Source organism: Paracoccus sp. pheM1, assembly GCF_018499825.1.
GTDB lineage: Bacteria > Pseudomonadota > Alphaproteobacteria > Rhodobacterales > Rhodobacteraceae > Paracoccus > Paracoccus versutus.
In genome coordinates this window covers 1,830,904-1,885,637 of the sequence record NZ_JAGXCX010000001.1, presented here as the reverse complement: position 1 = coordinate 1,885,637, position 54,734 = coordinate 1,830,904, and the positions used below count along the sequence as shown (strand labels likewise).

The following is a 54,734-nucleotide window of genomic DNA, read 5'->3' as shown; positions in this document are numbered from 1 at the left end:
CGCCCACCAGCGGCCAATGCGGGGTGACGATCTGGTCCAGGTGCAGCGCGGCCTCGGACAGCCAGACCACGGTGTCGTCGATCCATGGCGCATCGGCCAGCGCCTGGGTGCCGATCTCCAGCGCCGGGCCGCTGACCGACCAGGGGCCGGCGCGCTCGGCCAAGCGGGCAAGCGTCTCGGGCGCGGCGATGGCAAAGCCCAGCCGCAGCCCGGCAAGGCCCCAGAACTTGCCGAAGCTGCGCAGTACGGTGACGTTATCGGGCCGCGCGCCCGCCATCGACAGGTCGGGGCGGGGATCGGCAAAGCTTTCGTCCACCATCAGCTGCCCGACCGTCGCGGCAATGGCGGCGACCTGCGCGGGCAGGAATTCGCGCCCGTCCGGGTTGTTCGGGTTCACGATCACCGCCAGATCGGCGCCGGCCAGCGCGGCCGGGTCGGCGGGCTCGGCCACCTCCCAGCCGGCGGCGCGCAGGCTGGCGGCATGTTCGTTATAGGTCGGCGACAGCACTGCCGCGCGCCGCCCCGGCAGCACATGCGGCAAAAGCTGGATCGCCGCCGAGGCGCCGGCCAGCGGCAGGATCTGCTCTGGCGGGCAGCCGAATCGGACGGCGGCCGCGGCGCAAAGCCGGGCGGTATCGGCGGCCGTCGGCAGCGCGGTCAGGGCATGGGCCGAAAGCGGCCCCGCCGAACTTGCCGGGTTTGGCCAGGGCCGGCGGTTGATTCCCGTGGACAGGTCGATCCAGTCCGCCCGGCCGAAGCGGCTGGCCGCCTTGTCGATGTCGCCGCCGTGGTCGCGCATGGGCAATCCTCCCTGGCCGCCCTTGAACCTGCACGAAAGCCGGCGGTCAAGCGGCGGAGCCTGGCTGTCGCGATCCGGTAACGGAATTTTCGCTTTACACCCTCGTGGAACCGGCACACGATATGTTGTAGGCGCATCCCGGAAACTACGCCGGGTGTAGTCTGGGCCACCAAGGGTTGGGGTTTCGACCTTGCCCCGCTCTCAGACAGGCAGGGGGACAGGACATGGCACAGCTGGACTTCATCCATAGCGATGACATCCATCCCATCGACATCGTGGAAACCGTCGCGGCGCATCACGAATGGGATTTCGACCGTCTGGCCGAGGACCAGATCGCCATGGCGGTCGAGGGCCAATGGCGCACCTATTCCATCACGCTGGCCTGGTCGCCGCGCGAAGAGGTGCTGCGGCTGATCTGCACCTTCGACATGGACCCCCCGGCCGAGAAGCTGCCGGCGCTCTACGAGGTCCTGAACCTGGCCAACGACCAGGTCTGGGACGGCGGCTTCACCTTCTGGGGGCCGCAGAGGCTGATGGTCTGGCGCTATGGGCTGGTGCTTTCGGGCGACGCCATCGCCAGCCCCGAGCAGATCGACCAGATGATCGGCAATGCCATCCTGGCCTGCGAGCGCTTCTATCCCTGTTTCCAGCTGGCCTGCTGGGGCGACGCCACGCCCGAGGCCGCCATGGACATCGCCATGTCCGAGGCCTACGGTCGCGCCTGAATTCCCGCCTTTGCGCGGGCCAAGTCAGGGGGCAGGACATGGATTTCTCGGATCTGAATGCGCGCGGGCTGGTGCTGGTCGGCTGCGGCCGCATGGGCGGCGCGCTGCTGGACGGCTGGCTGAAGAACGGGCTGGCGGCGCGGGCGGTGCATGTGGTGGACCCCCAGCCGCGGGCGGAGCTGTCGGGTCTGGGTATTTGGATCAACGGAGAATTGCCCGAGGCGCCCGCCGTGCTGGTGATCGCCGTCAAGCCGCAGATGATGGCGGATGTGCTGCCGCGGCTGTCGGTCGGGGCGGGGACGCTGGTCATCTCGGTCGCGGCGGGGGTGACGCTGGGCGCGTATGAGGCGGCCTTTCCGGCGGCGCCGATCGTGCGCGCCATGCCGAACACGCCGGCGGCCATCGGCCAGGGCATCACCGCCGTCATCGGCAACGCCAGGGCCGGCGAGGCCGAGATGGCCCTCGCCGAGGCGCTGCTGTCCGCCGTCGGCCGCGTGGTGCGGCTGGAGGGCGAGGATCAGATGGATGCGGTGACGGCGCTTTCCGGCTCGGGGCCCGCCTATGTGTTTCACATGATCGAGGCCATGGCCGCGGCGGGCGCGGCCGAGGGGCTTTCGCCGGCGCTGGCGCTCGAACTGGCGCGGGCGACCGTGGCCGGGGCGGGCGCGCTGGCCGTGCATGAGGACGAGGATCCGGCCAGGCTGCGCGAGGCCGTGACCTCGCCCGGCGGGACCACGGCGGCGGGGCTTCGCGAGCTGATGGACCCCGAGACCGGCCTGCCGCCGCTGATGCGCCGCACCGTCGCCGCGGCAGCCGAGCGGGGGCGGGAGCTGGGCCGATGAGCGGCCAGATCGCCTGGGCGGATTTCGAGAAGGTCGAGATCCGCGTCGGCCGCATCACCCGTGCCGAGCCATTCCCCGAGGCGCGGCGCCCGGCCTTCAAGCTGTGGCTGGATTTCGGGCCCGAGATCGGCGCCCGCAAGAGTTCGGCCCAGATCACCCGGCATTATGCGCCCGAGGAACTGATCGGCCGGCAGGTGCTGGCGGTGGTGAATTTCCCGCCCCGCCAGATCGGCCCCTTCATGTCCGAGGTGCTGGTGCTGGGCCTGCCCGACACCGAGGGCGAGGTGGTGCTGATCGGTCCCGAACGCGAGGTGCCGGACGGGGGGAGGATGTATTGATGAAGCTTCTGGTGACGCGCCGCATGACGCAGGCGGCGGAACATGCGCTGTCGGCCCGGTTCGAGACCGAGATCCTGGACCGCCGGGACGGCTTGAGCGTCGAGGAGGCGGCGCAGGCCCTGGCCGATTACGACGCGATCATGCCGACCCTGGGCGACCGCTTCACCGCCGAGGCCTTCCAGGCCCGGCCGCGCTGCCGCCTGCTGGCGAATTTCGGCGCCGGCTACAATCATATCGACGTGGCGGCGGCCGCGGCGGCCGGCATCGCCGTGACCAACACCCCGGATGCCGTGACCGAGGCCACGGCGGACATCGCCCTGACCCTGATCCTGATGACCGCGCGCCGGGCGGGCGAGGGCGAGCGGCTGTTGCGCCGCGGCGCATGGACCGGCTGGGAGCCGACGCAGCTGCTGGGCCGCCATGTCACCGGCTGCACCGTCGGCATCATCGGCATGGGCCGCATCGGCAAGGCCATCGCCCGGCGCTGCCATTTCGGCTTCGGCATGGAGGTGCTGTTCCACAACCGCTCGGTGGTCTCGTCGCTGGACTTCCCGGCCCGGCAGGTGGCCGACCTGGACGAACTGCTGGCGCAGTCGGATTTCGCCGTCGTCGCCGTGCCGGGCGGGGCCGAGACCCGGCACATGATCGGCGCGCATGAGCTGGAGCGGCTGGGGCCGCGCTCATACCTGGTCAATATCGCCCGCGGCGACGTGGTCGAGGAGGCGGCGCTGGTCGAGGCCCTGGCGCAGGGCCGGATCGCCGGGGCCGGGCTCGACGTCTACGAGTTCGAGCCGAAGGTGGCGCCCGCGCTTTGCGCCATGGAGAACGTGACCCTGCTGCCGCATCTGGGCACCGCCGCCGAGGAGGTGCGCACCGCCATGGCGATGCGGGCGCTGAACAACCTGGTCGCCTTTGCCGAGGGGCAGGCGTTGCCCGACCGGGTGAACTGATGGTGCCTGGCGCCCGCGCCATGGTGCTGGTTCGCGCCGGCATCGCCGCCGCCGATCCTGCGGCCGCCGTGGCGCGGGCCATGGCCGGGGTGCTGGCCGATCCGCCGGGACCGGGCGGGCGGCCGCCCGCGCCATGACCCAGGCGGCGCTGGAGGCGCTGCCGGGCGCCGAGGCGCTGGCGGTGACCAATGCCGGCAACGACGCGGCGCTGGCCGGCGCGCGGGTCATGCGCGCCGGCCATCCGCAGCCCGATGCCGATGGCGTGGCGGCGGCCGAGGCGTTGATCTCCCGGCTTTCCTCGGCCCGGCCGCAGGACCGGGTGCTGGCGCTGATCTCGGGCGGGGGCTCGGCCATGCTGCCGGCTCGACGCTGGCCGACAAGCAGGCGGTGAACCGGCTGCTCTTGGCCTCGGACGCCGATATTGCGCAGGTCAACCTGATCCGGCAGGGGCTGTCGCGGCTGAAGGGCGGCGGCTGTCGCGGGCGCCGGTTGCGGCGCTGATCCTGTCCGACGTGCCGGGGGACGACCTGCGGGTGATCGCCTCGGGGCCGACGGTGGCGCCGGTCGGCATGCGGGCCGAGGCCGCCGAGCTGGCGCGCAGGCTGGGCATCTGGGAACGGATGTCTGATGTGGCGCGGGCGGTGCTGCGGCGGCCCCAGGACCGCCGCGCCCTGCCGCCGGCCCGCAACATCCTCATCGGCTCGAACGCGCTTTTGGTCGCGGCCATGGTCGCGGCCGGGGCCGATCCGGCGCCCTTGCCGCTTGCGGGCGACGTGCAGGATTGCGCGCGGGCGATCTGGGCCCTGGCGCCGGGGTTGCGGCCGGGCCAGGCGCTGGCCTTCGGCGGCGAGACCACGGTCAGGCTGGTCGGCGACGGCATGGGCGGGCGCAACCAGGAACTGGCCCTGCGGCTTGCGCTGCTGGCCGAGGCGCAGCCGGTGAATTTCGGCTGGGCCTTTACCGCGATCGGCAGCGACGGGCGCGACGGTCCGGGCGAGGCGGCGGGCGGGCTGGTCGGCGCCGGCACGCCGGCCGCGATCCGGGCGGGCGGCATCGACCCAGCGGCGGCGCTGGCCAGGAACGATTCGACCCAGGCGCTGGCGGCGGGCGATGCGCTGGTGCTAACGGGCGCCACCGGCACCAATGTCGCCGACCTGGCGGTGCTGGTGCGCGGCTGAAAGCACGGGCGGCGCCCTGGGCCGCGCGCAAGGCTGCCCTGCGCCCGCCCGCCTTGCCCGTCCTTCCGGCAGGGCCTAAGACCGAAGGGCACGAGCCGCATGACGGGGAACCCCATGAGATCGACCCTCAGCTACATGACCTGGCCCTTCATCGTCACCGGCGCGGGACTGGCGCTCGCCGCCTTCCTGGGCTGGGAATACCATGGCACCGGCTCGGGGGCGCTGGCCTTCTTCCTGATCGCCGGCATCCTGGCGGTGCTGGAGATATCGCTCAGCTTCGACAATGCCATCGTCAATGCCAACAAGCTCAAGCGGATGGTGCCGAAATGGCAGCGCCGCTTCCTGACCTGGGGCATCCTGATCGCGGTCTTCGGCATGCGGGTGATCTTTCCGCTGCTCGTCGTGGTGATCGCCGCCCATCTGGCGCCATGGGAGGCGCTGCGCCTCGCCGCCACCCAGCCGCAGGAATATTCCCGCATCATCCACGAGGCGCACCTGCCCATCGCGGCCTTCGGCGGCTCGTTCCTGATGCTGGTGGCGCTGAACTATTTCTTCGACGAGGCCAAGGACGTGGACTGGATCAAGGGCGTCGAGGCCGCGCTGCGCAAGCTGGGCGAGATCCGCGGCATGGAGGTCGGCTTCGTGCTGATCTGCATGCTGGTGATCGTGGGCCAGCTGCCGGCGGAAAAGGAGCATGCCTTCATCATCGCCGCGATCTGGGGGGTGATCACCTATCTGCTGGTGGACATGCTCGGCCATGTCCTGGATCGCTGGGGCGGCGCCCCCCGACATGCCGACATGGCGCGCGGCGGCTTCGGCGCCTTCCTCTATCTCGAGGTGCTGGACGCGTCCTTCAGCTTCGACGGGGTGATCGGCGCCTTCGCGCTGACCCAGAACCTGTTCCTGATCGCCATCGGCCTTGGCATCGGCGCGATGTATGTGCGCTCGATGACGGTGATGCTGGTCGAGCGCGGCACGCTGGCCGCCTTCCGCTATCTCGAACACGGTGCCTTCTGGTCGATCTTCGTGCTGTCGATCCTGATGTTCGTCCAGACCCTGCGGCCGATCCCGGAAGTGGTCACCGGCCTCCTGGGCGCCTGCTTCATCGGCATGGCCTTCCTCAGTTCGCTGGCCTGGCGCCGCCGCCACCCGCAGGGCTGAGTTCGCCGTTCTTTCCGTTTGCCAAATACCCATGCGACGGTGCCCAGGGGCGCGGTTGCCGGAGTATTTGGGGAACAGAGAAGTCGCGGCCGCGGCGCCCCATTGGAACGGGCGGCGCGGCCGGCGCCGTCCGGGGAGCATTTGGGACACGGTGAACGGCGCCAGGTGTCAGGCGTTGCCCAGCGGCCGCGTCGCCAGCGAGAGCCAATCGCGCACCTCGCCCGCGACCAAGGGCGAGATCTTCTCCCGGACCTGCGCATGATAGGCGTCGAGCCAGGCGATCTCGGCCGGGGCGAGCAGGCCGGGCTCGATGAGGCGACGGTCGATCGGGGCGAAGGTCAGGGTCTCGAAGCCCAGCATCTCGCGCCCGTCGGGGCTGCCCTGTTCCTCGACCACGATCAGGTTCTCGATGCGGATGCCGAAGCCGCCCTCGCGGTAATAGCCGGGCTCGTTCGACAGGATCATGCCGGGGGCCAGCGGGATGTCCGAGATGCGCGAGATCCTGACCGGCCCCTCATGCACCGAAAGGCCGGCGCCGACGCCGTGCCCGGTGCCGTGGTCGTAATCCATGCCCTCGGACCACAGCGGCGCGCGGGCCAGCGCGTCGATATGGCAGCCCGCGAGGCCCTTGGGGAACTGCGCCCGCGACAGCGCGATCATGCCCTGAAGCACGCGGGTATAGGGCCGCCGCACCGCCGGATCGACCGGGCCCATCGGCAGGGTGCGGGTGATGTCGGTGGTGCCGTTGGCATATTGCCCGCCGGAATCGACCAGCAGCACATGGCCGGGCAGGATGCGCAGGTTGCTTTGCCGGTCGACATGGTAATGCGGGATCGCGGCATGCGGGCCGGTGGCCGCGATGGTGTCGAAGCTGATGTCGAGGATGCCGCGCGCCACGCGCAGTTCCTCGAGCTTGGTGGCCACGTCGATCTCGGTCAGCGGCTCGGCGTCCAGATGCGGTGCGCGGGCGTCGAGCCAGCACAGCAGTTCCGTCACCGCGGCGCCGTCCTGCAGATGGGCGGCGCGCATCCCGGCGATCTCGGCCGCGTTCTTGCGCGCTTTCGGCAGGATCACCGGATCCGGGGCTTCGGCGATGGGGGTCTTCATGCTTTCGATCAGCGCGAACACCCGCTCGGGCGCGCTGGCGGGGTCGACCCGCACCGGGCCGGCCAGATTGGTCAGCGCCGGGGTCAGCGCATCGAGCGGCAGGATCGATACCGCATTGCCAAGCGCCGCCCGCACCTCCGCGCCGAACTTGGCCGGGTTGGTGAAGACGGCGACATGGCCGTTCTCCTCGATGATGGCGAAGCCTTGCACCACCGGGTTCTTCGGCACGTCGGCGCCGCGGATGTTCAGCAGCCACGACACCGAATCGGGCAGGGTCAGCACCGCTGCCTGCTGTCCGGCATCGCGCAGCGCGCGGGCGATGCGGGCGCGTTTTTCGGCCGCAGTCTCGCCTGCGATCTCGTCGGGCCAGAGGCGGACCGCGCCCACCGGCGCCTCGGGCTGGTCGGTCCAGATCGCATCGACCGGGTTCGTGTCGAGCGCGATCAGCGCGATGCCCGAGCCGGCCAAGCCCTTTTCCATCTCGCGGATTTCGCGCCGCGTGTGCAGCCAGGGATCGTAGCCGATGCGCCCGCCCTCGGGCAGGGCCTCGCGCAGCCAGTCGGCGGGTTTCGTCTCCGGCCAGGGCACCGGGGTGAAATGCGCGGGGTCCACCTGGGCCTTGACCTGCACGCGATAGCGGCCGTCGATGAACACGCCGGCGCGGTCGGGCGTGACGATGCAGAAGCCGGCGCTGCCGGTAAATCCGGTCAGCCAGGCCAGCCGCGCATCCCGCGCCGCGACATATTCGCCCTGATGGGCGTCGGCGCGCGGCACCAGGAAGCCGTCGAGCCCGCGCGCGGCCAGTTCGCGGCGCAGCGCCGCCAGCCGGGGCGGATGCGCGGCGGGGTCGGAGTGGCTGTCATAGGTCTGGAACATGCTTGCCTCTGGGTCTTGTTCTGGATGTCAGGCGCGGGCCAGCGCCTCGCGCCCGCCGGGCAGGGTGCGGGCCAGCCCGTCGGCCACCGCCTGGGCGCTGCGGCGGTGGTGGAAATCGGCAGCGACGCGGGCGCGGGAGGCCTGCGCCAGCCGCCGCGCCTCGTCGGGATCGGCGTGGAGCCGGGCGATTTCGTCCGCCATGACCTCGGGGCGTTCGGGCGGCACCAGGATCGCGTCGCGGCCCGAGGTGATCAGCTCGTGATTGCCGCCGACATCGGTGACGACCACTGGCATCTCCATCGCCATCGCCTCCATGATCGCGACCGAGATGCCTTCGTTCAGGCTGGCCAACGCAAAGACATGCGCGCGCTCCAGCCCTTCGCGGACCGAGGTTTCGTTGACCGCGCCCAAGAGCGTCACCGCATCGCTGAGCCCCTTTTCCGCGATCAGCGCGTCGAGCTGGCGGTGATAGCCGGTGCCGCCCTGTTCGTCCTCGCCGGCGATCTCCAGCCGGGTATCGATGCCGCGGGTGCGCAGCAGGGCGACCGTCTGGATCAGGTGGTCATGGCCCTTGACCGCGTTCAGCCGGCCGCAGCTGAAGATGCGCAGCGGCTCGCCCGGCGCGGGCGGTTGCCAGGGGGTCTGGCGCCGGATCTGGTCGAGGTCGACGCCCATCGGCGCGACATTGATCACCGCCGGGCGGTCGGTGCCGATCTCGCGCTCGGCCACCTGCGTCAGCAATTGCGAGATGATGGTGGCGAAGCGCGCATGGCGCCATTTCTGCCGCTGGTTCGGCCCGTAGCCCTCCAGCGTCGGGCCGTGCAGGGTCAGGCTGTAGCCGGGCCCGCCCAGCCTTTCGGCGAACATGGCGATATTGGCGCTGTCGGCGCAGCTGTGGACATGGATGTGGTTCCAGCCCTGCTGGCGGGCGATGCGCTTGAGCCGCGCGCCCATGGCCAGCAGCGCCAGCATCCGCAGCCGGCCCTTGAGCCCCTGCGCCTCGGCGGTCATCGCCGCGCCCAGGCCCCGCGCCCAGCCGGCGGGCCCCGAGCGCAGGAGTTCCGCAAGGATGCCCAGGCCCTCGCCGCCCAGGGGCATCAGGTAGCGGGTCTGCGCCTGCGCCTCGGCGGCCCAGCTGTGCGAGGCGACGGCGCGCGGCGGCGGGCGGGTCGAGATCAGCTCGGCCTCGATCCCCAGCTCCGCCAGCGCCTGCCGTTCGCGCCACAGGAAGATATGGGTCTGGCCCGGAAATTCGGGAATGAAGAAACCGATCTTCAGCACGTCAAAGCCCCTTGGCCTGCGAGGCGGAAAAACGGCCCCGGTCCTGCGAAATTGGTCGCATGGGACGCGGGGCAGTTCAAGCAGCCCGAAAGAACAGGTTCAGCCCACGCGGCGCAGGTTCATGGCGCGGGCGCGCTTCCTGGGATCGGCCTCGAACAGGGCGGCGAGCTGTTCGGTCATGGCGCCGGCCAGCTGCTCGGCATCGGTGATCGTCACCGCGCGCTCGTAATAGCGGGTCACGTCATGGCCGATGCCGATGGCCAGCAGCTCGACCTGCTTCTTGCGCTCGATCATCGCGATGACGTCGCGCAGGTGCTTTTCCAGGAAATTCGCCGGGTTGACCGACAGCGTCGAATCGTCCACCGGCGCCCCGTCCGAGATCACCATCAGGATGCGCCGCGCCTCGGGCCGCCGCGACAGCCGGCGATGCGCCCATTCCAGCGCCTCGCCGTCGATGTTTTCCTTGAGGAGCCCCTCTTTCATCATCAGGCCCAGGTTCGGGCGCACCCGCCGCCAGGGCGCATCGGCGCCCTTGTAGATGATATGGCGCAGGTCGTTCAGCCGCCCCGGCTGCGCCGGCCGGCCCGCGGCCAGCCATTTCTCGCGGCTCTGGCCCCCCTTCCAGGCGCGGGTGGTGAAGCCCAGGATCTCGACCTTGACCTGCGAACGCTCCAGCGTGCGGGCCAGCACGTCGGCGCAGATCGCGGCGATACTGATCGGCCGGCCGCGCATCGAGCCCGAATTGTCCAGAAGCAGCGTCACCACGGTGTCGCGGAACTCGGTGTCCTTTTCGACCTTGAAGGACAGCGGTGTCGTCGGGTTCGCCACCACGCGGGCCAGGCGGCCGGCGTCCAGCACGCCTTCCTCCTTGTCGAATTCCCAGCTGCGGTTCTGCTGTGCCTGCAAGCGCCGCTGCAGCTTGTTGGCCAGGCGCGAGACGGCGCCGCGCAGGGGTTCCAGCTGCTTGTCCAGATAGGCGCGCAGCCGCTCCAGCTCGGCCGGGTCGGCCAGATCCTCGGCGCGGATCTCCTCGTCGAATTCCTGGGCATAGACGCGGTAATCCGGGCTCGCCTCGCTGACCTGCGGCGGCAGGTCCGGGGGCGTCTCGGCCTCGGACATCTCGGCCTCGTCCACCAGCTCCTCGTCGGACTGGTCGTCCATGCTGACCTGGGCCTGGCGCTCTTCCTGGGTCTGCTCCTGCGTGCGCTCGGGGCTGGCCTCGGCCTCGTCGTCCTGGTTCTGGTCGCGGGACTGGTTGTCGCCGGCCTCCTCGTCCTGCTCGGCGTTTTCCTCGGCCTCGTCCTCCTGCGGTTCGTCGGGGTCTTCGCCCAGCTGGTCGCCATAGCCCAGGTCGGCGATCACCTTGCGGGCGAGCCGGGCGAAGGCCGCCTGGTCGGCCAGCACCTCGCCCACATGATCGAGATCGGCGCCGGCCTGTTCCTCGACGAAGGGGCGCCACAGGTCGGCGACATGCTGCGCGGCCGAGGGCAGGGCGCGGCCCGTCGCCGCCTGCCGCACGATATAGCCCGCCGCCACCGCCAGCGGCGCATCGGCCGGGGCCTTGATCTGGCCATAGCCCTTGCGCTCGGCCTCCTGCCCCAGCTTGGCGTCGATGTTGCTGAGCGCGCCGGGCATGTCGCGGGCCCCCAGCGCCTCGCAGCGCGCGGTCTCCATCGCCTCGTAGAGGTCGCGCGCCATCGGTCCGGCGGGCGCGTATTTCGCATGGGTTCCGGCATCGTGGTGGCGCAGCTTCATCGCCAGGGCGTCGGCGGTGCCGCGCGCCAGCAGCACCTCGTCGCGGGTCATGCGGCGGCTGACCTGCGGCAGGCGCATGGTATCGCCCGCCACGCCGGAAGGATCGGCGGTGAAGGTCACGTTCAACTCGTGATCCTCGGCCAGGGCGCGGGTGGCCTCGGTCAGGGCCTTCTTGAACGGATCGGCGGGGTTGTCGGATTTTTTCATGATCTATTTCTGGGCCAGTTCAGGCCGGCTGTCGAGAGGACTTGACGCAACAGGTCATGCGCACATATTTACACACGTAGAAATCTTTCGGAACAGCCGCGACATTCTGCGCCGCCTTGCCGCGGAAGGCTGGGAAGAGGTTTCGATCCGGGGATCGCATCACAAGTTCCGCAAGGAAGGGCGCGTCGTGATCGTGCCGCACCCCAAAAAGGACTTGCCCCTTGGCACGGCCCGCAGCATCGCGCGCATGGCAGGATGGTTGGAGGACAAGGAATGAAAACCTATCTGGCATTGGTCGAAAAAGCTCCCGACAGCGCCTTTGGCATCCGTTTCCCGGACCTGCCGGGCTGCTTTTCGGCGGCCGATGACGAAAAGGACATCCTGCCGAACGCGGTCGAGGCGTTGGAACTGTGGTTCGAGGACGCCCCGGACAGCCAGCCCCGCGCCTTGGGCGAAATCGCCGCCGAATGCGCGGCAGAGCTGACGGCTGGCGCCTTCCTGATCGCGGTGCCGCATATCCGTCGCATGACCAGGCAGCGCCGGGTGAATGTCAGCATGGATGCCGGAACGCTGGACGCGGTCGATGCGGCGGCAGAGCAATTGGGCCTGACCCGCTCGGGCTTTCTGGCGATGGCGGCCCTGAACGAGATCAAGGGCGGGCATTAGCCCGCCTTGACCGCCGCGCTTTCCGGCAGTTCCTCGTCGAACAGGCGCTGATAGAACTCGGCCACCGTCTGGCGCTCAAGCTCGTCGCATTTGTTCAGGAAGGTCAGGCGGAAGGCATAGCCCACGTTGTCGCCGAAGATGCGCGCGTTCTGCGCCCAGGCGATCACCGTGCGCGGCGACATGACCGTGGAGAGATCCCCCTGCATGAAGGCGGTCCGCGTCAGGTCGGCCAGCGTCACCATCTGGCTGATGATCTTGCGGCCTTTTTCGGTGTTGTAGGTCGGGTTCTTGGCCAGCACGATCGCCGCCTCGGCGTCGTGGCTCAGGTAGTTCAGCGTCGCCACCAGCGACCAGCGGTCCATCTGGCCCTGGTTGATCTGCTGCGTGCCGTGATAGAGGCCGGTGGTGTCGCCCAGGCCCACGGTGTTCGCCGTCGCGAACAGGCGGAAATAGGGGTTCGGGGTGATGACCTCGTTCTGGTCCAGAAGTGTCAGCTTGCCGTCCGCCTCCAGCACGCGCTGGATCACGAACATCACGTCGGCCCGGCCGGCGTCGTATTCGTCGAAGACGATGGCGGTCGGGTTGCGCAGGGCCCAGGGCAGGATGCCCTCGTGGAAGACCGTGACCTGCTTGCCGTCCACCAGCTTGATCGCGTCCTTGCCGATCAGGTCGATCCGGCTGACGTGGCTGTCCAGGTTCACCCGCACGCAGGGCCAGTTCAGCCGCGCCGCCACCTGCTCGATATGGGTGGATTTGCCGGTGCCGTGATAGCCCTGGATCATCACCCGACGGTTGTAGGCAAAGCCCGCCAGGATCGCCAGCGTGGTGTCGGGATCGAACTTGTAGGTCGTGTCGATGTCGGGCACCCGGTCCGAGCGTTCGGCAAAGCCCTTGACCTTCATGTCGCTGTCTAGGCCGAAGACCTCGCGCAGGTCGATCTCTTCGGTCGGTTTCGCGTTCTGATCCAGCATGGGCGGCCCTTTCGATTGTCCCATGCTTGATGAATGATTCCCTGCGCGGGCGCAAGCCGGGCGGGGCGCGGGAACCGTCGCCGCGGCTGCGAATTGCGCATGGGCGCGCCGCCGCCTAGAGTGCCGCGCAGGAACCTGGGACGGGAAACGGACATGAGCGGATTGCTGGCGCTGCTGGATGACGTGGCGGGGATCGCCAAGATCGCGGCCGCATCGGTCGACGACGTGGCGGGCCAGGCGGTCAAGGCCGGCGCCAAGGCCGCCGGCGCGGTGATCGACGACGCCGCGGTGACGCCGAAATACGTCCACGGCTTTTCCGCCGCGCGCGAGGTGCCGATCGTGATGAAGATCGCGCGCGGCTCGCTTTTCAACAAGCTGGTGATCCTGCTGCCCATCGCGCTGCTGCTCTCGGCCTTCGCGCCCTGGGCGATCACGCCGCTGCTGATGCTGGGCGGCTCCTACCTGTGCTTCGAGGGGGCCGAGAAGCTGGTGCATGCGCTCAGCCATCACAAGATAAACGAGCCGCATCTGCAGGCGACCGCCGAGGGCGGGGCCGGGCTGGAAGAGGAACGGGTGCGCGGCGCGATCAAGACCGACTTCATCCTCTCGGCCGAGATCATGACCATCGCGCTGGCCGCGATCCCGAACGGCGATGCGATCTGGATGAAGGCGCTGATCCTGGCGGTGGTGGCGGTGGGCATCACCGTCGCGGTCTACGGCTTCGTGGCGCTGATCGTGAAGGCGGACGATTTCGGCCTGCACCTGCATGAACGCGGCGGCCCTGCCGCGGGGCTGGGGCGGGGCATCGTCCATGTCATGCCGGGCTTCATGAAGGTGCTGACCGTGGTCGGCACCGCGGCGATGATCTGGGTCGGCGGCCAGATCGTCATCCACGGGCTGCATGTGCTGGGCCAGCACCAGCCCTATGACTGGATCCACGGCGCGGCCGAGGTCGCGGCCCAGGCCCTGCCCGCGGCACCGGGCCTTGCCGCCTGGACCACCACCGCCTTCTTCGACGGCATCTTCGGGGTGATCTGGGGCATGATCCTGATTCCGGTGGCGCATTACGCCGTCACCCCCGCCATCGAGGCGGTGAAGGGCGCGGTGGGCGCCAAGTCCTGACCCTGGCTTGCCCTTGGCCTGCCGCCGGGACTATCAACTGCCATACCAATGCCGCAGGAGATGTCCATGCCGATTCCCGCCCCGGCCCTCGACGCGCTTTCCGCGCTTCTGGGCGCGCGCCTGTCCACCAGCGGCGCCGACCGCGACCTGCACGCCCAGTCCGAGACCTTCCACCGCGCGCCGCCGCCCGATGCGGTGGCCTGGCCGGTCTCGACCCAGGAGGTCTCGCGCATCGCCGCCATCTGCCATGCGCATCGCGTGCCGATGATCGGCTGGGGCACCGGCACCTCGCTGGAAGGGCAGGCGCTGGCGCCGCAGGGCGGGCTGGTGATCGACCTGACCAAGATGGACCGGGTGCTGGAGATCCGCGCCGAGGACATGCAGGTCAGCGTCCAGCCCGGCTGCACGCGCGAGGCGCTGAACCTTGAGCTGCGCGCGACCGGCCTGTTCTTCCCGGTCGATCCCGGCGCCAATGCCTCGCTGGGCGGCATGGCGGCGACGCGCGCCTCGGGCACCACGGCCGTGCGCTATGGCACCATGCGCGACAACGTGCTGGCGCTCGAGGTGGTGCTGGCGGACGGGCGCGTCATCCGCACCGGCACGCGGGCGGCGAAATCCAGCGCCGGCTATGACCTGACGGCGCTCTTCGTCGGTTCCGAAGGCACGCTTGGCATCATCACCGAACTGACCCTGCGCCTGCATGGCCAGCCCGAGGAGGTCGCCGCGGCCGTCTGCGGCTTTTCGACGCTGGAGCAGGCGGTGGAATGCGTCACCGCCACGATCCAGTCCGGCATCCCGATGGCGCGGATCGAGTTCATCGACGCCGACGTGGTGCGCGCCTTCAACCGCGCCTCGGGCACGCAGATGCATGAAGGCCCGCATCTGATGGTCGAGTTCCACGGCTCCTCCGCCTCGGTCAAGGGCGATGCCGAGGCCTTCGGCGCGCTGGCGGCCGAGTTCGGCGGCACCGGCTTCGACTGGGCGACCACGCCCGAGGCGCGGGCTGCCTTGTGGAAGATGCGCCACAACGCCTATCGTTCCTGCCTGGCGCTGCGGCCGGGGGCGACGGCGGTGGTGACGGATGTCTGCGTGCCGATGTCGCATCTGCCCGCCGCGGTGGCGGCGGCGGCCGAGGACATCCGCGCCGAGGGCCTGCTGGGCCCCATCGTCGGCCATGTCGGCGACGGCAATTTCCATGCCCAGATCCTGGTGGCGCCCGGCGACGAGGCCGAGCTTGCCGCCGCCAAGCGCGTTGCGTTGCGCATGGCCGAGCGTGCGATCGCGGTGGGCGGCACCATCACCGGCGAGCATGGTGTGGGCATCGGCAAGCGCCCCCTGATGCCCGCCCAGCACGGCGCGGCCATCGGCGTCATGGCGGCGATCAAGCAGGCGCTGGACCCCGAGGGGGTGCTGAACCCCGGCAAGCTGGTGCCCGAGGCCGATTGAGGCCCCTGGGGCCTGCCGTCAGCTGAAGATGAAATCGCCCGCGTCGAGCGCGGCGGAACCGACGCCCACGATCAGGATCGAGGTTCCGCTGGCCAGATCTATACGGCAATCCGCGCCGACATCGGTAAGCACGAGGTCGTCGAATGTCACGCCGCCGCCGGTATTGGTAAGCTGGATCCTGTCGGTGCCGCCCTCGAAATCCATGATGCGGTCGTTTCCTTCGTCGGAATCGTATTTGAAAAGAAAGGTATCGCTGCCGGTATAGCCCGCCAGTGCGTCATTGCCTGCGCCGCCGGACAGGGTGTCGTTTCCTGCCATTCCCAAAAGAAAGTCATCGCCGGCCATGCCATGGATAAGGTCGTTCCCGGCCGCGCCAGAAATCGTGTCGGAGTGCCAGGAAAAATTGAATCCGTAGATGGTGTCGTTGGTCGAACTGCCCCAGATCTGCCCCAGAGCGCCACCTGCTGACTCATAATCTCCTATGCTGGAAACATCGATAATTCCGGCGCCTTCTACCATGAGTTCCTTGTTCGTCCTGTTTTCCAGAACCTCTACCCAAGACACCTTCCCTAGTTTTATGACAAGCAAGCTGCTGCTGGTGGTCGCTTCTGCCGCTATGGTATCCTCGCCAGAGCCGCCAGAAATATCATCGCCTGCAAGGGAATAATAATCCCTCACGTCGTTTACGATTATGACGTCATCTCCGCCGTCTCCATAGATGGTGTCCTTTCCATTTCCCCCCATGATCCAATCGTTGCCGGCCCCGCCCATGATGATGTCAGCACCGTCCATGCCGTAAATCGTGTCATTGCCGGCGCTGCCCAGGATAAAATCGTTTCCGGTGCCGCCGGTGATGCGGTCATTGCCGCTGGTGCCCGTGTAAGTCGCCATTAACCATCTCCACATGAAACAAAAATTATAAATATCTTTCAGTTGCTTGCAGGAAGAGGATAGCCTATCAACCAACGATGTGCAATGTTTTTAATTGAACGGAATCGTTTCCATGCAGCTTTCATCTGCCGGTATTGCTCTGACCATCCTCAGCCAGCGTGATCCCTCTGCTGCCATCGCTGGACAGGGTGCGACGGCGACTGATGGCGTTGCCGGGCCACAGGCTGCGCCGATCCTGGACAGTCCGGGCGCCTCTGACAGATATGTTCCGGCCAGTGGCGTGTATGACCCGGCCAGCGGCCTTTACGACAGCGAATATATCGAGCGAATGGTTGCCGAAGGCAAGCGGAAAGCGGAACTCCGATATGCGCTCGGGGACGGTTCCAGAAGCCCGTTCGACCCGGAAATTGCCGATGCATTTGGATTTAAGAATGTGTGGGAGAAAACGCTCTCTGATCCCCGCAAGGTTTTCCCCGGCCATTTCGTAACTGCGCAGGAAATTCCCATGGGAACAAGGGCGCCGCAGCGCGATGCGGATTTTCTGTCGCGGCGTGACGCGATGGCCAATGCGTATCATTTCGCGACCGCATTGGTGAAAGCTGCGCGGGACGTCATCGGTTCCAGGATCGGGATAGAAACCCACAAGGATCAGATGCTGGATGCCTCTGGCAGGCTTTATGGTATCGGCTCGGACGGCCGCGCCGGCAGCGGCGACTGGAAGGCCGCAATAGAACGCGGAACCTATATCATACTGCATGAAATGGGGGAAATGGAAAAGATGGCGGCCTCTCTGGCCAATCTGTTCAGCTTCGATTCGACCAGCGTGACGCAGCCGGCCTATGACGGCAGCTTCCAGGGTTTCAGCATTACCCATGGCACGCTGGGCAAGATCATGGACGTGTCCGCCGACGGAACGCTTACGCTTTACGATGCCGAAGGCACCGCCTATTCGGCCGAGGAATATAACGCGGCCAATATCGACGGCGGCATCCCGCAGCTGCATAACGACCTGATCCGCCAAGCCGACGACCGCGCCGCACTTGCCAGCCGCGGGGTCCGCAGGGAGGCGTCGGGCAGGATCGTGCCCCTTTGACCACGGTCTCCGCCGCCGCTGACAAACTCGTGACTGTCACGCCATCGTGACAGAGCGTCGCACCTTTGCGATAAGGACGGACAGGCGCCGAACACAGGCGCAGGGACGAAGGCGCTGGAAAGGCGCGGGCAGAGGGCAGAGATGACATTCCTGGGCAAGATTATGGCAGTGCTGGCGCTGGTCGCGCTGGCCTCCTGCGGGGGGCCCTCGAGCGGGCCGGCGGTGATGGCGGGGCAGGGCAGCGGCCCGCAGTTCGGCGACAGCGCGCCGCATCCCTGGATCGGCGGGCATCCCTATGACCACCCGGTCCACGGCATCGACATCTCGCGCTGGCAGGGCGAGATCGACTGGCACCGGGTGCGCAGTTCGGGCATCAGCTTCGCCTTCATCAAGGCGACCGAAGGCGGCGACCATGCCGACCCGAACTTCCGCCGCTACTGGCAGGAGGCGGCGCAGGCCCGCATCCCGCGCGGCGCCTATCACTATTTCTATTTCTGCCGCTCGGGCTCGGAACAGGCGGCCTGGTTCATCGCCAACGTGCCCAGGGAACGCGGTGCCATGCCGCCGGTGCTGGACCTGGAATGGACCGCCTCCAAGACCTGCCCGCATCGCCCGGCCAGCCACGAGGTGCTGCGCGAGGCCAAGATCTTCAAGGACATCCTGCACCGGCACTATGGCCAGCGCCCGATCATCTACACGACGGTCGATTTCTACCGCGACAACAACCTCGGCTCCTGGCCCGAGGAGTTCTGGCTGCGCTCGGTCGCGGGCCATCCGCGCATCGTCTATCCCGGCCAGCGCTATACGTTCTGGCAATATACCGGCACCGGCATCGTGCCGGGGATCCGCGGCAACGTGGACCTGAACGTCTTTGCGGGCTCGCCCGCGCAGTGGCGGGCATGGCTGAGCCAGCGCCTGCAATAAGGCGCGGCCTGCTCTGGGCCGAATTCGCGGCGCTCTACCTGGGGGCGCCGCTGGTCATCGCGCTGTTCCTGCCCGGCCACATGCTGTTCGAGGCGCTGGCGGTGTTCAGCCTGGCGGGGCTGGGCCTCTTGTGGCGCACCGGCGGCTTTCACTGGCACAGTCTGGTGCGCGGCTGGAGCCGCTTGCCCTGGCGCGAGATCCTGGCCATCGCGCTGGCCACCCTGCTGACGGGGCTGGCGATCCTGGCGCTCGACCGGCCGAACTCGATCTTCCAGATCGTGCGGCAGCGGCCCGAGTTCCTGCCGGTGATCTGGGTGTTCTACCCGATCCTCTCGGCCCTGCCGCAGGAGCTGATCTTTCGCCCGCTGTTCTTCCACCGCTACGCCGCGCTGCTGCCGGCGGGACAGGGGGCGATCGCGCTGAACGCGGCGGTGTTTTCCTTTGCGCACCTGATGTATTGGTCCTGGGTGGTGGCGGTGCTGACCTTCGTCGGCGGCTGGTTCTTTGCCCGCGCCTATCTGGAGCGCGGCTTCCCCTCGGCCTGGGTCTTGCATGCGGTGGCGGGGAATGTCCTCTTTGCCGTCGGCATGGGCGCCTATTTCTACACCGGCAACGTGGTGAGGCCGTTCTGATTGCTTGACTTCGCCCGCGCGGCGCGGTTCATGCGGGGCCGATACGCAAGGGGAAAAACGATGAGCGCCTATCGCAGCCATACCTGCGGCGAGCTGACCGCCGCTGCCGCCGGGTCCGAAGTCCGTCTGTCCGGCTGGGTCCACCGGGTCCGCGACCATGGCGGGGTGCTGTTCATCGACCTGCGCGACCATTACGGCATCACCCAGGTGATCGCCGACAGCGACTCGCCCGCCTTCCCGGCACTGGAAAAGCTGCGGGCCGAGACGGTGATCCGCATCGACGGCCGCGTCAAGCTGCGCGACCCGAGCCTGGTCAACCCCAAGCTGCCCACCGGCGAGATCGAGGTCTATGCCACCGATATGGAGATCCTGGGCGCCGCGGACGACCTGCCGCTGCCGGTCTTCGGCGACCAGGACTATCCCGAGGAGACGCGGCTGGCCTATCGCTTCCTCGACCTGCGCCGCGAAAGCCTGCACAACAACATCATGCTGCGCTCGCGCGTGGTCAAATGGCTGCGCGACGCGATGTGGGACCAGGGCTTCACCGAGTTCCAGACCCCGATCATCACCGCCAGCTCGCCCGAGGGCGCGCGCGACTTCCTGGTGCCCTCGCGCCTGCATCCGGGCAAGTTCTACGCCCTGCCGCAGGCGCCGCAGCAGTTCAAGCAGCTGATCATGGTCGCGGGCTTCGACAAGTATTTCCAGATCGCGCCCTGCTTCCGCGACGAGGATCCGCGCGCCGACCGCTCGCCCACCGATTTCTACCAGCTCGACGTCGAGATGTCCTTCGTCGAGCAGGAGGACGTGTTCCGCGCCGTCCAGCCGGTGATCCAGGGCCTGTTCGAAACCTTCGGCGGCGGCCGCCGGGTCGACGCGACCTGGCCGCGCATCCCCTATGCCGAGGCGATGCTGAAATACGGCTCGGACAAGCCCGACCTGCGCAACCCCATCGAGATGCAGGTGGTCAGCGAGCATTTCCGCGGCTCGGGCTTTGCGATCTTCGCGAAGTTGCTGGAGCAGGAGGGCACCGAGGTCCGCGCCATTCCCGCGCCCACCGGCGGCTCGCGCAAGTTCGCCGACCGCATGAACGCATTCGCCCAGCAGCAGGGCCTGCCCGGCATGGGCTATATCTTCTGGCGCAAGGCCGAGGACGGCACGACCGAAGCCGCCGGCCCCATCGCCAAGGCGCTGGGCCCCGAGAAGACCGAGGCGATCCGCACCCAGCTGGGCCTGGGCGAGGGCGACGCGGCCTTCTTCCTGGGCGGCAAGCCCGAGGGTTTCGAGGCCGTCGCCGGCCGCGCGCGCAACGAGATCGGCCGCGAGCTGGGCCTGATCGACGAGAACCAGTTCAAGTTTGCCTGGATCGTCGATTTCCCGATGTATGAAAAGGGCGAGGACGGGCGGATCGACTTCAGCCACAACCCGTTCTCGATGCCGCAGGGGGGCCTGGATGCGCTGGCGGGCGACCCGCTGGCGGTCAAGGGCTATCAATACGACCTGGCCTGCAACGGCTATGAGCTGGTCTCGGGCGCGATCCGCAACCACCGCCCCGAGATCATGTTCCGCGCCTTCGAACTGGCCGGCTATGGCCGGGACGAGGTGGAAAAGCGGTTCGGCGGCATGGTCAAGGCCTTCCGCTATGGCGCGCCCCCGCACGGCGGCTGCGCGGCGGGGATCGACCGCATCGTCATGCTGCTGGCCGACGAGGTGAACATCCGCGAGGTCATCATGTTCCCGATGAACCAGCGCGCCGAAGACCTGATGATGGGCGCCCCCAGCGAGCCGACGAACGAGCAGCTGCGCGAGCTGCGCCTGCGCGTGCTGCCGCGCGAGTAAGCTTGGCGGCGCTGCGTCGGCAGTCTGTTGCCGCATCGCCGCATGCTGAAGAAAGCGTGAACTGACCTCGGGCCGAGGCCGTGCCATAACCTGCGCATGGGGGCGATTTCCCCTGCAAGGGATGATTGCATGAGCTTTGGATTTCCCGAACTGGCGGCGATCCGGCTGGGCTTTGGTCTGTCGCCGTTGATGCCGCCGCCCGCCGATGTCGAGGCGGTTCTGGCCGGTCCCGCAAGCGCCGGTCCTGGCCCCGAGGCGATGACCACCGAAAAGGCCAGCGCCCTTGCGACGCGGTTTCGCGATGTCCGCCTCGCCCGGCGCGAGGGGCGGCCCGAGCCGCCCGAGGGGCAGGAGGCCGAGCGCCAGCTCGGCGACCTGCCGGTCGAGGGCCTGCGCCGCCGGGTGATCCGCGCCCTGGACGACCCGATCGGCTTCGGCGAAAGGCTGGTGCAGTTCTGGGCCGACCATTTCACCGTCCGCGCGACGGACAAGATGAACAACGCCCTGGCGCTGGCCTTCGTGGACGAGGCGATCCGCCCGCATGTGAACGGCCGGTTCGAGGACATGTTCTTCGCCGCCGACACCCATCCGATGATGCTGGTCTATCTGGACCAGATCTCCAGCCGCGGGCCGGGCTCGCCCGTCGCGCGGCGCCGCCCGGACCGCAATTTCGGGCTGAACGAGAACCTCGCCCGCGAGGCGCTGGAGCTGCATTCGCTGGGCGTGGGCGCCGGTTATGAGCAAGAGGACGTGCGCGAACTGGCCGAGCTGCTGACCGGGCTCAGCTTTTCGCATCGGTCGGGCTTCGCCTTTCGCCCGCCCTGGGCCGAGCCTGGGGCCGAGACGGTGCTGGGCCGGGCCTATGGCGGCGGCCGGCGCGACGGGCTCGACGCCATCCGCGACGCCTTTCGCGACATCGCCCGCCGGCCCGAGACCGCGCGGCACCTGTCGCGCAAGCTGGCGGTGCATTTCGTCGCGGACGACCCGTCCGAGGATCTGGTCGAGGCCATGGCGGCCACCTGGCGCGACACGGACGGCGACCTGCCGCAGGTCTATCGCGTGCTGGCCAGCCATCCCGACCTGGCCTCCGGCCTGCGGCAGAAGGTGCGCCAGCCCTTCGATTTCTGCGTGGCCGGGCTCAGGGCGCTGGGCATCCGCGGCGAAGGGATCGCCCGGCTGGAGCTGCCCGTGTTCCGCCGCATCGCCTGGGGCCCGCTCGAGGCCATGGGCCAGCCCTGGGGCCGGCCCAAGGGCCCCGACGGCTGGCCCGAGACGGCCGATGCCTGGATCGCGGCGCAGACGCTGGCCGCGCGGATCAACTGGTCGCTGCGCATTCCCCGCCTGCTGCTGGACGAATTGCCCGACCCGCGCGAGATGCTGGTCTCGGCTTTCGGCGGCACGCAGTCGGCGGAACTGGCCTGGGCCGTGCCCAAGGCGGAATCGGCGGCCGAGGGCGTGGCGCTGATCCTCGCCTCGGGCGATTTCAACCGGCGATAGGAGGGTAGGCAGATGCTGACACTGGACCGGCGCCTGTTTCTGAAGGGGGCGGCGCTGATCGGCTGCTCGGCCGCGGCGCATCCGTTGATGAGTTCCATGACCTTCGCCGCGCTTCCGGGCGAGAACCGGCTGGTCGTCATCATCCTGCGCGGCGCCATGGACGGGCTCGATGCGATCCAGCCCTATGGCGACCCGATGCTGGCCAAGCTGCGCCGCAACCTTTCGGTCGGGCCGGAAAACGGCGCGCTGGACCTCGACGGCTTCTATGCGCTGCATCCGCGGCTGGAGCCGCTGTTGCCGCTGTGGCAAAAGGGCGAGTTGGCCTTTGCCCATGCCGTCTCGACCCCCTATCGCGACAAGCGCAGCCATTTCGACGGCCAGGACCTGCTGGAGGCGGGAACCGGCAACGACCTGCCGGTGGACCGGCGGGTGGGCGGCTGGCTGAACCGGCTGTTGCAGGCGACGCCCGGCGCCACGGCCGAGACTGCCTATGCGGTCGGCGTCGAGCAGATGAAGATCCTGACCGGCAAGGCCGCGCATCTCAGCTGGGCGCCGCGGGCCTGGCTGAAGCTGTCGCCGCAGGCGCAGATGCTGCTGGAGCATGTCTATCACGACGACCCGCTGTTTCGCGATGCGGCGCAGGACGCGGTGCAGATCAGCGCCGAGACCTCGGACCTGGGCAAGATGCCGGGCCCGACCGCCGATGCCGAGGCGCTGGCCGCCTTTACCGCCAGCCGGCTGAACGCCGAAAGCCGCATCGCCGCCTTTTCCCTTGCCGGCTGGGACAGCCATGCCAACCAGCCCGTCGTGCTGGGCCGGGGGCTGGACCGGCTGGCGGCGGCGATCCTGAAGCTGCGCGAGGGGCTGGGGCCGAACTGGGGCCGGACCACGGTTCTGGCCATGACCGAATTCGGCCGCACCGTGCGCGAGAACGGCTCGGGCGGGACCGATCACGGCACCGGCGGCGCGCTGTTGATGGCGGGCGGCGCGATCCGGGGCGGGCGCGCCTTTGGCGACTGGCCGGGCCTGGGCGAGGACCAGCTTTACGCCGGCCGCGACCTGATGCCCACGCGCGACATCCGCGCCTATGCCGCCTGGGCCATGCATGGGCTGTTCGGCATCGGGCGCGACAGGCTGGAGCGCGAGATCTTTCCCGGCCTTGACCTTGGCGGCGATCCTGGGATGCTGGCCTGAGCCCTTGCCGGAGCCCTGCCCATGTCCCAGGATCACCCCGACCGCGCGCCCGCGCCTTTTGCCCAGGGCGACGGCCCGCGGCCGACCGGGCCCCTGGTCGCGGGCTTCGTGCCGCCGCCCCCGCCCGGTCCCGACCGGATCGAGGGCCGCCATGTCCTGCTGGAGCGTCTGGACCCCGACCGCCATGCCGAGGATCTGTTCGCGGCCAACCGGGGCCAGGATTGGGTCTGGGATTACCTGGGCTATGGCCCGTTCGCCGACCTGCCGGCCTATCGCGCCTGGCAGGCCGGGATGGCGGCCAAGGCGGACCCGTATTTCTATGCCCTGCGCGACCGCGCGACCGGCAAGGTGGGCGGGCTTGCCTCGTTCCTGCGCATCGACCCGGCCAATGGGGTGATCGAGATCGGCCATATCGAGATCGCGCCGCCGATGCAGCGCAGCCCGGCCGCGACCGAGGCCATTTCGCTGATGATCGGCTGGGCCTTCGAGGCCGGCTATCGCCGGGTCGAATGGAAATGCGACGCCCTGAACGCCCCCTCGCGTCGGGCGGCGCTGCGCTATGGCTTTGTCTTCGAGGGCATTTTCCGCCAGCATATGATCTATAAGGGCCGCAACCGCGACACGGCCTGGTATGCGATCATCGACCGCGACTGGCCCGCCCTGGCGCGTGCGCACCAGGCATGGCTCGCGCCCGGCAATTTCGATACCCAGGGACGCCAGCGGCAAAGCCTGTCGGCGCTGACCGCGGGCTAGGGCCTACGAGATCCGCGCGCTTGCCAGCCGGTCCTGCACCAGCCCGCTGATCCGCGCCAGGTCGGTGGCGAGCGCCCGGCCCTGCGCGTGGTCGCGCGCCAGCGTGGTCGCCGCATCCTCCAGCATCCGGTCATGGGCCGAGCGGGCGACCCCGGCCAGGAATCGGGCGATATAGTCGATGGCGGCGGTGTCGTCGGCCTGCGCCAGCACGTCGGCGACATGCGCCAGGTCGTTGCGCAGCGCCTCGGGGTCGGCGGCGATCATGTCGTCGGGCAGGGCGCGCAGCCCTTGCGGCCGCGCGTCGGGCGGCAGGGCGGCCAGGATCGCCTCCTGGAACAGCGCCAGGCTTTCGACGGGCTTTGCCAGGAAACCGTCCGCGCCGGCCCGGATCGCCGCCTTGCGCCTGGCCGGATCGCCCGAGATGCCCAGGATCACCGGCACCCGCGGCATCGCGCGGGCGATGGTGGCGATCATGTCGGCGCCGTCGCCGTCGGGCAGGCCCATGTCCACGATCACCGCCCCCGGCCGATAGGTCTGAAGATGCCGCAGGGCCGAGCGGATGCAGTCGGCCCGCCGGATGCGCGCGCCCGAACGCAGGCACAGCAGCCGCACCGCCTCGGAGGCGACGCGCGAATCCTCGACCACCAGCACCGTCAGCCCGGCCAGCGGCCGGTTCGGCAGGGCGGCCCGCCAGGTGGGAAAGTCTTCCGCACCGATGCTTTCCTGTTCCATCTCGCAAAATCCTAACTGGGAATCACCAACTGTCCCAAGGATTGCGCGTTTTCCCTAAGAAGCGGTTAACGGCGGTTTGTTTTCCTTTCCCCGGCTGGGCTCTGGCCTTAGAAGGGCGCAAATGACGGAGGAAGTGATGATCGGACGCCTGAACCATGTCGCCATTGCCGTGCCCGACCTGAAGGCCGCGGCGGCGCAATATGAAAACAGCCTTGGCGCCAAGGTCGGCCCGCCGCAGGACGAACCCGACCATGGCGTCACCGTCGTCTTCATCGAGCTGCCGAACACCAAGATCGAGCTGCTCTATCCCCTGGGCGAGGACAGCCCGATCAAGGGCTTCCTGGAAAAGAACCCCTCGGGCGGCATCCATCACATGTGCTTCGAGGTCGACGACATCCTGGCCGCCCGCGACAAGCTGAAGTCCGAGGGCGCGCGCGTGCTGGGCAATGGCGAGCCCAAGATCGGCGCCCATGGCAAGCCGGTGCTGTTCCTGCATCCCAAGGACTTCAACGGCTGCCTGATCGAGCTGGAGCAGGTCTGATGAGCCTGACCGGGGGCATCGTCCTTTACGCCGTGCTGTGGTTCCTGGTGCTGTTCGTGCTGCTGCCGATCGGCCAGCAAAGCCAGGCCGATGTCGGGCAGGTGACGCCCGGCACCCCCGCCGGTGCCCCGCACGAGCCCAAGCTGAAGAAGAAGGCGCTGTGGGCGACGCTGATCGCCGGGCTGATCTGGGGCGTGATCGCCTATGTCATCATCGCCGGCGTCATCACCCGCGCCGACCTCGAGGCCTGGACGCGCTGAGATGGTAGAGGTGGGTGAACCCCGCCGCCGCCAGCACCGGGACGACCACGTTCAGCACCGGCACCGTCAGAAGCGCCGCGATCAGCACCCCCAGCGCCGTCGCCTGCATGGCCAGGCTGCGGCGCAGGGCGGTCGCCTGCGGCTCGTGCAGGTGGCGCCGCGCCGCCATCTGGAAGAACTCGCGCCCCAGCAGCCAGCCGTTGCCGCCATAGAACAGCAGCGAGGCCAGCGGGCCCAGGAAGGGCGTCAGCGCCAGCGTCGCCAGCGTGACCAGGATCACCGCGCCCATGACCGCCAGCGATTCCCACAGCCCGTCCCAGAAATCGACGGGCAGGCCCTTGGCGGCGGGATAATGCGTCTCTTCGACCGCCTCGGCGACGCGCTCGGCGAACAGACCTGAAAAGCCGGCGGCGACCGGGATCATCAGGAAGATGCTCATCAAGGGGAACAGCGCCAGCGAGCCCCAGGACAGCGCGGGCGCCAGCGGCACGGCGCCGATCCAGGGCAGGGTCAGCGTCTCGGGGGCAAAGGCGCGGATCGCCCAGAAGGCGCCGGCCTGCAATACCAGGAACAAGGCCAGCGTCAGCGCCACGCCAAGCGCGACCACGCCGAAGATGCGCGGCCGCAGCAGGTCGCCCCAAGCCAGGATCAGCGCCCGCAGCACCATCACAGGAAGGTGGTCTTGGCCGCGACATCCGGGCGCGGACGCTCGGGCGGGGTCGGGCCGCGCCGGCCGATATGGACCAGCCCGACGATCCGCTCGCCCTCGGCCAGGCCCAGATGGGCGCGGGCGAAATCCACCTCGACCGCCGCGCCGGTCAGCCAGGCGGCGCCGTAGCCCGCCGCCAGCGCCGCGTTCACCAGCTCCAGGCAGACGGCGCCCGCGGACAGGAACTGTTCCCATTCCGGCACCTTGGGGCTTTCGACCGGGGCCGAGACCACCGCCACGATCACCGGCGAGCCAAAGGCCGAGCGGGCCTTTTCCGCCGCCGCCTCGTCCCCGCCCTGGTCCAGCACGTGCCGGGCCAGCACCGGGGCCAGCCGGTCGAGCGTCGCGCGCTCCAGCACGGCAAAGCGCCAGGGCTCCAGCTTGCCGTGGTCGGGCACGCGGGCGGCCAGTTCCAGCAGCTCCATCAGCGCCTCGCGCGAGGGGGGCGGGCCGGCCAGCAGTTTCGGCGGGTGCGAGCGGCGGCTGGCCAGGAAGGCCAGGGTGGCGGGATCGGCATATTCCATTCGGTCCTCGTCGGGTTCGCGCATGTCCTGGCCATCAGATAGCCGCGCCGGCCCGCCGGCACCAGCCGGCATTGCCTTTTTCGCCGCGCCCGGCTTGAAAGGGGCATGACAGACCTTAGCCATCTTGCCCGGCCCGGCGCCGAAATCGCGGTGCGCGTCACCCCGCGCGCCTCGCGCAATGCGGTGATCCTGGACGGCGAGGCGATCCGCGTCACCGTTACCGTGGTCCCCGAGGACGGCAAGGCCAATGCCGCGGTGGTCAAGCTGCTGGCCAAGGCGCTGGGGGTGGCCAAGTCGCGGCTGGTGCTGGTCCGCGGCGCCACGGCACGCGACAAGCTGTTCCGCATCGACTAGCCAGACCGCTTGGCTAGCCGCGTTGCAGCCGATAGTTGCCCTCGGGCAGGTTCAGCGCGGCGCGCAGCTCTTCCAGTTGCTCGATGGTCAGGACGATCTGCGCCAGCTCGCCGGTGTCGGGGTCGAATTGCTCGACCACGACGCGGTCGTCGAAGCTGTGGATGACCACATCCTCGTTCAGCGGGCGCGAACCGATCTCGGCCTGTGGCAATTCGTCGATCAGGGTGATGACGGTCGCGTCGAAATCATGCTCGATGGTGAACATCGGGGATCCTTCCCGTTCGGCTTTCCCCGACAATCGCGTGATATTGCGGCGGGGGCAAGTCCGGGGCTTGGCGCGAGGCGGCCGCCGCGGCTAGAGTGGCGCGAACACGGGCAGGCGAGGGCGGCAGATGATGAGGACATGGCAGGCGGTGGCGGCGGTCGTGCTGGTGCTGGCGGGCTGTGTCGCCGCGCCCGTGCCGCAGCCGGGGGTGCCGCAGCCCGGCGGGCCGGATGTCATCATCACGCCCGCTCCGGACACGCCGGCCAATGCCTCGGCCTCGGCGCGCACCTTCGTCTCGGTGGTCAGCCGCATGGAGCCGGCGGTGGAACGCGAATGCCTGCAGCGGCGCACCCAGCCGATCAACTGCGATTTCCAGTTCGTCGTCGACGACCGCGCGGGGCTGGAGCCGAACGCCTTCCAGACCGTCGATCCCAGCGGCCGGCCGATCATCGGCTTCACCCTGTCGCTGATCGGCGAGGCGCGCAATGCTGACGAGTTGGCTTTCGTCATCGGGCACGAGGCGAGCCACCACATCCTGGGCCATATCAGCCGCAAGACCGGCGCCGCGACCGTGGGCGCGGTGATCCTGGGCGGGCTGGCCAGCGCCTATGGCGGCGATCCCGAGGCGATTCGCACCGCGCAGGATTTCGGCGCCCAGTTCGGCGCCCGCTACTATTCGAAGGACTGGGAACTCGAGGCCGATTACCTGGGCGCGATCATCACCCTGAACGCCGGCTTCGATCCCGAACACGGTGCGCTGTTTTTCGCCCGCATCCCCGATCCGGGTGATAAAATTCTGGGCACCCACCCGTCGCGCAACGCCCGCATGGGCCAGGTTGCGCGGGCCGTGGCCGATTACCGGGCGGGCCGGGTGCGATAGCCCGGCCGCTGTTGCGCTGCTGCATCGGCCGCAGACTAGACGGAACAGTTTGTTTTCTCGTGCAAAAGCTGAAATTCAGGCAGGCCGCAGCCGTAAAAGATCAATTTGCCTGCCGACTCCCCCTCAAACTGAACGGTTCCGCCAGAAATTGCTTTCATAGGCGAGAAATTGCCGATAGTTTCCCGCTTGGGTTGGGTCACGTCCTTATTGCCGGGCGGCTTTGTCTTTTAGGAGCTTTCATGATCGGGGTTATTTTATGGAGCAGTCCAGCCAAGGAGAAGGCCGTGATCTGGTGCGAGGATCATGGCGCCCTGGCCTATCTGCAGGGCAGGGAAAACCTGTTCGTCGAAACGGAATGGCCCGAGGCGGGCGACCTGGTCGAGCTTGAGATCGAAATGCAGGCCGACCTGCGCCATGCCCGCTCCGTCAGCATCGTCGGGGGCAACAAGCGGTCGGAACTGCCCAGCCTGCTGCGGGACATGGGCGAAAAACCCGAACCGGCCCGCCCGGTGCTGCGGGTGATTTCGAACCGCGAAGGCGAGGCGCAAGAGCGGCCGCTGAGACTGGCGGCCGCCCGCTGATTCGTCAGGCGCCGCGCGCCAGCGCGGCGACGCCGGTCCGGGCCTGGTCCGACAGGCCCAGGGGCCGCATCAACTCGGCAAAGGCGTCCAGCTTCTCGGGCGTGCCGGTGATTTCGAAGACAAAGCTCTCCAGGGTCGAATCGACCACGCTGGCGCGGAAGATCTCGGCGATCCGCAGCGCCTCGACCCGCTTGTCGCCCTTGCTCGTGACCTTGAACAGGCCCAGCTCGCGCTCGACGCAGGGGCCCTCGACGGTCAGGTCGTGGACATCATGCACCGGCACGATGCGGCCAAGCTGCGCCTTGATCTGCTCGATCACCGCGGGGGTGCCGCGGGTGACGATGGTGATGCGCGAGCGGTGGCCCAGGTGGTCCACCTCGGCCACGGTCAGGCTGTCGATATTGTAGCCGCGCCCGGAAAACAGGCCGATCACGCGCGCCAGCACGCCCGGCTCGTTCTCGACCAGCACCGCGAGGGTGTGGCTTTCGATGGTCTGGGCGTTGGGGTCGCGCAGATCATAGGCCGAATGGCTGGATGCGCCCTTCTGGATGTTCAGTGCCGCCATGTTCTTCTCCTAACCTCAGACCAGGGCCGCGCCGGCGCCGGTAATGGCGCCTTCGGTCGATGCCTCGCCCAAGAGCATCTCGTTATGCGGCTTGCCCGAGGGGATCATCGGGAAGCAGTTCTCGTGCTTTTCGACCAGCACGTCCAGGATGAACGGGCCGTCATAGTCGATCATCTCCTGGATCGCCGCGTCCAGGTCGGCCGGGTCCGAAACCGTGCGCCCGCCGCAGCCAAAGGCCTCGGCCAGCTTGACGAAATCGGGCAGGCTTTCCGACCAGCTCTGGCTGTAGCGCTCGCCATGCAGCAATTGCTGCCATTGCCGGACCATGCCCAGGCGCTCGTTGTTCAGGATGAACTGCTTGACCGGCGCGCGGAACTGCACGGCAGTCGCCATTTCCTGCATGTTCATCAGCCAGGACGCCTCGCCGGCGACGTTGACCACCAGCGCCTCGGGATGGGCGACCTGCACCCCGATCGAGGCGGGCAGGCCATAGCCCATCGTCCCCAGCCCGCCCGAGGTCATCCAGTGGTTCGGATCCTCGAAATGCAGGAACTGCGCCGCCCACATCTGATGCTGGCCGACCTCGGTGGTGAAATAGGGCTTGCGCGCGGCGGTCAGCGCCTGCAGGCGCTGCAAGGCGTGCTGCGGCTTGATGACCTTGTCCGAGTTGCGATAGGCAAGGCAGTTGCGCGCCTTCCACTGCTCGATCTGCGCCCACCATGCCCGCAGCGGCTCGGCATTGGTCTTGCGGCCGCGGGCCTTCCAGACCTTCAGCATGTCTTCCAGCACATGGCCGACATCGCCGACGATGGGCAGGTCGACATGGATCACCTTGTTGATCGAGCTGGGGTCGATGTCGATCTGCGCCTTCACCGAGCCGGGGCTGAAATCCGCGACCCGCCCGGTGATGCGGTCGTCGAAGCGTGCGCCGATGGCGATCATCAGGTCGCAATCGTGCATGGCCATGTTGGCCTCGTAGAGGCCATGCATGCCCAGCATGCCGATCCATTTCGACCCCGAGGCCGGATAGGCCCCCAGCCCCATCAGCGTCGAGGTGATGGGAAAGCCCGTCGCATCCGCCAGCTCGCGCAGCAGTTGGCTGGCGCCGGGGCCCGAGTTGATGACGCCGCCGCCGGTATAGAAGATCGGCCGCTCGGCCGTCTCCATCAGCTCGACCAGCCGGGTGATGGTGGCCAGGTCGCCCTTCTTCGCCGGCTGGTAGCTGGGCGTCTCGATCTGCTTGGGCCCGACATATTCGCCGGTGGCGAATTGCACGTCCTTGGGGATGTCGATCAGCACCGGCCCCGGACGGCCCGAGGTGGCGATGTGGAAGGCCTTGTGGATCGTCGCCGCCAACTCGTCCGTCTCTTTCACCAGCCAGTTGTGCTTGGTGCAGGGGCGGGTGATGCCGATGGTGTCGGCCTCCTGGAAGCCGTCGGTGCCGATCAGGAAGGTCGGAACCTGCCCGGTCAGCACGACGATGGGGATCGAATCCATCAGCGCGTCGGTCAGCCCGGTGACGGCATTGGTCGCGCCGGGACCGGACGTGACCAGCACCACCCCCGGCTTGCCGGTCGAGCGGGCATAGCCCTCGGCCATGTGGACGGCGCCCTGTTCGTGGCGGACCAGGATGTGCTTGATGTCGTTTTGCTGGAAAATCTCGTCATAGATGGGAAGTACCGCCCCGCCCGGATAGCCGAATACCGTATCGACGCCCTGATCGCGCAGAGCCTCGATAACCATCCTTGCACCCGTCATCTGTCGGGACATGCCCATTCTCCATCTCTGAACAAAAACGCGGCGGGGACAGCCGCCCCGCTGCGACGCGGAAAACTATGGGTGCGGCGAGGCGCGGTCAATGGCGATTGTCCAAGAAAATGACCCGCTGCCGCAAATTCTTGAAATATTCTTACCAAGACACCGGCTTTTCGGTAATCATTTCCGGTTCGAGGGCAGGTTGATCCGCGCCACCTGCTCGACGATGGGGTCGATGGACAGGGGGTGGATGTCCGACGTGTGCTGCGCCGGGTCGCCGATCGGCTGCCAGACGCCGCCCTTGTAGATCTCCAGCGCCGAGAATTTCGCCTTGTAGTCCATCTTGCGGCTGCCGGGCACCCAATAGCCCAGGTAGACGAAGGGCAGGCCGGCGCTGCGCGCCAGATCGATATGGTCCAGGATGATATGCGTGCCCAGGCTCGCGCTTTCCAGCGCCGGGTCGTAGAAGCTGTAGACCAGGCTCAGCCCGTCATCCAGCACGTCGGTCAGGCAGACCGCGACCAGCCGGTCGCTGCCGGGCGGCGGCGGGATCTCGCTGCTGTCGCCCTGGTGCGTGCGATATTCGATGACGCGGGTGCGCACCGGCGTCTCCTCGATCATCGCGGCGAATTCGAAGATGTCCATGTCGGCCATGCCGCCGTCGGCATGGCGTTCGTCCAGATAGGCGCGGAACAGTTCATACTGTTCCTCGGTCGCCCAGGCGCTGGTGGCAAGGCGGCGCAGATGCACGTTCCTGCGCGCGATCCGGCGCTGCGTGCGCGAGGGCTGGAACTCGGACACCCGGATGCGCGCCGACATGCAGGCCACGCAGCTTTCGCAGCTGGGCCGGTAAAGCACGTTCTGCGAGCGGCGGAAGCCCTGGCGCGACAGGGCGTTGTTCAGCTCGTTGGCCGAATCGCCGGTCAGCGCGGTGAACAGCTTGCGTTCGGCCCGGCCGTGCAGATAGGGGCAGGGCTGCGGCGCCGTCACATAGAATTGCGGCGCATGAGGCAGGCTGTGCCGCATCAGCCGCGCCCCCGGCGTCTGGGGCGCGCCGCGCCTGGCGGCGCATGCTGCGGTCGGGTCACTCTCATCTCGGCGCGCATTGGCGGCGGTCGGGGCTGCGTTGTGGATTGCTCTTGGGCCGAGCCTAGCAACAGTTGCACCCCGCGCCAAGCAGGGAAAACCGCAAGAATTGAACCTCTCGGTCCATTCGCGCGGCATTGACGCGGCGCCGGCTGCGGCTAGGCTGCGGCCATGGATTTCGCCGCCCGCATCACCCGCCTGCCCATCCCCGCCGACCCCGCCCGCGGCCTTTCCGCGCTGCAAGCGACCGGGATCGCCGATCCCCGGCTGGGCGATCTGATCCGCGGCACCGCCGGTTGCAGCCCCTACCTGGCCGGGCTGATCGAGCGCGAGGCCGACTGGCTGCCCGGCGCGCTGGCGCACGGGGATGTCGTCGCCCGCGAGACGGCGGGGTTCGAGACGCTTTCCGCCGATGCGCTCGGCCCGGCGCTGCGCCGCGCCAAGCGGCGGGTGGCGCTGTGGACGGCGCTGGCCGACCTGGGCGGCGTCTGGTCGCTGGAACGGGTGACGGGCGCGCTGACCGACCTGGCCGACCGCGCCACGGACCTGGCCCTGCGCGCCCATGTCGCGGCCGAGCAGGCGCGCGGCAAGCTGCCCCCGACCGGGGCCGAGGCCGGCGGCATCGTCGCGCTCGCCATGGGCAAGATGGGCGCGGCAGAGCTGAACTACTCCTCGGACATCGACCTGATCGTGCTTTACGACGACGGCGCCTATGATCCCGACGACCAGTATGAGGCCCGCGCCGCCCTGATCCGCGCCACTCGCAAGGCGGCGGCGACGATCTCGGACAACACCGACCAGGGCTATGTCTTCCGCACCGACCTGCGACTGCGGCCCGATGCGGCGGTGACGCCGGTCTGCATCTCGATCTCGGCGGCGCTGGCCTATTACGAGGCCGAGGGCCGCACCTGGGAACGCAGCGCCTATATCAAGGCGCGGCCCTGCGGCGGCGACCTGGCGGCGGGCGCGCGCTTCCTGCGCGAGCTGCGCCCCTTCGTCTGGCGGCGGCACCTGGATTTCGCCGCCATCCAGGACGCCCACGACATGCGGCTGCGCATCCGCGACCACAAGGGGCTGCACGGCCGCATCGAGGTGCCGGGCCACAACATGAAGCTGGGCCAGGGCGGCATCCGCGAGATCGAGTTCTTCACCCAGACCCGCCAGCTGATCGCCGGCGGCCGCGACCCCGACCTGCGCCTGCGCGGCACGGTCGAGGGGCTGGCGCGGCTGGCCGAAAAGGGCTGGGTGCCGCCCGAGGTGGCCCAGGAGCTGACCGCGCATTACCGCGAGCATCGCGAGATCGAGCATCGCATCCAGATGGTGAACGACGCGCAGACCCATTCGCTGCCCGCCTCGGCCGAGGGGCTGGACACCATCGCCCGCATGATGGGCGAGGGCGACACCGCCGCCTGGTCGGCGCGCCTGGCCACCCGCCTGGCGCGGGTCGAGGCGCTGACCGGCGATTTCTTCGCCCCCGGCGAGCAGCGGGCCCGCCCGGCGCTGTCCCCCGAGGCCGAGGCGATGGTGGAGCGCTGGCGCAGCTATCCCGCGCTGCGCTCGGCCCGCGGGCGCGAGGTCTTTGCCCGGATCGAGCCGGACCTGCTGACCCGGCTGACCGCCGCCGCCCATGCCGAAGAGGCGCTGGCGCGGTTCGACGCCTTCCTGGCCGGGCTACCGGCCGGGGTGCAGCTCTTCTCGCTCTTCGAGGCCAATCCGCAGCTGATCGAATTGATCGCCGACATCTGCGGCACGGCGCCGGGGCTGGCGGCCTATCTGGCGCGCCACCCCGAGGTGCTGGACGGGGTGCTGGCCGGCAGCTTCTTTGCGGCCTGGCCCGGCGCCGCCGCCCTGCGCCGCCAACTGGACCAGGTGCTGGATGCGGCGCTGGCCGCGCCGGGCGGCGGCTACGAACAGGCGCTGGACGCCGCGCGGCGCTGGGCGCATGAGGGGCAGTTCCGCATCGGCGTGCATCACCTGCGCAGCCTGATCGGCGCCGAGGAGGCGGGCGGGCAATATGCCGATGTCGCCGATGCCGCCGTCGCCGCGCTGTTCCCGGTCGTCGCGGCCGAATTCGCCCGCCGCCACGGACCGCCGCCGGGTCGCGGGGCGGTGGTGCTGGGCATGGGCTCGCTGGGCGCGCGACAGCTGAACGCCTCGTCGGACCTGGACCTGATCGTGATCTACGACGCCGCCGGGCAAGAGGCGTCCGAGGGGCCGAAACCCCTGGCGACGCGGGCCTATTACGCGCGGCTGACCCAGGCGGTGATCACCGCGCTCTCGGCGCCGACCTCGGCCGGGCGGCTTTACGAGGTGGACATGCGGCTGCGCCCCTCGGGGCGGCAGGGGCCGGTGGCGACCTCGGTGCAGAGCTTTCGCGACTACCAGATGACCGAGGCCTGGACCTGGGAGCATCTGGCGCTGACCCGCGCCCGCGTGATCGGCACCTGCGGCACCGATGCCGCCGCGCTGGCCGAGGAGGTCGAGGCGCTGCGGGTCGAGGTGCTGCAAACCCGCGGCACGGACCCGCGGGTGATGCCGGATCTGGCCGGGATGCGGGCCCGCATCTTCGCCGCCAAGGCCCCGGATGGCGCCTGGGAGGCCAAGATCGGCCGTGGCCGGTTGCAGGACATCGAGCTGCTGGCGCAATGTTTCGCGCTGCGGGCCGGTTCGGCCGCGCGGGCGGTGCAGGCGCAGTTGCGCACCGGCCCTCGGATCGGGCTGGTCGGGCGCGAGGATGGCGAAAGGCTGGCCTCGGCCCGGCGCTTCCTGTGGAGCCTGCAATGCGCCGGCCGGCTGTTGACCGAAAAGCCCTTGGACATGGACAACCTGGGCAAGGGCGGGCAGACCTTCCTGCTGCGCGAGACCGGCACGGCCTCGCTGGAGGAACTGGCCGAGCGGCTGGCCGCGACGATCGAGACCGCCGGCGCGATCATCGACGGCGTCCTGGCCGGGGTCGAGGTGCAGGCCGGATAGGCGCCGGCGGGAACGCGCCGCCGCTGACCCGGCCGGTCGTGCGGCAGGAAGCCCGCGGCAGGTCCGCCACCTGCGCCGCCCGCCCCGCTCGGCCGTGCCTGCCCCCGAGGGCGGGCGACAGGCATCGCCGCAGTCGGCAGGGCGTTCATGTCGCCCGCTCGTTCCTGCCCGTGGGCGCGCGCGACATGCATCACGCCAAAGGGGTTTCTGGAAACTCATGCAATCGTTCCTGCCCGGGTGCGCCACATGCATCTGCTCCGACGGCCTCTGATGGCCATCGGACCCGCTGTTCCTGCCCGCCGGGGCGTGCGCCGGGCATCGCTTCGCGCGGCGTGTGCGAGAACCGAGCGGCAGAGGTGCCCGGCCCTGCCGATCTTTCCATGCACCAAGAAGCCGTGGCAAGGTTCGCTGCCAGTGCCGCAGCCGACACCGGCTTCGCCGTTCCTGCCCGCCAAGGCCCGCCACGGGTCTCGCTTGGCAGGCTGCTGAAAAAGGATTTTGAGAGGGCGACGCAGCGGAAATCGTTCTGGAGCCAGCTGATATCGGCCCGAAAATGGGGTGTTTTCGGCAAATTTGAGGCGGATTTCCTGGCTCCCCGCCCGCGCTGTCCTGTCGCAAGGACTTTTTCAGCAGCCTGTTAGAGCTCCGCAAGCGAAAACAGAGCGGGAGAAGTGTCTGGCCCAGCCGGTCCTGTCCAGGGAATGGACTTATAATTCCGCACCACAGTCTTGCGGCTGCGATTGTGACGGCTGCGAGGAATCCCTTGGCGAGTTTGTCGTAGCACGCTGCCCCGCCTTGGCCCATCGGTTGGAAGCGGTCGTATATGGACCGTAGCGCTCGGGAAGGTCGCGCCAGGGTGGCGCTGTCCGCAGGACGGAGAAAACCCGTTCAGGACGCGCCGGTCGTTCGTCCGCGCAAGGCCACGAGGCTTGTCGGGAAGAAGCGGTGCAATCAGCGCCCGTTCCCGGTTCGTCAGCGCGAGAGGTGCCATTCAAGCTCCGCAAGACGCTCGAAGCACGAACCGTTCCCAAACGGCAGCCCGCCTGTGAGTACAGAACCTAGCGCCCCGAAGCGGCGGCAGTCTCCTCATCTGTGCTGCAGCCGGCACCGGGCGCCCGGTTCGGCCAGTCCTGCCTCGCACCAGGAAGCCGAGGTAGGTTCGCTGCGGGGTCCGCGGCTCCTCCTGCCGGGGGTGCCAGGTGGCTGCATCGGTTCAGTCGATCTTGCCCAGCAAGGGGACCAGCAGCGGGTCGAGGTCAGGGTCGGTTTCGGCGGCGATGGGGCTTGCGGGCTCTCCGGCGGCGGTTTCGCGCAGGGGGATCCGGCGGCCGGCGGGCGGCGGCGCGGGCTCGGGCGGCTCGTCCAGGCCGGCCTCGAAGATGCCGTGCTGGGTCTTGTCCCAGTAGAAGGGCTTGACCACCACCTCGTAGATCGCCTTCCACGCCGCCAGGCAGCCGAGCGGGAAATACAGGTGCAGCGTCGGCACCCAGGGCAGCAGGTGGCGATGTGCCCGCCCGCGCACCGCCCAGAGGCCGACGGCGATGTTCAGCAATTCCGAGGCCACGAACAGCGCGAACAGCAGGGCGATGGCATGGCCGCCCAGCAGGCCCGACAGCATGTCCCGCATCGGATGCGGCAGGCCCAGGCTGAGCAGCCAGAAGCTCCACAGCACCGGCGCCAGCAGGTATTGCGAGACCGAGGCGAAAAGCTGCACCTGCAAGGCAAGGAAGCGCCGCGTCCCCAGGTCGCGCCACAGCGCCACCGGGTCGCGCATATGCACGCCCCAGGTCATCGCGAAGCCCTTGAGCCAGCGCGAGCGCTGCTTGACCCAGGGGATCAGGCGGCAGTTCGCCTCTTCATGCGTGACGGTGTCCAGCATCCGCGTGCGATAGCCGCGCCGGGTCAGGCGCACGCCCAGGTCGGCGTCCTCGGTCACGTTCCAGGCGTCCCAGGCGCCGATCTCTTCCAGCGCGTCGCGGCGGAAGAACAGCGTCGTCCCGCCAAGCGGCACCACCAGGTCCAGCGCCGCCGCCCCGGCCAGCGTGCCGCGGAACCAGGCGGCATATTCGATGGTGAAGGCGCGGGCCAGCCAGTTGGTGCGGGGGTTGTAATAGTCCAGCACGCCTTGCAGGCAGGCCACCTCGGGCGGGGCGAAGTGAAAGCCGCGCGCGACCTTGTGAAGCTGGCCCGGCTCGGGGCGGTCCTCGGCGTCCCAGACCCCGATGATCGAGCCGCGGCAGAAGTTCAGCGCATAGTTCAGCGCCCGCGGCTTGGTGCGCACCGGCCCGTCGGGCACCTGGATCACGCGCAGCCAGCGCGGCAGCCGGACGCCCTGCAGCGCCTCGCAGGTGACGCGGTCGGTCTCCTCGACCACGATCAGGATGTCCATCAGCTCGCGCGGGTAGTCCAGCCGCGACAGCCGGCCGATCAGCTTTTCGGCGATGTCGGCCTCGGCGAACAGCGGCACCATGACCGAGATCACCGGCAGCGGCGCCGTCATCTCGGGCTGCGGCCGGGCGGCATGGGACGGCTTTTGCAGGCGGTCCTGCCGGTGCCGGCGCAGGATGGCGGCAAAGGAGAACAGCTTCAGCGTGGCCGAGGCGACCAGCGTCAGCACCGCCCAGGCCGTCAGAAGCGCGATCACCGCGTTCGGCGCCAGCACCAGCCCCAGCGCCGCGGCCGCCATCAGCCCCACGGCAATGCGGCCGAAGCGGCGCTCGTTGCGGGTGCGGCAGCTTTCCTGGGCGGGCACGCGGGTTTCGGCCTGGCGGATCAGCGCGGTGCGGCGCAGGGCCAAGATCGCCTCGCGCGCGGCGTTTTCCGAACACAGCAGCATGCGCACCGCGCCGAACCCTTCGGGCAGGCGGTCCTGCAATGCCTCGAATCCCTCGGGACGCGCGGTGGCGATGAAGGTGACGCCGCCGACCCGGCGCCAGGGCACCGCGCCCTCGGCCAGGCAAAGCTGCGCGCCCATCGCATCGACCAGCCGCGGATCGGGCGGCAGCGCCGCCAGGTCCAGCACGCTGGCGCGCCATTGCCGGGACAGGGCGCGCAGCAGCGCCTCTTCCCGCACCCAGCCGTGCGCCAGCAGGATCTCGCCCAGCCGCGCCGATTGGCGCTCGCGCATGACCAGCGCCTTGAGCAGGTCGCGCGGATCGACCGCGCCATCCTCGATCAGGAGCTGGCCCAGCGGGCGCAGGTCGCGGGTCGCGATCACCGTGCCCGTCAAGGCGGGCACGGCGGCCTCGGCCGGGGCACCAGCAAGGGGCCAGATGAGGGCGGGGCGGGCCATAGGCGATTCCCGGTCTGGGTCGTTCCGGTCCCCTCTCTGCCATGCAGAGGGTTAAGAACCGGTTAACCGCCGCCAGGCCCGCGCCCGGATCAGCCGCGCCGGCTGCGCATCGCCTCGGTGAAGCGCTCGAACAGATAGGCGCTGTCCTGCGGGCCGGGGCTGGCCTCGGGGTGGTATTGCACCGAGAAGACCGGCTTGTCGGCCACGCGCAGCCCGCAGTTCGAGCCGTCGAACAGGCTGACATGGGTCTCGATCACGCCTTGGGGCAGGGTCTGGGCATCGACGGCGAAGCCGTGGTTCATCGAGGTGATCTCGACCTTGCCGGTTTCGACGTCCTTGACCGGGTGGTTCGCGCCGTGATGGCCGTGGTTCATCTTCACGGTATGGGCGCCAAGCGCCAGCGCCAGCATCTGGTGGCCCAGGCAGATGCCAAAGATCGGCAGGTCGCGGTCCAGCAACTCGCGGATCATCGGCACGGCGTATTCGCCGGTCGCGGCCGGGTCGCCCGGTCCGTTCGACAGGAACACGCCCTCGGGCTCGTGGGCCAGCACTTCCTCGGCGGTGGCGGTGGCGGGCAGCACCATCACCTCGGCGCCGCTTTGCGCCAGCGAGCGCAGGATGTTGCGTTTCGCGCCGTAATCGACGGCGACGACGCGGAAAGGTTTCTTTTCCTCGGACTGGCCGAAGGTGCCGGGCCAGGACCACAGCCCCTCGGTCCAGCGATAGCTTTGCCGGCAGCTGACCTCCTTGGCGAGGTCCAGGCCGACGATGCCCTTCCAGCCGCGCGCCTTGGCGACCATGGCGGCGATGTCGAAATTCCCCTCGGGGTCATGGGCCAGGACGACATGGGGCGAGCCCTGCTGGCGGATCGCGCGGGTCAGGCGGCGGGTATCGACGCCGCCGATGCCGATGCGGCCGCGGCGCGCCATCCATTCGACCAGGTCGGCGCTGGCGCGCCAGTTCGAGGGCTCGGTCGGATCCCATTTCACCACGATGCCCGAGGCGACGGGCTCGGGCGCCTCGTCGTCCTGTTCGGTCACGCCGGTATTGCCGATATGGGGGAAGGTGAAGGTCACGACCTGGCTGGCATAGGAGGGATCGGTCATGATCTCCTGATAGCCGGTCATCGCGGTGTTGAAGACCAGCTCGGCCACCACTTCCCCGACCGCGCCGAAGCCCTGGCCGTGGAACACGGTGCCGTCGGCAAGCGCAAGACATGCGGTCGGTTTCTGGGGCATCGTCACTCTCCGGGTAAATCGGCGGGAACCTAGGTAAAGGGCGCAGGCGCGTCAAGGCGGGAACGGGCGGCGCGCGGAACTTTGCGGCCGGGACGGGGTTGAGGGCACGGCTTGACTGCGGGGGCGAAGCCGGGCACCACCCGGCGGAATACATTCAGCGAGGATCACATGGGACTGCGCGAACGCATTCTGGCCGATACGAAAGAGGCGATGAAAGCCAAGGACTCGGCGCGGCTGTCCACGCTGCGCCTGATCTCGGCCGCGATCAAGGACCGCGAGATCGCCGCCCGCGGCGAAGGCGGCGACGAGGCCGGGCTGGCCGAGGCCGAGCTGACCGCGATCCTGTCCAAGATGGTCAAGCAGCGCCAGGAATCGGCCAAGGCCTATGAAGAGGGCGGCAGGCTGGAACTGGCCGAGCGCGAGCTGGACGAGATCAAGGTGATCCAGTCCTACCTGCCGCGCCAGCTGGACGCCGAGGAAACCCGCGCCGCCATCGACAAGGCCATCGCCGAACTGGGCGCCGAGTCGATCCGCGACATGGGCCGGGTCATGGCCGAGCTGCGCGCCCGCCATGCCGGGCAGATGGATTTCGGCGCCGTCGGCCCCATGGTCAAGGACCGGCTGATGAAATGACCGCCCTGATTCTTTGCGACCAGGGCCGGATCGCCTGCGCCGCCGCAGCCGGCGCATAGCTTTTCCGGCGCAGCACTGATACAATTATTCTTCTGATGAGCAAAAGCTCGCGCCCTGCGCGGGTTTTTGTTTACATGCGCCCCGACTCGCCGCCAAAGACGCGAGTCGAGGGCGCCCGAAGGGCGGCGCGGCCATCAGGAGGACGGGCGATGAAGGCATTGGTGCTGGAAGAAAAGGGCAAGCTGTCGCTGCGGGATTTCGACATTCCCGCCACGCTGGGGCCCAGGGACGTGCGGATCAGGACGCATACGGTCGGGATCTGCGGCTCGGACGTACATTATTATACCCATGGCAAGATCGGGCATTTCGTCGTGCGCGAGCCGATGGTGCTGGGCCACGAGGCATCCGGCACGGTGATCGAGGCGGGGGCCGAGGTCACGCATCTGAAGCCCGGCGACCGGGTCTGCATGGAGCCGGGGATTCCCGACCCGACCTCGCGCGCGGCCAAGCTGGGGATCTACAACGTCGATCCGGCCGTGACCTTCTGGGCGACGCCACCGGTGCATGGCTGCCTGACGCCCGAGGTCGTCCACCCCGCTGCCTTCACCTACAAGCTGCCCGGCAATGTCAGCTTCGCGGAAGGCGCGATGGTCGAGCCCTTTGCCATCGGCATGCAGGCCGCGCTGCGGGCCCGCATCCAGCCGGGCGACGTGGCGGTGGTCACGGGCGCCGGCCCCATCGGCATGATGGTGGCGCTGGCGGCGCTGGCCGGCGGTTGCGCGCGGGTGATCGTGGCCGACCTTGCCCAGCCCAAGCTGGACATCATCGGCGCCTATGACGGCATCGAGACCGTGAACATCCGCAACCACCCGCTGGCCGAGGCGGTGGCCGAGGCGACCGACAACTGGGGCGCCGACATCGTCTTCGAATGCTCGGGCGCGGCGCCGGCGATCCTGGGCATGCACCAGCTTGCGCGTCCCGGCGGGGCCATCGTGCTGGTCGGCATGCCGGTCGATCCGGTGCCGGTGGACATCGTCGGGCTGCAGGCCAAGGAGCTGCGGGTCGAGACCGTGTTCCGCTATGCCAATGTCTATGACCGCGCCATCGCGCTGATCGCCTCGGGCAAGGTGGATCTCAAGCCGCTGATCTCGGCCTCGATCCCCTTCGCGGACAGCATCGCCGGCTTCGACCGCGCCGTCGAGGCGCGCGAGACCGACGTGAAGTTGCAGATCGTCATGCCGGAGTAAGCGCCATGTATCTGGGACTGGACCTGGGCACCTCGGGCATCAAGGCGATGCTGGTGGACGAAAGCTTCGCGACCGTCGGCGTCGCCCATGCGGCCCTGACCGTCAGCCGCCCGCATCCCGGCTGGTCCGAGCAGGCGCCGGCCGACTGGATCGCCGGCGCCGAGGCAGCCATCGCGGCGCTGCTGCGCGAGCATCCGGCCGCGATGGCGCGGCTGCAGGCCATCGGCCTGTCGGGGCACATGCATGGCGCCACGCTGCTGGACGGCGCGGACCATGTGCTGCGGCCCTGCATCCTGTGGAACGACGGCCGCTCGGGTCCGCAATGCGCCGAACTGACCGCACGGGCGGATTTCCACGGCATCGCCGGCAACCTGGTCATGGCGGGCTTTACCGCGCCGAAACTGCTTTGGGTGGCGCAGAACGAGCCCGAGATCTTTGCCCGGACCGCCAAGGTGCTGCTGCCCAAGGACTACCTGCGGCTGTGGCTGACCGGCGAGCATGTCGCCGAGATGTCGGACGCGGCGGGGACGCTGTGGCTGGACGTGGGCAAGCGCGACTGGTCGGATGCGCTGCTGGCCGCGACCGGGCTGACGCGCGCCCAGATGCCGCGGCTGGTCGAGGGCAGCGACGTTTCCGGCCATCTGCGCGCCGAACTGGCCGAGCGCTGGGGCATCCCGCGCGTGCCGGTGGCGGGCGGCGGCGGCGACAATGCCGCCACGGCCTGCGGCATGGGGGTGATGACGCCCGGCACGGGCTTTCTGTCGCTGGGCACCTCGGGCGTGCTGTTCGCCGCGACCGAGGCTTACGCGCCGAATACCGGCGATGCGGTGCATACCTTCTGCCATGCCGTGCCGGACACCTGGCACCAGATGGGGGTGATCCTGTCTGCGACCGACAGCATGAGCTGGCTGTCCGAGATCACCGGCAAACCCGTGCCCGAGCTTGCCGGGATGGTGGGCGCGGTGACGGCGCCCTCGCCGGTGCTGTTCCTGCCTTACCTGTCGGGCGAGCGCACGCCGCTGAACGATCCCGATGCGACCGGCGCCTTCCTGGGGCTGCGCCGCGCCACCGGGCTGGCCGACCTTGCGCAGGCGGCGATGGAGGGCGTGGCCATGGCATTCGCCGATTGCGTCCATGCGCTGCGCAAGGCCGGCACCCCCATCGAGGCCGCATATGCGGTGGGCGGCGGCGCGCGCTCGCGCGCCTGGCTGCGAATCATGGCCTCGGCCACCGGGCTCACGCTGCTGGAGCCCGAGGACGGCGATTTCGGCGCAGCCTTCGGGGCGGCCAAGCTGGCGGCCGCCTGCGCGACGGGCGATACCTCGGACCGCATCTTTGCCAGGCCCGCCATTCGCGCCGAGGTTGTGCCCGATCCTGAACTGGCCGCGGCCTATGCGAAAAAGTATGAGGCCCATCATGCGGCTTATCCGCGGCTGCGGGATCTGACCGCTCTGGGCGCTTGATAGCGTTAACAGAGGGTTTTTCCGAAAAAGCAGGCCTATGCCGCTGCGCTGCGGTATGGGCTTTCTGCTATGCAGCATATGCCCGTTGCGGTGCCTTGCGCCTGCCTCTTCAATTCCTGCACCGATCGGTGCAAAAAAGTATCGGTATTTTTTTCGCCCTGATGTGGATCGCCGGCGGGCATGAAGCCTATGGTTCCTGAACGTCCGCGGCAGGCCCGGCAGGGTCCGCGGCGTGCAGGGAGGAAGGCGAATGCAACCCGATCTGGAGCTGGTCCACATCCGCAAGGGCGAATCCTTCGCCGCGTGGATGCATGGCTATCCGTTCCGCACGGTGCGCTGGCATTACCATCCCGAATACGAAATCCACCTGGTCGTCGCCACCTCGGGCACATTTTACATCGGCGACCATGTCGGCAGCTTCCAGCCCGGCCAGCTGATCATGACCGGGCCGAACCTGCCGCAGAACTGGATCAGCGACATCCCGCCCGGCGAGGCGGTGCCGCTGCGCTCGCTGGTGATCCAGTTCCCCGAAGCCTTCATCGAAGAGGCCAGCGCCGCCATGCCCGAGATGGAGGCGCTGCGCCCGCTCCTGGAACGCTCGCGCCGCGGCTTGCTCTTCGACGACGAGACCAGCGCCCGCGTCCGCCCGCTGATGGAGCGGCTGGTCGAGGCGCAGGGCCTGCGTCGCCTGGCGCTGTTCTGGGACATCCTGGACCTGCTGGCCCATGCGCCGGAATACGAGGTGCTGGCCAGCCTCAGCTTCGAGCTGGACCTGACGCGCACCCATGACGGCGGCATCAACCGCGCGCTGTCGCATCTGCGCGAACACCTGACCGAGCAGATCGAGGAGGGCGAGCTGGCCGAGATGGTCGGGCAAAGCCAAAGCGCCTTTTCCCGTGCCTTCAAGCGCCATACCGGCACCACGCTGGTGCGCTATCGCAACCAGCTGCGCGTCGACCTGGCCTGCCAGATGCTGCTGACCGATCCCGACGTCAAGGTGGCCGAGATTTGCTACGAGGTCGGGTTTTCGAACCTGTCGAACTTCAACCGGCATTTCCTGAAGCTCAAGGGAAAGTCGCCCTCGCAGTTCCGCGCGACTTTCGCGGCCCAGAAGGCGCTGGTCATGGCGGACTGACAAGGACCGAAATCGCCAATTTCACCAATTCGGGCGGCGCGGCGCCGCCCGGAGACGCGCAGGCCATGCCTGCTTTCATCCAGATGGGAGGGAACCCAGATGAAAACGAAACTGCTCACCGCCTCGGCCGCGCTTGCGCTCATGGCGGCCCCGGCGCTGGCCCAGGACAAGCTGAAGATCGGCATGACCTTCCAGGAGCTGAACAACCCCTATTTCGTGTCCATGCAGGAGGCGCTGAACGAGGCCGCCGCCAGCTTGGGCGCCGATGTCGTCGTCACCGACGCCGGCCATGACGTGGCCAAGCAGATCTCGGATGTCGAGGACATGCTGCAGCAGAACATCGACATCCTGCTGCTGAATCCGACCGACAGCGCCGGGATCGAGGCCGCGGTCCATGCCGCCAAGGCCGCGGGCGTGACCGTGGTCGCGGTCGATGCGAACGCGAACGGTCCGGTCGATACCTTCGTCGGCTCCAAGAACCGGGACGCGGGCTACATGTCCTGCAAGTATCTGGGCGAGGCGCTGGAGGGCAAGGGCGAGGTCGCGATCCTGGACGGCATCCCGGTGGTGCCGATCCTGCAGCGCGTCGAGGGCTGCAAGGCCGCGCTGGAGGAGTTCCCGGAAATCACCCTGGTCGATACCCAGAACGGCCGGCAGGACCGCTCGGTCGCCCTGGGCGTGGTCGAGAACATGATCCAGTCCAAGCCGAACCTGGCCGGCATCTTCTCGGTCAACGACGGCGGCGCCATGGGCGCGCTGGCGGCGATCCAGGGCTCGGGCAAGGACATCAAGCTGACCTCGGTCGACGGCGCACCCGAGGCGGTCCAGGCCATCGCCGCGGGCGGCCCCTTCATCGAGACCACCGCGCAATTCCCGCGCGACCAGGTCCGGGTTGGCCTGGCCATGGCGCTGGCGCAGAAATGGGGCGCCCGCGTGGTGCCGAAGGAAGTGCCGATCGACGTCATGGTCGTTGACGCCGAGAACGCTGCCGAGTTCAGCTGGTAAGGGTTCCTCCCCGCTCCCGTCCCCGCATGCCGCGGGGGCGGGACATTTCCCAGCCATTCAGGAGGGCATCATGCTGGAACTGAAGGGAATCCGAAAAAGCTTCGGCAAGATCGAAGTCCTGCACGGCGTCGACATGGAGGTCCGCGCCGGCGAGGTGCATGCGCTTCTGGGCGAGAACGGCGCCGGCAAGTCCACGCTGATGAAGATCCTGTGCGGCATCATCCAGCCCAGCGAGGGCACGATCCGCATCGAGGGGACCGAGCGCCACTTTGCCGATTACGACCAGGCCATCGCCGCGGGCGTGGGCATCGTGTTCCAGGAGTTCAGCCTGATCCCCTATCTCGACGCGGTCGAGAACATGTTCCTGGCGCGCGAGATCCGCGGACGCTTCGGCACGCTGGACCGCAAGGCGATGCGCGCCCGCGCCGCCGAGATCATGCGCCAGCTGGCCGTCGACGTGGCCCTGGACGTGCCGGTGCATCGCTTGTCCGTCGCCGAGCAGCAATTCGTCGAGATCGCCAAGGCGCTGTCCCTGAACGCCCGCATCCTGGTGCTGGACGAGCCGACCGCGACCCTGACCCCCTCCGAGGTCGAGCACCTGTTCAAGGTCATGCGCGAGCTGCGCCGGCAGGGCGTGGCGATCATCTTCATCTCGCATCACCTGGAAGAGATCTTCGAGATCTGCGACCGCATCACCGTGCTGCGCGACGGCGAGTTCATCGCCTCCTGCGCGGTCCCGGACGTGGACAACGACCGGCTGGTCGAGATGATGGTCGGCCGCCGGATCGAGAATAACTTCCCGCCCAAGCCGGCCCCCTCGACCGCCTCCGTTGTCGTCGAGGTCGAGGAGGTGCAGCTGAAGAAGGGCGGCCCCGTCTCGCGCTTTGCCCTGCGCAAGGGCGAGATCCTGGGCTTTGCCGGGCTGGTCGGCTCGGGCCGCACGGAAACCGTGCTGGCCATGCTGGGCGCATACCCGGCGGCGCGCTGCAAGGTGAAGGTGGACGGGGTCGAGAAACGTTTTCGCGGCCCCGACGAGGGGCTGGCGCATGGCATCGGCCTGCTGCCCGAAAGCCGCAAGGAACAGGGGCTGATCACCAGCTTCTCGATCCTGCAGAACGTCTCGCTGAACAATTACGGCAAGTATCGCAAGAACCACTGGTTCATCGACCTGAAAAAGGAACTGGCTGCGACCGAGACCGCCATGGCGCAGGTCCGCGTCAAGGCGCAGGGGCCGCATGCCCGCGTCGATACGCTGTCGGGCGGCAACCAGCAGAAGGTCGTGATCGCCCGCTGGCTGAACCACGACATGCAGGTGCTGATCTTCGACGAGCCGACGCGCGGCATCGACGTGGGCGCCAAGGCGGAAATCTATGCGCTGATGCGCGAATTCACCGCCAAGGGCGGCGCCATCATCATGATCTCGTCCGAACTGCCCGAGGTGATCGGCATGTCCGACCGGGTCTGCGTGTTCCGCTCGGGCGGGATCGTGGCCACGGTCGAGGGCGACCAGATCGATTCCGAAACCATCATGACCCATGCCACGACCGGGAGAGTTGAACATGTCGCATGACGCAAACACCGGCTCGGCCGGGAAAACCGGCGGCTTCTCGCTTGGCCGCCTGCTGCATTCGCCGCTGGCGCTGCCGCTGATCGGGCTGATCACCGTCTCGGTGCTGATGGGGCTGGCGAGCGACAATTTCTTCAGCCTGAACAACATCATGAACGTGCTGCGCCAGGTGTCGGTCGTCGGCATCCTCGCCGTTGGCATGAGCTTCGTCATCCTGACCGGCGGGATCGATTTGTCGGTCGGCGCGGTCATGGCGCTGGTCGGCACGCTAAGCGCGGGGATGATGGTCAACATGGGCCTGCCCGCGCCGGTGGCGCTGCTGGTCGGGCTGCTGATCGGCCTGGGCATCGGGCTGGCCAACGGCGTGCTGGTCGCCTGGGGCCGGATGCCGGCGATCATCGTGACGCTGGCCACCATGGGCATGGCGCGCGGCCTGGGGCTGATCTATTCCGGCGGCTATCCGATCAGCGGCCTGCCCAGCTGGATTTCCTGGTTCGGGGTCGGCCGCGTCGGCGTGGTGCCGGTCCCGGTCATCATCATGGTGGTGATCTATGCCCTGGCCTGGGTGCTGTTGCAGCGCACCGCCTTTGGCCGCCACGTCTATGCCCTGGGCGGCAACGAGACCGCGGCGCGCCTGTCCGGCGTCAAGACCCGGCGGGTCAAGCTGGCGGTCTATGGCATTTCGGGCCTGACCTCGGCGCTTGCTGCGGTGATCCTGACCGGGCGGCTGATGAGCGGCCAGCCCAATGCCGGCGTGGGGTTCGAGCTGGACGCCATCGCCGCCGTGGTGCTGGGCGGCACCGCGATTTCCGGCGGCCGCGGCCTGATCCTGGGGACGCTGATCGGCGCGGTGCTGCTGGGCATCCTGAACAACGGGCTGAACCTGATGGGGATCAACCCCTATCTTCAGGACGTCATCAAGGGCGCGATCATCCTCTTGGCCATCTATATCGGGCGCGAATGGCGCTAGGCCCCGCCCGCACCATACCGAAGACAGGAGAACGGAATGTCTGAATCGCTGGACGGCAAGGTCGCCGTCATCACCGGCGCGGCCTCGGGGATCGGGCTTGCGACCACCCAGCGGCTGCTGGAACGCGGCGCCACCGTGGTCATGGTGGACTGGAACGAGGGCGCGCTGGACGAACTGGCCGCCAAGCTGGGCGACAAGGCGATCCCGCAGGTGACGAACCTGCTGGATGCCGAAAGCTGCGACGCCATGATCCCCGAGATCCTGGCCAAGGTCGATCAGATCGACATCCTTTACTGCAACGCCGGCACCTATATCGGCGGCGACCTGGCCGACACGACGCCCGAGGCCATCGACCGGATGCTGAACCTGAACGTCAACGCGGTGATGAAGAACGTCCACGCCGTGCTGCCGCACATGACCGGGCGCAAGACCGGCGACATCGTCGTCACCTGCTCGATCGCCGGGCATTTCCCGACCTGGTGGGAGCCGGTCTATTCCGGCTCGAAATGGGCGATCACCAGCTTTGTCCAGGGGATGCGACGTCAGATGATCCCGCATGGCGTGCGCGTCATGCAGGTCTCGCCCGGCCCGGTCGTCTCGGCGTTGCTGGCCGACTGGCCCGAGGAGAACCTGCGCAAGGCCAAGGAAAGCGGCAGCCTGATCGACGCGGAAGAGGTCGCGGATGCGGTCGAATACATGCTGACCCGCAAGCGCACCGTCACCATCCGCGACATGCTGGTGCTGCCGACCAATTTCGACCGCGTCTGACGCCCGGCACCCGGAACGGAGTAGCGCCATGGACCAGTATCTGATCGGCATCGACGTGGGCACCGGCTCGGCGCGGGCCGGGGTCTTCGACCGCGCAGGCCGCCTGCTTGCCACCGCCAAGCGCCCCATCGCGATGCACCGCGAGCGCGGCGTGATCGCCGAGCAGTCCAGCGAGCAGGTCTGGCGCGCGGTCTGCGACTCCGTCCGGGAATGCGTGACCCGCGCCGGGATCGACCCGGCGCGCGTCACGGGCATCGGCTTCGATGCCACCTGCTCCCTTGTCGTCCGCGGGGCGGGGGATGCGACGCTGCCGGTGGGCGATCCCGCCCACCCCGAGCGCGACATCATCGTCTGGATGGACCACCGCGCCGTCGAGCAGGCCGAGCGCATCAATGCGCTGGGCCACGACGTGCTGGCCTATGTCGGCACCCGCATCTCGCCCGAGATGGAGACGCCGAAGCTTCTGTGGCTGCGCGAGAACCGGCCCGAGGTCTATGCGGCGGCGGCGCATTTCTTCGACCTGACCGATTTCCTGACCTGGAAGGCGACCGGCGCGCTGGAGCGCTCCGCCTGCACCGTGACCTGCAAATGGACCTATCTGGCGCATGAGGGGCGCTGGGACGCGGGCTATTTCCGCCAGATCGGCCTGGGCGACCTGGCCGACGACGGTTTCGCCCGCATCGGTGCCTGCGTCGTCGATCCCGGCACGGCGCTGGGGCAGGGGCTGACCCCGGCCGCGGCCGAGGCGATGGGGCTGCGTCCCGGCACCGCGGTCGCGGCCGGGCTGATCGACGCCCATGCCGGCGGCGTCGGCACGGTGGCGGCGGGGGGCGATGCGACGGCTTGCCTGGGCTATGTCTTCGGCACCTCCTCCTGCACCATGACCACGACGCGCGAGCCGGCCTTCGTGCCGGGCGTCTGGGGGCCCTATTACTCGGCCATGGTGCCCGGCATGTGGCTGAACGAGGGCGGCCAGTCCGCCGCCGGCGCCGCCATCGACCAGCTGGTGCAGCTGCACCCCGCCACGGCCGAGGCGACGGCGCTGGCCGAGGCGGCGGGCAAGTCCCTGCCGCAATGGCTGGCCGACCGGGCGCTGGAGCTGGCGGGCGATGCCAGCGCCGCCCTGCGGCTGGCCGACGAGCTGCATGTGGTGCCCGAGTTCCTGGGCAACCGCGCGCCCTTTGCCGATCCCCATGCCCGCGCCGTCATCATGGGGCAGGGGATGGAGACGGGGCCGGATTCGCTGGTCGCGCTTTATGTCGCCGGGATCTGCGGCCTGGGCTATGGCCTGCGCCAGATCATCGAGACCCAAGGCCAGCATGGCGCCCCGGTTCAGACGATCAGCGTCAGCGGCGGCGCCGGCGCGCATCCGCTGACCCGGCAGCTGCTGGCGGATGCGACGGGGCTGCCGGTCGAGGTGACGGAATGCCCCGAGCCGGTGCTGCTGGGCTCGGCCATGCTGGGCGCGGTGGCGGCGGGGGTGTTCCCCGACCTGCACACCGCCATGCCCGCCATGTCGCGCATCGCCACGCGCTGCGCCCCCGATCCCGCCAGCCGCGCGCGGCAGGACGCGCGCCATGCCGCCTTCCTGGCGCTGCAATCCACGGCGCGGCAGATCCGCGCCGCCATGGCGGCCTTGCCGCAAAACTGAACACGGGCGGCCCTGCCGCCGAACTGGACATGCGAGGAACCATGCAATTCTCGGGCAAGACCGTCATCATCACCGGCGCGGGCAAAGGGATCGGCCGCGCCTGCGCGCGTCTCATGGCCGGGCGCGGGGCCGAGGTCGTGGCGCTGAGCCGCACCCAATCCGACCTTGATAGCCTGCGGGACGAGATCGGCGCGCGCGGCATCCGCGTCGACCTGGCCGACGCGGCTGCCACCCGCGCCGCCATGGCGCAGGCGGGGACCGCCGACTACCTGATCAACAGCGCCGGCATCAACGTGCTGGAAAGCGTGCTCGACATGACCGAGGCCGGCTATGAGGCGGTCCTGGGCATCAACCTGCGCGCGGCGCTGATCTGCTGCCAGGAATTCGCCCGCGCCCGCATGGCGGCGGGCGGCGGCGGCGCCATCGTCAACATCACCTCGATCGCCGGTCATCGCGGCTTCCAGGACCACCTGTGCTATGCCGCCTCGAAGGCCGGGCTCGAGGGCGCGACCCGCGTGCTGGCCAAGGAACTGGGCCCGCACGGCATCCGCGTGAACGCGGTCGCGCCCACCATCACCCTGACCGAACTGGCGGCCGAGGCCTGGTCGGACCCGGCGAAAAGCCAGCCGATGATGGTGCGCCACCCGCTGAACCGCTTTGCCGAGGCCGAGGAGGTCGCGCAAAGCATCGCGCTGCTGCTTTCGGACGACAGCCGCATGGTCTCGGGCGCGGTGCTGCCGGTGGATGGCGGCTTCCTGGCCGTCTAGGTTTTCCGGCGCCGGTGTTCGGGGCGTGGAACCGGCGCCCCGGATCGCGGCTTGTCCCTTGGCGCAAACCGGCGCGGGCAGGGGACGGCGGCCATGCTTGACGAACTTCACCGCATCTTCCTGGGCGATCAGGATCTGTCCTTCGCCTGGGAAGTCTTTCTTCGCACCGTCATCATCTATTTCTACACGCTGGCGTTGATGCGCTGGCTGGGCGGGCGCACGGTGGCGCAGCTTTCCATCGTCGAGTTCCTGCTGGTCATCGCCATCGGCTCGGCGGTGGGCGATTCGTTGTTCTATCCCGACGTGCCGATGCTGCCGGCGATGTTCGCCATCTTCCTGGTCGCCGCCTTCAACAAGCTGGTGGACGAGGCGATCCTGTCCTCGGACCTGCTGTCGCGGATCTTCGAGGGCAGGCCGCGCATCGTCGTCACCGAGGGCCGCGTCCACCAAGACCGCCTGCGCCGGCAGGGCATCGGCATCGGCGAGTTGCACGCCAAGCTGCGCGAAAAGGGCGTGGCCGACCTGGCCGACGTCAAGTTCGCCATTCTCGAGGCCGACGGTGCGCTTTCGGTGCTCAGGCGGGACCGGGACGGCACGGCGGGGCTTTACCAGCCGCCCGCGATCCCGCAGCGGGAAATGGCCTGGGCGGGCAAGGAATGACCGGGCCCCGGCGCACCATCCAGCGGCGGCTGCGCACGGCGCATCCCTTCTGGGCCGAGACGCCGCATATCTCGGTCGCGCATCGGGCAGAGCCCTCGCAGCCGCGCTGGGACGTGGTGATCGTCGGCACCGGCATTTCCGCGGCCCTGCTGGCCGAGCGGCTGACGCGGCGCAAGCGGCGGGTGCTGCTGGTGGACCGGCGCCAGCCGGTGCGGGGCTCGTCGCTTGCCTCGACGGCGATGATCCAGCACGAGATCGACGTGCCGCTGAGCCGGCTGGCGCGCCAGATCGGCCCCGACAAGGCGGCGCGGGCCTGGCTGCGCTCGGTCAAGGCGGTCGAGGAACTGCTGCGGCTGTCGCGCCGGCTGCGGCTCGACTGCCAGATGCAGCGCAAGCGGGCGCTTTACCTGGCCGGCGACGAGATGGGCTTTCGCGCGCTGGAGGCCGAGGCGGCGCTGCGCCGCGAAACCGGCATCGCGGCCGAGTTCCTTTCGCGCCGGCGCCTGCTCGAGGAATACGGCATCGACCGCACGGGGGCCATCCGCTCCACCGCCTCGGCCTCGGCCAATCCGGCGCAGCTGACGGCCGGGCTGCTGCGGCTGGCGCAGGAACGCGGGGCCGAGATCGTCTCGCCCTTCGAGGTCGCGGATTTCGCGGAACTGGCGGACGGGGTGGCGCTGGCATCCTCGGCCGGGCGGGTGGTGGTGGCGGGCCATGCGGTGTTCTGCACCGGCTACGAATTCCTGCCGCAGCTTGCCTCGGCGCATCACCGCATCATCTCGACCTGGGCCGTCGCCTCGGCCGAGGGGGTGCGCCATCCGGCCTGGCTCGACGACTGTCTGGTCTGGGAGGCGGCCGATCCCTACCTGTATTTCCGCACCACGCCCAGCGGCCGGATCATCGCCGGCGGCGAGGACGAGGCAAGCCCCGATGCCTACGAGGATGCCGGCAAGCTGCGCCGCAACGCCGGCGAGATCGCCCGCAAGCTGCGCGAGACCTGCGGCATCCGCATCGGCCGCCCGGCCTATCGCTGGGCCGCGGCCTTCGGCGACAGCGACGACGGGCTGCCGATCGTCGATGCGGTGCCGGGCTGCCGGCGCTGCCATGCGGTGATGGGCTTTGGCGGCAACGGCATCACCTATTCCGTCATCGCCGCCGAACTGACCGCGCGCCGGATCGACGGCCGCGCCGATCCCGACGCCGATCTCTATCGCTTTCGCTGAGCCCGGCGCTGAGCCCGGCCATGTCGCTGTCAACCCGAATCTGCCCGGCGAAAGGGCAATGACGCAATGTGACACCGACTTCGTCGCCTGCGTCCTTCCGGCCGGCTGCACAAGTGAGTTGCATTCCCCGACAAGCGCCGATTACTGTTGGCTGGCGGAACGAAGAACCAATAGAAACAGGGAGCCCGCATCGTGACAGCAGACCCCGGCAACGACGCTTTCGTTGTCTTCGATCACGTCCAGAAAAGCTATGACGGGCAATCGCTTGTCGTCAAAGACCTGAACCTGACCATCGGCAAGGGCGAGTTCCTGACCATGCTCGGCCCCTCCGGCTCGGGCAAGACCACCTGCCTGATGATGCTGGCCGGATTCGAGACGGCGACCCATGGCGAGATCCGGCTGGACGGCCGCAACATCAACGACGTGCCGCCCCATCGGCGCGGCATCGGCATGGTGTTCCAGAACTACGCGCTTTTCCCGCATATGAGCGTGGGCGAGAACCTGTCCTTTCCGCTGGAAGTGCGCGGCATGGGTAAGGACGAGCGCGAAAGCCGCATCACCCGCGCCCTCGACATGGTGCAGATGGGCCAGTTCAAGAACCGCCGCCCGGCGCAGCTTTCCGGCGGCCAGCAGCAGCGCATCGCGCTGGCCCGCGCCTTGGTGTTCGATCCCAAGCTGGTGCTGATGGACGAGCCGCTGGGCGCGCTCGACAAGCAGCTGCGCGAGCATATGCAGTTCGAGATCAAGGCATTGCACGACCGGCTCGGCATCACCGTGGTCTATGTGACCCACGACCAGGGCGAGGCGCTGACCATGTCGGACCGCATCGCCGTGTTCAACGACGGCCGCATCCAGCAGCTCGCGCCGCCCCCGGTGCTTTACGAGCAGCCCGAGAACAGCTTCGTCGCCGGCTTCATCGGCGAGAACAACGCCCTGCGCGGCACCATCGAGCAGCTGCAGGGCGACAAGGCGCTGGTGCGGCTGGACAATGGCGAGCTGATCGACGCCACCGCCGTCAACATCCGCGAAAGCGGCCAGGTCACGACGGTCTCGATCCGGCCCGAGCGGGTCGAGTTCAAGCCCGAGCTGATGCCGGCCGGTGCCCATACCATCGAGGCGCAGGTGCGCGACGTGATCTACATGGGCGACATCCTGCGGGCGCGGCTGCATGTCGCCGGGCAGGACGATTTCGTGATGAAATACCGCAACACGCTGGGGCAGGTGAAGCTGTCGCCCGGCCAGACGATACGGATCGGCTGGCATCCCGAGGATGCCCGCGCCCTCGATCCGGTGTGAACGTGCATTACGCAAGGAACCAGGGAGTTATGATGAAACGCACGCTGATACTGACCTCTGCGCTGGTCGTCGTCGCGGCTGCGGCCCAGGCACAGGACCAGCAGGTCAACCTGCTGTCCTGGGGCGGGGCCTATGGCATGAGCCATGTCGAGGCCTATGCCAAGCCCTTCGAGGCCCAGACCGGCAAGAAGGTCGTGGTTTCGGATGCCGACAACCCCGCGACGCCGGTCAAGGCCCAGGTCGAGGCGGGCAATGTCTCGATCGACGTGGCCTCGGTCGAATATGCCGATGCCGTGCGGCTTTGCGACGAGGGGCTGCTGGAAGTGATCGACCCGGCGATCCTGACCCCC

Annotated in this window: 53 protein-coding genes and 2 pseudogenes (2 of these 55 only partly in view); 39 read left to right on the top strand and 16 right to left on the bottom strand. The window is 68.7% G+C overall.

The window, feature by feature from the left end:
* Positions 1-799, bottom strand: the 5' portion of a protein-coding gene (gene cobD / locus KF941_RS09645; protein WP_214273216.1) for a threonine-phosphate decarboxylase CobD. It extends 179 nt beyond the left edge of the window; 799 of the gene's 978 nt are visible here — the first part of the coding sequence; its start codon is at positions 797-799; its stop codon lies off the left edge, out of view.
* A 224-nt stretch (positions 800-1,023) separates the two neighbouring features.
* Between cobD and KF941_RS09640 the strand changes: the two genes are divergently transcribed.
* The 8 genes and pseudogenes from KF941_RS09640 (at position 1,024) to KF941_RS09615 (ending at position 5,993) form a co-directional block, all read left to right on the top strand.
* Positions 1,024-1,524 carry a YbjN domain-containing protein gene (locus tag KF941_RS09640; protein WP_036751324.1) on the top strand — a complete coding sequence of 167 codons (501 nt, stop codon included), beginning with the start codon at positions 1,024-1,026 and terminating at the stop codon, positions 1,522-1,524.
* A 38-nt stretch (positions 1,525-1,562) separates the two neighbouring features.
* Positions 1,563-2,366, top strand: a complete 804-nt coding sequence (proC, locus tag KF941_RS09635) for a pyrroline-5-carboxylate reductase (RefSeq protein ID WP_116222935.1) — start codon at positions 1,563-1,565, stop codon at positions 2,364-2,366.
* Positions 2,363-2,704: a tRNA-binding protein gene (locus KF941_RS09630; RefSeq protein WP_214273215.1), complete on the top strand. Its 342-nt coding sequence runs from the start codon at positions 2,363-2,365 to the stop codon at positions 2,702-2,704. Before proC ends, KF941_RS09630 begins: the two co-directional genes overlap by 4 nt.
* Entirely contained in the window at positions 2,704-3,654 is a 951-nt protein-coding gene (locus KF941_RS09625) for a D-glycerate dehydrogenase (RefSeq protein WP_116222934.1), read from the top strand. Before KF941_RS09630 ends, KF941_RS09625 begins: the two co-directional genes overlap by 1 nt.
* A complete protein-coding gene (locus tag KF941_RS27965) occupies positions 3,654-3,791 on the top strand; it encodes a hypothetical protein (protein WP_240540273.1) in 138 nt (45 codons plus the stop codon). Before KF941_RS09625 ends, KF941_RS27965 begins: the two co-directional genes overlap by 1 nt.
* Positions 3,788-4,241: pseudogene (locus tag KF941_RS27960) on the top strand (DUF4147 domain-containing protein); the annotation flags it as partial. The gene KF941_RS27965 and the pseudogene KF941_RS27960, both read left to right, overlap by 4 nt.
* The gene (locus KF941_RS27955) at positions 4,224-4,832 is read left to right on the top strand and encodes an MOFRL family protein (protein ID WP_346428995.1); all 609 of its coding nucleotides are present in this window, start codon (positions 4,224-4,226) and stop codon (positions 4,830-4,832) included. The pseudogene KF941_RS27960 and the gene KF941_RS27955, both read left to right, overlap by 18 nt.
* Positions 4,833-4,931: 99 nt before the next feature.
* The gene (locus tag KF941_RS09615) at positions 4,932-5,993 is read left to right on the top strand and encodes a DUF475 domain-containing protein (protein WP_214273214.1); all 1,062 of its coding nucleotides are present in this window, start codon (positions 4,932-4,934) and stop codon (positions 5,991-5,993) included.
* Between the two features lie 168 nt (positions 5,994-6,161).
* Here KF941_RS09615 and KF941_RS09610 read toward each other — a convergent pair whose 3' ends face one another.
* The 3 genes from KF941_RS09610 to cobT all read right to left on the bottom strand — a co-directional run bounded on the left by KF941_RS09610 (position 6,162) and on the right by cobT (position 11,219).
* A complete protein-coding gene (locus KF941_RS09610; RefSeq protein WP_214273213.1) occupies positions 6,162-7,976 on the bottom strand; it encodes an aminopeptidase P family protein in 1,815 nt (604 codons plus the stop codon).
* Between the two features lie 27 nt (positions 7,977-8,003).
* A complete protein-coding gene (gene epsE / locus KF941_RS09605; RefSeq protein WP_214273212.1) occupies positions 8,004-9,257 on the bottom strand; it encodes an exopolysaccharide biosynthesis GT4 family glycosyltransferase EpsE in 1,254 nt (417 codons plus the stop codon).
* Between the two features lie 99 nt (positions 9,258-9,356).
* Entirely contained in the window at positions 9,357-11,219 is a 1,863-nt protein-coding gene (gene cobT / locus KF941_RS09600; RefSeq protein ID WP_240540272.1) for a cobaltochelatase subunit CobT, read from the bottom strand.
* Between cobT and KF941_RS09595 the strand changes: the two genes are divergently transcribed.
* A complete protein-coding gene (locus KF941_RS09595; protein WP_214273211.1) occupies positions 11,218-11,496 on the top strand; it encodes a type II toxin-antitoxin system HicA family toxin in 279 nt (92 codons plus the stop codon). The two genes, cobT and KF941_RS09595, sit on opposite strands and share 2 nt — an antisense overlap.
* A complete protein-coding gene (locus tag KF941_RS09590) occupies positions 11,493-11,885 on the top strand; it encodes a type II toxin-antitoxin system HicB family antitoxin (protein WP_072460942.1) in 393 nt (130 codons plus the stop codon). The genes KF941_RS09595 and KF941_RS09590 overlap by 4 nt, the downstream gene beginning before the upstream one ends.
* Here the strand turns inward: KF941_RS09590 and cobS are convergent.
* A complete protein-coding gene (gene cobS / locus KF941_RS09585; protein ID WP_036751307.1) occupies positions 11,882-12,856 on the bottom strand; it encodes a cobaltochelatase subunit CobS in 975 nt (324 codons plus the stop codon). The genes KF941_RS09590 and cobS overlap by 4 nt on opposite strands.
* A gap of 153 nt (positions 12,857-13,009) precedes the next feature.
* Here cobS and KF941_RS09580 point away from each other — a divergent pair, with 153 nt between their 5' ends.
* Positions 13,010-13,978 carry a DUF808 domain-containing protein gene (locus KF941_RS09580; RefSeq protein WP_214273210.1) on the top strand — a complete coding sequence of 323 codons (969 nt, stop codon included), beginning with the start codon at positions 13,010-13,012 and terminating at the stop codon, positions 13,976-13,978.
* Positions 13,979-14,044: 66 nt separating this feature from the next.
* Positions 14,045-15,424: an FAD-linked oxidase C-terminal domain-containing protein gene (locus KF941_RS09575; RefSeq protein ID WP_072460940.1), complete on the top strand. Its 1,380-nt coding sequence runs from the start codon at positions 14,045-14,047 to the stop codon at positions 15,422-15,424.
* 18 nt (positions 15,425-15,442) lie between these two features.
* Here KF941_RS09575 and KF941_RS09570 read toward each other — a convergent pair whose 3' ends face one another.
* Positions 15,443-16,315, bottom strand: coding sequence for a hypothetical protein (locus KF941_RS09570; protein WP_214273209.1), 873 nt, complete (start codon positions 16,313-16,315; stop codon positions 15,443-15,445).
* A gap of 112 nt (positions 16,316-16,427) precedes the next feature.
* Between KF941_RS09570 and KF941_RS09565 the strand changes: the two genes are divergently transcribed.
* From KF941_RS09565 to KF941_RS09535, 7 genes are all read left to right on the top strand, one after another.
* Positions 16,428-17,408, top strand: a complete 981-nt coding sequence (locus tag KF941_RS09565) for a hypothetical protein (RefSeq protein ID WP_140847001.1) — start codon at positions 16,428-16,430, stop codon at positions 17,406-17,408.
* Positions 17,409-17,549: 141 nt separating this feature from the next.
* Positions 17,550-18,332 (top strand): GH25 family lysozyme, encoded by a 783-nt coding sequence (locus tag KF941_RS09560; RefSeq protein WP_036751300.1) that lies wholly within the window; start codon positions 17,550-17,552, stop codon positions 18,330-18,332.
* Complete coding sequence (locus KF941_RS09555) at positions 18,308-18,964, top strand: CPBP family glutamic-type intramembrane protease (protein ID WP_214273208.1); 657 nt, start codon at positions 18,308-18,310, stop codon at positions 18,962-18,964. The genes KF941_RS09560 and KF941_RS09555 overlap by 25 nt, the downstream gene beginning before the upstream one ends.
* A gap of 60 nt (positions 18,965-19,024) precedes the next feature.
* On the top strand, positions 19,025-20,800 hold the full coding sequence (gene aspS, locus KF941_RS09550; RefSeq protein ID WP_036751297.1) for an aspartate--tRNA ligase: 1,776 nt from the start codon (positions 19,025-19,027) through the stop codon (positions 20,798-20,800).
* 129 nt (positions 20,801-20,929) lie between these two features.
* Positions 20,930-22,297, top strand: a complete 1,368-nt coding sequence (locus KF941_RS09545) for a DUF1800 domain-containing protein (protein WP_036751295.1) — start codon at positions 20,930-20,932, stop codon at positions 22,295-22,297.
* A gap of 12 nt (positions 22,298-22,309) precedes the next feature.
* The gene (locus tag KF941_RS09540; RefSeq protein ID WP_116222928.1) at positions 22,310-23,491 is read left to right on the top strand and encodes a DUF1501 domain-containing protein; all 1,182 of its coding nucleotides are present in this window, start codon (positions 22,310-22,312) and stop codon (positions 23,489-23,491) included.
* A 21-nt stretch (positions 23,492-23,512) separates the two neighbouring features.
* Positions 23,513-24,244: a GNAT family protein gene (locus tag KF941_RS09535; protein ID WP_214273207.1), complete on the top strand. Its 732-nt coding sequence runs from the start codon at positions 23,513-23,515 to the stop codon at positions 24,242-24,244.
* A gap of 3 nt (positions 24,245-24,247) precedes the next feature.
* On the opposite strand, the gene KF941_RS09530 is transcribed toward KF941_RS09535, so the two are convergent.
* On the bottom strand, positions 24,248-24,976 hold the full coding sequence (locus KF941_RS09530; RefSeq protein ID WP_214273206.1) for a response regulator: 729 nt from the start codon (positions 24,974-24,976) through the stop codon (positions 24,248-24,250).
* Positions 24,977-25,112: 136 nt separating this feature from the next.
* Here KF941_RS09530 and mce point away from each other — a divergent pair, with 136 nt between their 5' ends.
* Positions 25,113-25,517 carry a methylmalonyl-CoA epimerase gene (gene mce, locus KF941_RS09525; RefSeq protein WP_036751424.1) on the top strand — a complete coding sequence of 135 codons (405 nt, stop codon included), beginning with the start codon at positions 25,113-25,115 and terminating at the stop codon, positions 25,515-25,517.
* Positions 25,517-25,777 (top strand): DUF1467 family protein, encoded by a 261-nt coding sequence (locus tag KF941_RS09520; RefSeq protein ID WP_036751289.1) that lies wholly within the window; start codon positions 25,517-25,519, stop codon positions 25,775-25,777. The genes mce and KF941_RS09520 overlap by 1 nt, the downstream gene beginning before the upstream one ends.
* On the opposite strand, the gene KF941_RS09515 is transcribed toward KF941_RS09520, so the two are convergent.
* Both KF941_RS09515 and KF941_RS09510 read right to left on the bottom strand, forming a co-directional pair.
* Complete coding sequence (locus KF941_RS09515) at positions 25,743-26,444, bottom strand: EI24 domain-containing protein (protein ID WP_214273683.1); 702 nt, start codon at positions 26,442-26,444, stop codon at positions 25,743-25,745. The genes KF941_RS09520 and KF941_RS09515 overlap by 35 nt on opposite strands.
* Positions 26,444-27,010 carry a nitroreductase gene (locus tag KF941_RS09510; protein ID WP_214273682.1) on the bottom strand — a complete coding sequence of 189 codons (567 nt, stop codon included), beginning with the start codon at positions 27,008-27,010 and terminating at the stop codon, positions 26,444-26,446. The genes KF941_RS09515 and KF941_RS09510 overlap by 1 nt, the downstream gene beginning before the upstream one ends.
* Positions 27,011-27,115: 105 nt before the next feature.
* Here KF941_RS09510 and KF941_RS09505 point away from each other — a divergent pair, with 105 nt between their 5' ends.
* Positions 27,116-27,364: a DUF167 domain-containing protein gene (locus tag KF941_RS09505; protein WP_024843098.1), complete on the top strand. Its 249-nt coding sequence runs from the start codon at positions 27,116-27,118 to the stop codon at positions 27,362-27,364.
* 13 nt (positions 27,365-27,377) lie between these two features.
* On the opposite strand, the gene KF941_RS09500 is transcribed toward KF941_RS09505, so the two are convergent.
* Complete coding sequence (locus KF941_RS09500) at positions 27,378-27,629, bottom strand: hypothetical protein (RefSeq protein ID WP_036751286.1); 252 nt, start codon at positions 27,627-27,629, stop codon at positions 27,378-27,380.
* Positions 27,630-27,756: 127 nt separating this feature from the next.
* On the opposite strand from KF941_RS09500, the gene KF941_RS09495 reads away from it, so the two are divergent.
* The gene (locus KF941_RS09495) at positions 27,757-28,509 is read left to right on the top strand and encodes a M48 family metalloprotease (protein ID WP_214273205.1); all 753 of its coding nucleotides are present in this window, start codon (positions 27,757-27,759) and stop codon (positions 28,507-28,509) included.
* Between the two features lie 284 nt (positions 28,510-28,793).
* Positions 28,794-29,090: a hypothetical protein gene (locus KF941_RS09490; protein WP_346428980.1), complete on the top strand. Its 297-nt coding sequence runs from the start codon at positions 28,794-28,796 to the stop codon at positions 29,088-29,090.
* Between the two features lie 4 nt (positions 29,091-29,094).
* On the opposite strand, the gene ilvN is transcribed toward KF941_RS09490, so the two are convergent.
* The 3 genes from ilvN to KF941_RS09475 all read right to left on the bottom strand — a co-directional run bounded on the left by ilvN (position 29,095) and on the right by KF941_RS09475 (position 32,436).
* Complete coding sequence (ilvN, locus tag KF941_RS09485) at positions 29,095-29,655, bottom strand: acetolactate synthase small subunit (protein WP_028712010.1); 561 nt, start codon at positions 29,653-29,655, stop codon at positions 29,095-29,097.
* Positions 29,656-29,670: 15 nt separating this feature from the next.
* Positions 29,671-31,425 carry an acetolactate synthase 3 large subunit gene (locus KF941_RS09480; protein WP_214273203.1) on the bottom strand — a complete coding sequence of 585 codons (1,755 nt, stop codon included), beginning with the start codon at positions 31,423-31,425 and terminating at the stop codon, positions 29,671-29,673.
* A gap of 165 nt (positions 31,426-31,590) precedes the next feature.
* Entirely contained in the window at positions 31,591-32,436 is an 846-nt protein-coding gene (locus KF941_RS09475; protein ID WP_036751281.1) for an arginyltransferase, read from the bottom strand.
* A gap of 231 nt (positions 32,437-32,667) precedes the next feature.
* Between KF941_RS09475 and KF941_RS09470 the strand changes: the two genes are divergently transcribed.
* Positions 32,668-35,469, top strand: a complete 2,802-nt coding sequence (locus KF941_RS09470; RefSeq protein ID WP_214273202.1) for a glutamine-synthetase adenylyltransferase — start codon at positions 32,668-32,670, stop codon at positions 35,467-35,469.
* A gap of 788 nt (positions 35,470-36,257) precedes the next feature.
* On the opposite strand, the pseudogene KF941_RS27950 reads toward KF941_RS09470, so the two are convergent.
* The 3 genes and pseudogenes from KF941_RS27950 to carA form a co-directional block, all read right to left on the bottom strand.
* Positions 36,258-36,460, bottom strand: a pseudogene (locus KF941_RS27950) (transposase); the annotation flags it as partial.
* A gap of 222 nt (positions 36,461-36,682) precedes the next feature.
* The gene (locus KF941_RS09465; RefSeq protein ID WP_214273201.1) at positions 36,683-38,761 is read right to left on the bottom strand and encodes a glycosyltransferase; all 2,079 of its coding nucleotides are present in this window, start codon (positions 38,759-38,761) and stop codon (positions 36,683-36,685) included.
* An 89-nt stretch (positions 38,762-38,850) separates the two neighbouring features.
* Positions 38,851-39,999 (bottom strand): glutamine-hydrolyzing carbamoyl-phosphate synthase small subunit, encoded by a 1,149-nt coding sequence (gene carA, locus KF941_RS09460; RefSeq protein WP_214273200.1) that lies wholly within the window; start codon positions 39,997-39,999, stop codon positions 38,851-38,853.
* Between the two features lie 168 nt (positions 40,000-40,167).
* Here carA and KF941_RS09455 point away from each other — a divergent pair, with 168 nt between their 5' ends.
* The 14 genes from KF941_RS09455 to KF941_RS09390 form a co-directional block, all read left to right on the top strand.
* Positions 40,168-40,632: a GatB/YqeY domain-containing protein gene (locus KF941_RS09455; protein WP_036751277.1), complete on the top strand. Its 465-nt coding sequence runs from the start codon at positions 40,168-40,170 to the stop codon at positions 40,630-40,632.
* A 209-nt stretch (positions 40,633-40,841) separates the two neighbouring features.
* Positions 40,842-41,879 carry an NAD(P)-dependent alcohol dehydrogenase gene (locus KF941_RS09450; RefSeq protein WP_214273199.1) on the top strand — a complete coding sequence of 346 codons (1,038 nt, stop codon included), beginning with the start codon at positions 40,842-40,844 and terminating at the stop codon, positions 41,877-41,879.
* A gap of 5 nt (positions 41,880-41,884) precedes the next feature.
* A complete protein-coding gene (gene xylB, locus KF941_RS09445; protein WP_214273198.1) occupies positions 41,885-43,342 on the top strand; it encodes a xylulokinase in 1,458 nt (485 codons plus the stop codon).
* A gap of 250 nt (positions 43,343-43,592) precedes the next feature.
* Positions 43,593-44,477, top strand: a complete 885-nt coding sequence (locus tag KF941_RS09440; protein WP_214273197.1) for an AraC family transcriptional regulator — start codon at positions 43,593-43,595, stop codon at positions 44,475-44,477.
* A gap of 99 nt (positions 44,478-44,576) precedes the next feature.
* Entirely contained in the window at positions 44,577-45,482 is a 906-nt protein-coding gene (locus KF941_RS09435) for an ABC transporter substrate-binding protein (RefSeq protein ID WP_036751270.1), read from the top strand.
* 70 nt (positions 45,483-45,552) lie between these two features.
* Complete coding sequence (locus KF941_RS09430) at positions 45,553-47,052, top strand: sugar ABC transporter ATP-binding protein (protein ID WP_116222917.1); 1,500 nt, start codon at positions 45,553-45,555, stop codon at positions 47,050-47,052.
* A complete protein-coding gene (locus KF941_RS09425; protein WP_214273196.1) occupies positions 47,042-48,019 on the top strand; it encodes a ribose ABC transporter permease in 978 nt (325 codons plus the stop codon). The genes KF941_RS09430 and KF941_RS09425 overlap by 11 nt, the downstream gene beginning before the upstream one ends.
* A gap of 36 nt (positions 48,020-48,055) precedes the next feature.
* Positions 48,056-48,787, top strand: a complete 732-nt coding sequence (locus KF941_RS09420; protein ID WP_214273195.1) for an SDR family oxidoreductase — start codon at positions 48,056-48,058, stop codon at positions 48,785-48,787.
* Between the two features lie 28 nt (positions 48,788-48,815).
* Entirely contained in the window at positions 48,816-50,438 is a 1,623-nt protein-coding gene (locus tag KF941_RS09415; protein ID WP_214273194.1) for an FGGY-family carbohydrate kinase, read from the top strand.
* 41 nt (positions 50,439-50,479) lie between these two features.
* A complete protein-coding gene (locus tag KF941_RS09410) occupies positions 50,480-51,205 on the top strand; it encodes an SDR family oxidoreductase (RefSeq protein ID WP_214273681.1) in 726 nt (241 codons plus the stop codon).
* 93 nt (positions 51,206-51,298) lie between these two features.
* On the top strand, positions 51,299-51,865 hold the full coding sequence (locus KF941_RS09405; RefSeq protein WP_052095748.1) for a YetF domain-containing protein: 567 nt from the start codon (positions 51,299-51,301) through the stop codon (positions 51,863-51,865).
* Positions 51,862-53,088: an FAD-dependent oxidoreductase gene (locus KF941_RS09400; RefSeq protein ID WP_214273193.1), complete on the top strand. Its 1,227-nt coding sequence runs from the start codon at positions 51,862-51,864 to the stop codon at positions 53,086-53,088. The genes KF941_RS09405 and KF941_RS09400 overlap by 4 nt, the downstream gene beginning before the upstream one ends.
* A 192-nt stretch (positions 53,089-53,280) precedes the next feature.
* Positions 53,281-54,384: an ABC transporter ATP-binding protein gene (locus KF941_RS09395; protein ID WP_036751256.1), complete on the top strand. Its 1,104-nt coding sequence runs from the start codon at positions 53,281-53,283 to the stop codon at positions 54,382-54,384.
* Between the two features lie 32 nt (positions 54,385-54,416).
* Positions 54,417-54,734, top strand: partial view of an ABC transporter substrate-binding protein gene (locus KF941_RS09390; RefSeq protein ID WP_036751416.1) — the 5' portion only. 762 nt of this gene lie beyond the right edge of the window; 318 of the gene's 1,080 nt are visible here — the first part of the coding sequence; it begins with the start codon at positions 54,417-54,419; its stop codon lies off the right edge, out of view.

Excerpts from the sequence above, each read along its gene's own strand:
- KF941_RS09640 (WP_036751324.1), top strand. The coding sequence starts at position 1,024 with ATGGCACAGCTGGACTTCATCCATAGCGATGACATCCATCCCATCGAC.
- proC (WP_116222935.1), top strand. The coding sequence starts at position 1,563 with ATGGATTTCTCGGATCTGAATGCGCGCGGGCTGGTGCTGGTCGGCTGC.
- KF941_RS09630 (WP_214273215.1), top strand. The coding sequence starts at position 2,363 with ATGAGCGGCCAGATCGCCTGGGCGGATTTCGAGAAGGTCGAGATCCGC.
- KF941_RS09625 (WP_116222934.1), top strand. The coding sequence starts at position 2,704 with ATGAAGCTTCTGGTGACGCGCCGCATGACGCAGGCGGCGGAACATGCG.
- KF941_RS27965 (WP_240540273.1), top strand. The coding sequence starts at position 3,654 with ATGGTGCCTGGCGCCCGCGCCATGGTGCTGGTTCGCGCCGGCATCGCC.
- KF941_RS27955 (WP_346428995.1), top strand. The coding sequence starts at position 4,224 with ATGCGGGCCGAGGCCGCCGAGCTGGCGCGCAGGCTGGGCATCTGGGAA.
- KF941_RS09615 (WP_214273214.1), top strand. The coding sequence starts at position 4,932 with ATGACGGGGAACCCCATGAGATCGACCCTCAGCTACATGACCTGGCCC.
- KF941_RS09610 (WP_214273213.1), bottom strand. The coding sequence starts at position 7,976 with ATGTTCCAGACCTATGACAGCCACTCCGACCCCGCCGCGCATCCGCCC.
- KF941_RS09595 (WP_214273211.1), top strand. The coding sequence starts at position 11,218 with ATGATCTATTTCTGGGCCAGTTCAGGCCGGCTGTCGAGAGGACTTGAC.
- cobT (WP_240540272.1), bottom strand. The coding sequence starts at position 11,219 with ATGAAAAAATCCGACAACCCCGCCGATCCGTTCAAGAAGGCCCTGACC.
- KF941_RS09590 (WP_072460942.1), top strand. The coding sequence starts at position 11,493 with ATGAAAACCTATCTGGCATTGGTCGAAAAAGCTCCCGACAGCGCCTTT.
- cobS (WP_036751307.1), bottom strand. The coding sequence starts at position 12,856 with ATGCTGGATCAGAACGCGAAACCGACCGAAGAGATCGACCTGCGCGAG.
- KF941_RS09580 (WP_214273210.1), top strand. The coding sequence starts at position 13,010 with ATGAGCGGATTGCTGGCGCTGCTGGATGACGTGGCGGGGATCGCCAAG.
- KF941_RS09575 (WP_072460940.1), top strand. The coding sequence starts at position 14,045 with ATGCCGATTCCCGCCCCGGCCCTCGACGCGCTTTCCGCGCTTCTGGGC.
- KF941_RS09570 (WP_214273209.1), bottom strand. The coding sequence starts at position 16,315 with ATGGCGACTTACACGGGCACCAGCGGCAATGACCGCATCACCGGCGGC.
- KF941_RS09565 (WP_140847001.1), top strand. The coding sequence starts at position 16,428 with ATGCAGCTTTCATCTGCCGGTATTGCTCTGACCATCCTCAGCCAGCGT.
- KF941_RS09560 (WP_036751300.1), top strand. The coding sequence starts at position 17,550 with ATGACATTCCTGGGCAAGATTATGGCAGTGCTGGCGCTGGTCGCGCTG.
- KF941_RS09555 (WP_214273208.1), top strand. The coding sequence starts at position 18,308 with ATGGCTGAGCCAGCGCCTGCAATAAGGCGCGGCCTGCTCTGGGCCGAA.
- aspS (WP_036751297.1), top strand. The coding sequence starts at position 19,025 with ATGAGCGCCTATCGCAGCCATACCTGCGGCGAGCTGACCGCCGCTGCC.
- KF941_RS09545 (WP_036751295.1), top strand. The coding sequence starts at position 20,930 with ATGAGCTTTGGATTTCCCGAACTGGCGGCGATCCGGCTGGGCTTTGGT.
- KF941_RS09540 (WP_116222928.1), top strand. The coding sequence starts at position 22,310 with ATGCTGACACTGGACCGGCGCCTGTTTCTGAAGGGGGCGGCGCTGATC.
- KF941_RS09535 (WP_214273207.1), top strand. The coding sequence starts at position 23,513 with ATGTCCCAGGATCACCCCGACCGCGCGCCCGCGCCTTTTGCCCAGGGC.
- KF941_RS09530 (WP_214273206.1), bottom strand. The coding sequence starts at position 24,976 with ATGGAACAGGAAAGCATCGGTGCGGAAGACTTTCCCACCTGGCGGGCC.
- mce (WP_036751424.1), top strand. The coding sequence starts at position 25,113 with ATGATCGGACGCCTGAACCATGTCGCCATTGCCGTGCCCGACCTGAAG.
- KF941_RS09520 (WP_036751289.1), top strand. The coding sequence starts at position 25,517 with ATGAGCCTGACCGGGGGCATCGTCCTTTACGCCGTGCTGTGGTTCCTG.
- KF941_RS09515 (WP_214273683.1), bottom strand. The coding sequence starts at position 26,444 with ATGGTGCTGCGGGCGCTGATCCTGGCTTGGGGCGACCTGCTGCGGCCG.
- KF941_RS09510 (WP_214273682.1), bottom strand. The coding sequence starts at position 27,010 with ATGGAATATGCCGATCCCGCCACCCTGGCCTTCCTGGCCAGCCGCCGC.
- KF941_RS09505 (WP_024843098.1), top strand. The coding sequence starts at position 27,116 with ATGACAGACCTTAGCCATCTTGCCCGGCCCGGCGCCGAAATCGCGGTG.
- KF941_RS09500 (WP_036751286.1), bottom strand. The coding sequence starts at position 27,629 with ATGTTCACCATCGAGCATGATTTCGACGCGACCGTCATCACCCTGATC.
- KF941_RS09495 (WP_214273205.1), top strand. The coding sequence starts at position 27,757 with ATGATGAGGACATGGCAGGCGGTGGCGGCGGTCGTGCTGGTGCTGGCG.
- ilvN (WP_028712010.1), bottom strand. The coding sequence starts at position 29,655 with ATGGCGGCACTGAACATCCAGAAGGGCGCATCCAGCCATTCGGCCTAT.
- KF941_RS09480 (WP_214273203.1), bottom strand. The coding sequence starts at position 31,425 with ATGTCCCGACAGATGACGGGTGCAAGGATGGTTATCGAGGCTCTGCGC.
- KF941_RS09475 (WP_036751281.1), bottom strand. The coding sequence starts at position 32,436 with ATGCGGCACAGCCTGCCTCATGCGCCGCAATTCTATGTGACGGCGCCG.
- KF941_RS09470 (WP_214273202.1), top strand. The coding sequence starts at position 32,668 with ATGGATTTCGCCGCCCGCATCACCCGCCTGCCCATCCCCGCCGACCCC.
- KF941_RS09465 (WP_214273201.1), bottom strand. The coding sequence starts at position 38,761 with ATGGCCCGCCCCGCCCTCATCTGGCCCCTTGCTGGTGCCCCGGCCGAG.
- carA (WP_214273200.1), bottom strand. The coding sequence starts at position 39,999 with ATGCCCCAGAAACCGACCGCATGTCTTGCGCTTGCCGACGGCACCGTG.
- KF941_RS09455 (WP_036751277.1), top strand. The coding sequence starts at position 40,168 with ATGGGACTGCGCGAACGCATTCTGGCCGATACGAAAGAGGCGATGAAA.
- KF941_RS09450 (WP_214273199.1), top strand. The coding sequence starts at position 40,842 with ATGAAGGCATTGGTGCTGGAAGAAAAGGGCAAGCTGTCGCTGCGGGAT.
- xylB (WP_214273198.1), top strand. The coding sequence starts at position 41,885 with ATGTATCTGGGACTGGACCTGGGCACCTCGGGCATCAAGGCGATGCTG.
- KF941_RS09440 (WP_214273197.1), top strand. The coding sequence starts at position 43,593 with ATGCAACCCGATCTGGAGCTGGTCCACATCCGCAAGGGCGAATCCTTC.
- KF941_RS09435 (WP_036751270.1), top strand. The coding sequence starts at position 44,577 with ATGAAAACGAAACTGCTCACCGCCTCGGCCGCGCTTGCGCTCATGGCG.
- KF941_RS09430 (WP_116222917.1), top strand. The coding sequence starts at position 45,553 with ATGCTGGAACTGAAGGGAATCCGAAAAAGCTTCGGCAAGATCGAAGTC.
- KF941_RS09425 (WP_214273196.1), top strand. The coding sequence starts at position 47,042 with ATGTCGCATGACGCAAACACCGGCTCGGCCGGGAAAACCGGCGGCTTC.
- KF941_RS09420 (WP_214273195.1), top strand. The coding sequence starts at position 48,056 with ATGTCTGAATCGCTGGACGGCAAGGTCGCCGTCATCACCGGCGCGGCC.
- KF941_RS09415 (WP_214273194.1), top strand. The coding sequence starts at position 48,816 with ATGGACCAGTATCTGATCGGCATCGACGTGGGCACCGGCTCGGCGCGG.
- KF941_RS09410 (WP_214273681.1), top strand. The coding sequence starts at position 50,480 with ATGCAATTCTCGGGCAAGACCGTCATCATCACCGGCGCGGGCAAAGGG.
- KF941_RS09405 (WP_052095748.1), top strand. The coding sequence starts at position 51,299 with ATGCTTGACGAACTTCACCGCATCTTCCTGGGCGATCAGGATCTGTCC.
- KF941_RS09400 (WP_214273193.1), top strand. The coding sequence starts at position 51,862 with ATGACCGGGCCCCGGCGCACCATCCAGCGGCGGCTGCGCACGGCGCAT.